46 protein-coding genes and 1 riboswitch (1 of these 47 running past the window's edge) are annotated in these 57671 nt (G+C 41.1%); of the genes, 24 read left to right on the top strand and 22 right to left on the bottom strand.

The window, feature by feature from the left end; all coding sequences use genetic code 11:
* Positions 1-622: the end of a signal recognition particle protein gene (ffh, locus tag AC1W6K_RS06515; RefSeq protein ID WP_481946866.1), read on the top strand. It extends 713 nt beyond the left edge of the window; the window shows 622 of its 1335 coding nt (coding positions 714-1335); its start codon lies beyond the left edge, outside the window; it ends in the stop codon at positions 620-622.
* Position 623: 1 nt separating this feature from the next.
* Here ffh and AC1W6K_RS06510 read toward each other — a convergent pair whose 3' ends face one another.
* The 3 genes from AC1W6K_RS06510 to def are packed head-to-tail and all read right to left on the bottom strand — an operon-like array spanning position 624 to position 5283.
* Positions 624-2258 carry a hypothetical protein gene (locus tag AC1W6K_RS06510; protein WP_481946865.1) on the bottom strand — a complete coding sequence of 545 codons (1635 nt, stop codon included), beginning with the start codon at positions 2256-2258 and terminating at the stop codon, positions 624-626.
* Between the two features lie 7 nt (positions 2259-2265).
* Positions 2266-4701 (bottom strand): phenylalanine--tRNA ligase subunit beta, encoded by a 2436-nt coding sequence (gene pheT, locus AC1W6K_RS06505; RefSeq protein WP_481946864.1) that lies wholly within the window; start codon positions 4699-4701, stop codon positions 2266-2268.
* A gap of 9 nt (positions 4702-4710) precedes the next feature.
* The gene (gene def, locus AC1W6K_RS06500) at positions 4711-5283 is read right to left on the bottom strand and encodes a peptide deformylase (RefSeq protein WP_481946863.1); all 573 of its coding nucleotides are present in this window, start codon (positions 5281-5283) and stop codon (positions 4711-4713) included.
* A 150-nt stretch (positions 5284-5433) separates the two neighbouring features.
* Between def and AC1W6K_RS06495 the strand changes: the two genes are divergently transcribed.
* The 3 genes from AC1W6K_RS06495 (at position 5434) to bioB (ending at position 8929) form a co-directional block, all read left to right on the top strand.
* Positions 5434-6051, top strand: a complete 618-nt coding sequence (locus AC1W6K_RS06495; protein ID WP_395784942.1) for an inorganic pyrophosphatase — start codon at positions 5434-5436, stop codon at positions 6049-6051.
* Positions 6052-6120: 69 nt separating this feature from the next.
* Positions 6121-7896 (top strand): signal peptide peptidase SppA, encoded by a 1776-nt coding sequence (gene sppA, locus AC1W6K_RS06490; RefSeq protein ID WP_481946862.1) that lies wholly within the window; start codon positions 6121-6123, stop codon positions 7894-7896.
* Between the two features lie 13 nt (positions 7897-7909).
* Positions 7910-8929 (top strand): biotin synthase BioB, encoded by a 1020-nt coding sequence (gene bioB / locus AC1W6K_RS06485; protein ID WP_481946861.1) that lies wholly within the window; start codon positions 7910-7912, stop codon positions 8927-8929.
* Between the two features lie 10 nt (positions 8930-8939).
* Here the strand turns inward: bioB and AC1W6K_RS06480 are convergent, their stop codons facing one another.
* The 7 genes from AC1W6K_RS06480 to AC1W6K_RS06450 all read right to left on the bottom strand — a co-directional run bounded on the left by AC1W6K_RS06480 (position 8940) and on the right by AC1W6K_RS06450 (position 15104).
* Entirely contained in the window at positions 8940-9383 is a 444-nt protein-coding gene (locus tag AC1W6K_RS06480) for a GNAT family N-acetyltransferase (protein WP_481721597.1), read from the bottom strand.
* 101 nt (positions 9384-9484) lie between these two features.
* Entirely contained in the window at positions 9485-11065 is a 1581-nt protein-coding gene (gene rny, locus AC1W6K_RS06475) for a ribonuclease Y (protein ID WP_481721595.1), read from the bottom strand.
* A 60-nt stretch (positions 11066-11125) separates the two neighbouring features.
* On the bottom strand, positions 11126-11416 hold the full coding sequence (gene zapA / locus AC1W6K_RS06470; protein WP_395784947.1) for a cell division protein ZapA: 291 nt from the start codon (positions 11414-11416) through the stop codon (positions 11126-11128).
* Positions 11413-11742, bottom strand: a complete 330-nt coding sequence (locus AC1W6K_RS06465; protein WP_481721592.1) for a hypothetical protein — start codon at positions 11740-11742, stop codon at positions 11413-11415. Before AC1W6K_RS06465 ends, zapA begins: the two co-directional genes overlap by 4 nt.
* Before the next feature lie 2 nt (positions 11743-11744).
* On the bottom strand, positions 11745-13238 hold the full coding sequence (locus AC1W6K_RS06460) for a lipopolysaccharide biosynthesis protein (protein ID WP_481946860.1): 1494 nt from the start codon (positions 13236-13238) through the stop codon (positions 11745-11747).
* Positions 13239-13277: 39 nt separating this feature from the next.
* On the bottom strand, positions 13278-14042 hold the full coding sequence (locus AC1W6K_RS06455) for a LytR/AlgR family response regulator transcription factor (RefSeq protein ID WP_481721589.1): 765 nt from the start codon (positions 14040-14042) through the stop codon (positions 13278-13280).
* 3 nt (positions 14043-14045) lie between these two features.
* Positions 14046-15104 (bottom strand): sensor histidine kinase, encoded by a 1059-nt coding sequence (locus AC1W6K_RS06450; RefSeq protein WP_481946859.1) that lies wholly within the window; start codon positions 15102-15104, stop codon positions 14046-14048.
* Between the two features lie 145 nt (positions 15105-15249).
* On the opposite strand from AC1W6K_RS06450, the gene AC1W6K_RS06445 reads away from it, so the two are divergent.
* Together AC1W6K_RS06445 and AC1W6K_RS06440 are read left to right on the top strand one after the other, a co-directional pair.
* Complete coding sequence (locus AC1W6K_RS06445; RefSeq protein WP_481946858.1) at positions 15250-17034, top strand: 3-keto-alpha-glucoside-1,2-lyase-like domain-containing protein; 1785 nt, start codon at positions 15250-15252, stop codon at positions 17032-17034.
* A gap of 10 nt (positions 17035-17044) precedes the next feature.
* Positions 17045-18901 carry a hypothetical protein gene (locus tag AC1W6K_RS06440; protein ID WP_481946857.1) on the top strand — a complete coding sequence of 619 codons (1857 nt, stop codon included), beginning with the start codon at positions 17045-17047 and terminating at the stop codon, positions 18899-18901.
* Positions 18902-18956: 55 nt separating this feature from the next.
* Here AC1W6K_RS06440 and AC1W6K_RS06435 read toward each other — a convergent pair whose 3' ends face one another.
* Complete coding sequence (locus tag AC1W6K_RS06435) at positions 18957-19331, bottom strand: DUF1573 domain-containing protein (protein ID WP_481721581.1); 375 nt, start codon at positions 19329-19331, stop codon at positions 18957-18959.
* A gap of 162 nt (positions 19332-19493) precedes the next feature.
* Here AC1W6K_RS06435 and AC1W6K_RS06430 point away from each other — a divergent pair, with 162 nt between their 5' ends.
* The 4 genes from AC1W6K_RS06430 to nuoK are packed head-to-tail and all read left to right on the top strand — an operon-like array spanning position 19494 to position 23552.
* On the top strand, positions 19494-21908 hold the full coding sequence (locus AC1W6K_RS06430; protein WP_481946856.1) for an alpha-ketoacid dehydrogenase subunit alpha/beta: 2415 nt from the start codon (positions 19494-19496) through the stop codon (positions 21906-21908).
* Positions 21908-22729: a 4Fe-4S binding protein gene (locus AC1W6K_RS06425; protein WP_481946855.1), complete on the top strand. Its 822-nt coding sequence runs from the start codon at positions 21908-21910 to the stop codon at positions 22727-22729. The genes AC1W6K_RS06430 and AC1W6K_RS06425 overlap by 1 nt, the downstream gene beginning before the upstream one ends.
* Before the next feature lie 15 nt (positions 22730-22744).
* The gene (locus AC1W6K_RS06420) at positions 22745-23254 is read left to right on the top strand and encodes an NADH-quinone oxidoreductase subunit J family protein (RefSeq protein ID WP_481721575.1); all 510 of its coding nucleotides are present in this window, start codon (positions 22745-22747) and stop codon (positions 23252-23254) included.
* Positions 23247-23552: an NADH-quinone oxidoreductase subunit NuoK gene (nuoK, locus tag AC1W6K_RS06415; RefSeq protein ID WP_395784958.1), complete on the top strand. Its 306-nt coding sequence runs from the start codon at positions 23247-23249 to the stop codon at positions 23550-23552. Before AC1W6K_RS06420 ends, nuoK begins: the two co-directional genes overlap by 8 nt.
* Here the strand turns inward: nuoK and uvrC are convergent.
* The 3 genes from uvrC to porW all read right to left on the bottom strand — a co-directional run bounded on the left by uvrC (position 23549) and on the right by porW (position 30082).
* A complete protein-coding gene (gene uvrC / locus AC1W6K_RS06410; RefSeq protein WP_481946854.1) occupies positions 23549-25366 on the bottom strand; it encodes an excinuclease ABC subunit UvrC in 1818 nt (605 codons plus the stop codon). The two genes, nuoK and uvrC, sit on opposite strands and share 4 nt — an antisense overlap.
* Positions 25367-25674: 308 nt before the next feature.
* Positions 25675-27987, bottom strand: coding sequence for a penicillin-binding protein 1A (locus tag AC1W6K_RS06405; protein WP_481721403.1), 2313 nt, complete (start codon positions 27985-27987; stop codon positions 25675-25677).
* A 1-nt stretch (position 27988) separates the two neighbouring features.
* A complete protein-coding gene (porW, locus tag AC1W6K_RS06400) occupies positions 27989-30082 on the bottom strand; it encodes a type IX secretion system periplasmic lipoprotein PorW/SprE (RefSeq protein WP_481946853.1) in 2094 nt (697 codons plus the stop codon).
* 95 nt (positions 30083-30177) lie between these two features.
* Between porW and AC1W6K_RS06395 the strand changes: the two genes are divergently transcribed.
* Genes AC1W6K_RS06395 through AC1W6K_RS06375 form a run of 5 tightly spaced genes read left to right on the top strand, consistent with a single transcriptional unit; the run spans position 30178 to position 35822 of the window.
* Positions 30178-30363: an AtpZ/AtpI family protein gene (locus AC1W6K_RS06395; protein ID WP_481721399.1), complete on the top strand. Its 186-nt coding sequence runs from the start codon at positions 30178-30180 to the stop codon at positions 30361-30363.
* 48 nt (positions 30364-30411) lie between these two features.
* Positions 30412-32277 (top strand): penicillin-binding transpeptidase domain-containing protein, encoded by a 1866-nt coding sequence (locus AC1W6K_RS06390; RefSeq protein ID WP_481946852.1) that lies wholly within the window; start codon positions 30412-30414, stop codon positions 32275-32277.
* Positions 32274-33566 carry a rod shape-determining protein RodA gene (rodA, locus tag AC1W6K_RS06385; RefSeq protein WP_481946851.1) on the top strand — a complete coding sequence of 431 codons (1293 nt, stop codon included), beginning with the start codon at positions 32274-32276 and terminating at the stop codon, positions 33564-33566. The genes AC1W6K_RS06390 and rodA overlap by 4 nt, the downstream gene beginning before the upstream one ends.
* 1 nt (position 33567) lies before the next feature.
* Positions 33568-34800, top strand: coding sequence for an MFS transporter (locus AC1W6K_RS06380; protein WP_481946850.1), 1233 nt, complete (start codon positions 33568-33570; stop codon positions 34798-34800).
* Positions 34800-35822 carry a hypothetical protein gene (locus AC1W6K_RS06375; RefSeq protein ID WP_481721391.1) on the top strand — a complete coding sequence of 341 codons (1023 nt, stop codon included), beginning with the start codon at positions 34800-34802 and terminating at the stop codon, positions 35820-35822. Before AC1W6K_RS06380 ends, AC1W6K_RS06375 begins: the two co-directional genes overlap by 1 nt.
* On the opposite strand, the gene AC1W6K_RS06370 is transcribed toward AC1W6K_RS06375, so the two are convergent.
* From AC1W6K_RS06370 to atpB, 5 genes are all read right to left on the bottom strand, one after another.
* Positions 35823-36194 carry a DUF423 domain-containing protein gene (locus tag AC1W6K_RS06370; RefSeq protein WP_481721389.1) on the bottom strand — a complete coding sequence of 124 codons (372 nt, stop codon included), beginning with the start codon at positions 36192-36194 and terminating at the stop codon, positions 35823-35825. It lies immediately after the preceding gene.
* Between the two features lie 44 nt (positions 36195-36238).
* Positions 36239-36775 carry an ATP synthase F1 subunit delta gene (atpH, locus tag AC1W6K_RS06365; protein ID WP_481721387.1) on the bottom strand — a complete coding sequence of 179 codons (537 nt, stop codon included), beginning with the start codon at positions 36773-36775 and terminating at the stop codon, positions 36239-36241.
* A gap of 11 nt (positions 36776-36786) precedes the next feature.
* Positions 36787-37281: a F0F1 ATP synthase subunit B gene (atpF, locus tag AC1W6K_RS06360; RefSeq protein WP_481946849.1), complete on the bottom strand. Its 495-nt coding sequence runs from the start codon at positions 37279-37281 to the stop codon at positions 36787-36789.
* A gap of 129 nt (positions 37282-37410) precedes the next feature.
* Positions 37411-37656 (bottom strand): ATP synthase F0 subunit C, encoded by a 246-nt coding sequence (gene atpE, locus AC1W6K_RS06355; protein WP_395785446.1) that lies wholly within the window; start codon positions 37654-37656, stop codon positions 37411-37413.
* A gap of 36 nt (positions 37657-37692) precedes the next feature.
* Entirely contained in the window at positions 37693-38766 is a 1074-nt protein-coding gene (gene atpB, locus AC1W6K_RS06350) for a F0F1 ATP synthase subunit A (RefSeq protein WP_481721383.1), read from the bottom strand.
* A 541-nt stretch (positions 38767-39307) separates the two neighbouring features.
* Positions 39308-39423: riboswitch (SAM riboswitch) on the top strand.
* A 7-nt stretch (positions 39424-39430) separates the two neighbouring features.
* Here atpB and AC1W6K_RS06345 point away from each other — a divergent pair.
* Both AC1W6K_RS06345 and AC1W6K_RS06340 read left to right on the top strand, forming a co-directional pair.
* Positions 39431-40507 (top strand): homoserine O-acetyltransferase family protein, encoded by a 1077-nt coding sequence (locus tag AC1W6K_RS06345; protein WP_481946848.1) that lies wholly within the window; start codon positions 39431-39433, stop codon positions 40505-40507.
* A gap of 120 nt (positions 40508-40627) precedes the next feature.
* Positions 40628-41425, top strand: a complete 798-nt coding sequence (locus tag AC1W6K_RS06340) for an SDR family oxidoreductase (protein ID WP_481946847.1) — start codon at positions 40628-40630, stop codon at positions 41423-41425.
* On the opposite strand, the gene AC1W6K_RS06335 is transcribed toward AC1W6K_RS06340, so the two are convergent.
* Positions 41422-42609 (bottom strand): nucleoside permease, encoded by a 1188-nt coding sequence (locus tag AC1W6K_RS06335; protein WP_481946846.1) that lies wholly within the window; start codon positions 42607-42609, stop codon positions 41422-41424. The genes AC1W6K_RS06340 and AC1W6K_RS06335 overlap by 4 nt on opposite strands.
* Before the next feature lie 307 nt (positions 42610-42916).
* On the opposite strand from AC1W6K_RS06335, the gene AC1W6K_RS06330 reads away from it, so the two are divergent.
* Positions 42917-43387, top strand: a complete 471-nt coding sequence (locus tag AC1W6K_RS06330) for a DUF3592 domain-containing protein (protein ID WP_481721375.1) — start codon at positions 42917-42919, stop codon at positions 43385-43387.
* Positions 43388-43427: 40 nt separating this feature from the next.
* Entirely contained in the window at positions 43428-44255 is an 828-nt protein-coding gene (locus AC1W6K_RS06325) for an inositol oxygenase family protein (RefSeq protein WP_481721373.1), read from the top strand.
* 178 nt (positions 44256-44433) lie between these two features.
* On the opposite strand, the gene AC1W6K_RS06320 is transcribed toward AC1W6K_RS06325, so the two are convergent.
* Positions 44434-44967, bottom strand: a complete 534-nt coding sequence (locus AC1W6K_RS06320) for a nuclear transport factor 2 family protein (protein ID WP_481721371.1) — start codon at positions 44965-44967, stop codon at positions 44434-44436.
* An 8-nt stretch (positions 44968-44975) separates the two neighbouring features.
* The gene (locus tag AC1W6K_RS06315; protein WP_481721369.1) at positions 44976-46241 is read right to left on the bottom strand and encodes a serine hydrolase domain-containing protein; all 1266 of its coding nucleotides are present in this window, start codon (positions 46239-46241) and stop codon (positions 44976-44978) included.
* An 84-nt stretch (positions 46242-46325) separates the two neighbouring features.
* Here AC1W6K_RS06315 and yidD point away from each other — a divergent pair, with 84 nt between their 5' ends.
* The 5 genes from yidD to AC1W6K_RS06290 form a co-directional block, all read left to right on the top strand.
* Entirely contained in the window at positions 46326-46535 is a 210-nt protein-coding gene (gene yidD, locus AC1W6K_RS06310; protein WP_481721367.1) for a membrane protein insertion efficiency factor YidD, read from the top strand.
* A gap of 458 nt (positions 46536-46993) precedes the next feature.
* Positions 46994-49993, top strand: a complete 3000-nt coding sequence (locus tag AC1W6K_RS06305) for a SusC/RagA family TonB-linked outer membrane protein (RefSeq protein ID WP_481946845.1) — start codon at positions 46994-46996, stop codon at positions 49991-49993.
* Between the two features lie 57 nt (positions 49994-50050).
* Positions 50051-51520 carry a RagB/SusD family nutrient uptake outer membrane protein gene (locus AC1W6K_RS06300; RefSeq protein WP_481946844.1) on the top strand — a complete coding sequence of 490 codons (1470 nt, stop codon included), beginning with the start codon at positions 50051-50053 and terminating at the stop codon, positions 51518-51520.
* A gap of 104 nt (positions 51521-51624) precedes the next feature.
* The gene (locus AC1W6K_RS06295) at positions 51625-54927 is read left to right on the top strand and encodes a VCBS repeat-containing protein (RefSeq protein ID WP_481946843.1); all 3303 of its coding nucleotides are present in this window, start codon (positions 51625-51627) and stop codon (positions 54925-54927) included.
* Between the two features lie 8 nt (positions 54928-54935).
* On the top strand, positions 54936-57671 hold a 2736-nt coding region (locus AC1W6K_RS06290; RefSeq protein WP_481946842.1), incomplete at its 3' end, for a VCBS repeat-containing protein.

The following is a 57671-nucleotide window of genomic DNA, read 5'->3' as shown; positions in this document are numbered from 1 at the left end:
GAATTTTGATGGGGTTGTTTTAACCAAATTAGATGGTGACTCACGCGGGGGAGCAGCCCTTTCCATTCGCCAGGTTGTTGACAAGCCCATTAAATTTATCTCCACAGGGGAGAAAATGGAAGCTCTGGATCAATTCTATCCAGATCGGATGGCGAACCGGATTTTGGGAATGGGAGACGTACTCTCACTCGTGGAACGTGCCCAACAGGCTTTTGATGAGGATGAAGCAGCGGCATTAAACAAGAAAATTCGTCAGAATAATTTCTCATTCGAAGATTTTTATACCCAATTGCAACAAATTAAGAAGATGGGGAATATCAAGGATTTGATGGGCATGGTTCCGGGTATGGGGCAGGCTGTGAAAGATGTTGATATTTCAAACGATTCTTTCAAACCGATCGAAGCCATCATTCAATCCATGACTGCGAATGAGCGTCAAAATCCTGATATCTTAAATCCTTCTCGCAAGAATCGCATCGCCACAGGTTCGGGTACTTCAATTCAACAAGTGAACAATTTGTTAAAGCAATTTGAAGATATGCGTAAGATGATGCGGATGATGAACAAGGTACAAGACGGAAAAATGAAGATGCCAAATCTTGGTGGTATGTTTAAGCGCTAATTTATCGACGTATTTCGTGCATTTGTGCTAAGCGATACAGCTTATTTTTGCCTGATTTCTGATTCACAAGATATAATCGGTAGATGCCTGCCGCGATTCCATCGGTATACAATTGGGCTATACCGTAGTTTGATAAATAATGTCCTTCTTGAACCAATTTGCGCAATGAACCCTTTTTAAAGTTAATGGCCACTGTGTAGATTTTGTTCGTTTTATTATGTTGCAACACAATATACCAGGCATTATCCAATGTATTTTCACCCTTGAAATTCGGGAAAAGTAAATAGTCAAAGCGCTTAATCCAAACCGCATTACGCTCACGAATAGACGTTGCATGGCGTTCCACTAACATACTTTCGGCTAATTTCCAAGTAGGCGTATCTGACGAAAAATAGGCCAAATCTTTCTTTACTAAAATTCCAGGCTCTTGGTCTATGTAATGCAATTGAAATGCGTCATGGACTATTTTTTGGTCATTAATAAATACCTGGGGCACATTTCCTAACACGCGCTGATGGCGAATCCAATTATCATTGTCGGCCTGATTCACCTGAAACCTCGCTACCATTTGCGCCGAATGGTTATGATAGGACATAAAACAAAAGGCTAGTGAAAGCAGGCTTGTGCATATAAAAATCTTTTTTCTAAATTGTGGAAATTGATACAAACTCAGCGCATAAAGACTTATTAGGGCAAATGGAGCATATAGAAAATACCGACTGCTATTGTAGTTTGTCCAGTCATTTGAGCTTCGTGGAATGGCTATAATTAAACATGTGCCAACGATAAATAGAAATAGGTACGAAAAAAAGTTGCGTACTTTTTTGAAAAAAAAGAGGTAGGCCCAATAGCCAAACATGAGAGCTCCCAATCCGATACCTGCTTGTAAATTTCCTCCTGATAAATCTAGCGCACAGGCTCCTAAAATCCCCAACGCATAATTGGCAATGTAGCCTACATTAAAGTCAAATTTTGCTTGTTGGCCAAATACATAATGCGGCAAAAGTATTCCTGCATAAATACCGATCCCAACACCCCAAATAATCAAATCTTTGTACCGTTTGGCAAAAATTAGGTACGCGGCTAGCACGACAAAAAGTACGATACCATTACCGAAGGTAAAACCAGCTAATATGGACCAAAATAGCGCTAGTTTTAAGTTGTTTTTATCCAATGCCACAAGAGACAAACAGACAAAAAGGATGATATTGATATGTTGTAGGCCCGTGATGGCCCAATTTGACACTTCGAAATATTGCGGTTGGAATAGGATAAATCCTACAGGAATGAAATAAGGAAATGCAATTTTTAATTTTTGAAATTGCGTAAATACTAAGTAGAAGCATCCGGTTAGGGTTACTGCGCTCCATAAAATAAGTTGCTTAAAATTAACCGAGCCATGTATAAGCTGATTTATCCACGTAGCGATGCGTGGAATTACGATGGCATGATCATTGTCAACCCGAAACAGTTGATTGAATAAACCAATACCAGTTTCTTTGGCATGAATAAATTCAATAAGTGTGACGTCGTCTTGTACCGGGAAATGAAAGCTGAACCGATTTATGTACGCGATGTACAGCACGGCTTGCCCGATGAAAAAACCAATCGAAAGAAGGGGTATTGATTTTTTCATCGCTCGGCTATTTTCGAATAAGCGCGTTCAGTTCTTTTTCGAATCGCGTAATCAGTCGGTCCATCGTTGCGTCGATTACCTTATCAGTCAAGGTCTGATTTTCGTCTTGTAGAATAAAACTAACTGAGTATGATTTTTTACCTTCGCCTAGGTTTTTGCCAACATACACATCGAAAACGGACACATTTTTCAAGATTGCTTTCTCCGTTTGTTCAGCGACGCGTTGTATCGCTTGAAGCGTTACGCTTTGGTCAAGTACGAGCGATAAATCACGTCGAACTTCCGGAAATTTCGAAATTTCTTGATAAACGAAATTGCCTTTCTCTTGTTTCACCCAGAAATCCCAATCAAAATCGGCCATAAACGCCTCTTGCTTCACGTCAAATTTTTGGGCTAGTTTTGGGTTGATTAGGCCAATTTGAACACATGGTTTTTTATTTACTGAAATCTGTAATCCATACGTATATACAGCTGAATTTTCGATGGTCGAGGTTTCAAATTGCGCAATGCCTAACTGCTTCATCGTGTTAATAACCGTGGTATACAAATGGTGTAATTGACTTTTTTGAGCAGTTTGTGCCCACGTTTCTCCATCCTGTAAACCACTTGTATAAAGTGCTAAATGCCTTTTTTCAATGTATTTAGTCCCTTTTTTATGATACGTTTTTCCAAATTCAAAAAGCTTCAAATCTTTTTGACGCCGATTAATATTGTGCGCAAGCACTTCTAATCCGTGAAATACCATGTGCTGGCGCATTACGCCAAGGTCTTCTGAAAGGCGATTTAAGATGTCGACCGTTTCAAAAGTCAAATCTTTCTGGATCCATTGATGGTATTCCCCTTTGGTCAATGAATTGCTAATAATTTCCTGGAATCCTTTTGCCGCTAAACTAATCGCGGTGGTTTGTTGGACTTTTTCTTTGTCCAACAACGGAAACTCAGAAATAAAATGGGCACTCAGATGTTCTGATAATGGGATATTATCCAACCCATGAATACGCAAAATTTCCTCTATAATGTCTGCTTCACGCGTTACATCCACACGATACGCAGGAGCAATCGCAGTAAAGCCATCTGTTTGACTATTTTCAATACCAAAATCTAGGGCTACCAAAATCTCTTTAATGCGATCTGCACTTAATTTGATACCCATGAGTTGGTGCACACGTGCAATCGAAACAGGAATTTTAACTAGTTCGACTGGACTTGGATACAAGTCAACGATGTTGGAAGCAATTTTTCCGCCTGCAATTTCTAAAATAAGTTTAGCGGCATATTTCAATGCGAATAACTTCGCTTCAATATCCGTTCCACGTTCAAAACGGAACGAGGCGTCCGTTTTTAGGCTATGTAATTGTGCTGCTTTTCGGACGCGCTCTGGCTTAAAGTAAGCTACTTCTAAGAATACACGCGTTGTTTCAGGCTGAATACTCGAATGATCTCCGCCCATGACACCTGCGATTCCAATGGGTCCCGAACCATCGCAAATCATCATTTCTTCGCCTTTTAGTGTACGTTCAAGGCCATCCAATGTCGTGAATTTAGTTCCTGAAATCGCTGTTTTTACTTCGATTTTTCCACCTTTTATTTGTGCCCAATCATAGGCATGCATAGGCTGTCCAAGGCCATGACATATGAAATTGGTGATATCCACGATGTTATTGATCGGCCGCAATCCTATAGCGGATAGACGTTCTTGCAACCATTCAGGAGAAGGGCCCACTTTCACACCATCAATACTCAGGCCACAAAAGCGACCGCAGCCGTCGTCTTCAATTTGTACATCGATCGGAAATTCGTTGGAGCTTATTGCTAAAGAATCCACGGAAGGAAGGGTAATTTCAATTCCGCTAACGGCTTTGATATCACGCGCCACTCCCCAGTGAGAAGCCGCATCCGCCCGATTGGGTGTAAGGCCAATTTCCAGCACTAAGTCAGAAGCAATATTAAAATATGTTGCGGCAGGTGTGCCATTTGGTAAATCCGTATGTAAGATTAAAATGCCATCATGCGACGTTCCTGTGCCGATTTCATCTTCCGCGCAAATCATCCCTTCAGACGGTTGGCCATACACCTTGCGTTTTTCGATAGTAAAGATTGCTTTACCTTCTTTATCATATAAGGTTGTTCCAGGAGTGGCTACGATAACTTTTTGGCCCGCGCCAACATTACTAGCTCCGCAAACTATGGTCAATATTTCATCAAGACCTGCATCTACAGTTGTAAGGCTGAGCGTCTTTTCTTTTACATCAAATTTTTCGCAGGTAAGTACTTCCCCAACAACAAAGCCGCGCAAACCGCCGGGTATTTTCTCGTGAGCTTCGATACCTTCAACTTCGAGACCGGTATTGGTCAAAAGGACATCTAGTTCTGCCGGACTACCTTGTTCTGGAAGTTTAGATAGGTCAATAAAATCGCGTAACCAATTGATAGAAATCTTCATTGTAGAGAATTAGCGGGGGAATTTCATTTTATAATCGACAGAAACCTTACCGCGGGTAATGTCACCTAATTTATTTTTAATCATCCGTTTGCGCACCACGTTTAAGTGGTCAGTAAACAAAATACCTTCGATATGATCGTATTCATGTTGGATAATACGCGCTGCTAAGCTTTCAAATACATCCGTACGTTCTTCGCCTGTTTCGGTCCAGTAGTGAATTTTGACATATTCTGGACGAAAAACTTCACCTCGAATCCCAGGAATCGATAGGCAGCCTTCTTCGAATCCCCATTCTTCGCCCGTCTCATCTAAAATAGTTGCGTTTACAAAAACTTTTTTGAAATCAATTAATGACGAATCGATGTCTTCTTCCTCTTCTCCTTCGTTCATAGGTCTTCCATCTACAACAAAAAGGCGAATATTCATGCCAATTTGTGGAGCAGCTAAGCCTACGCCGCTTGCCGCATACATGGTCTCGAACATATCTGCGGAAAGTTTCACCAAGTCCATACTGCCAAACTCAATCGGCAGGGCAACTTTGCGAAGGACAGGGTCTCCATAGGGAATGATTGGATATATCATGGGCGCATAAAATCAAACGGCAAATTTAGCGATTTTTCATGGAAAGCATAGCGGATACTGCCGATGAATTGAAGGACAATCGTCTGAATGTCCTTATTTTTTTGTAATTTGCGCCCTTAATTGACCTGAGTTGAGTAAACAAAAAATTAAATGAATCGTAACTTTTTTAAAGCACATCCTTGGCATGGAATCCAAATAGGGGAACAAATGCCGGAGCAAGTAACTGCGTTTATTGAAATTGTGCCCACGGATACCGTTAAGTACGAGATTGATAAACAAACGGGATATTTGAAAATAGATCGGCCGCAGAAGTTCTCTAATATCGTTCCTGCTTTGTATGGTTTTTTACCGCAGACGTATTGTGCGGACGGAATTGCGGAGTTAGCGCGTAAATATTCAGGGAAGGACATTAAGCAGGGCGACGGAGACCCGTTAGATATTTTGGTGCTTTCAGAGCGTGCGATAACGCATGGTGATATTTTGTGTCAAGCGATTCCTATTGGTGGTATTCGAATGATTGACAAAGGCGAGGCAGATGATAAAATTATTGCAGTCTTGAAGGATGACCCAATTTATGGAAAATGGAGGGATATTTCGGATGCACCTAAGGATATTGTGCAGCGCTTACGTCATTATTTTTGGACGTATAAAATGTTACCTGGCGAAACAACTTCGAGTACGGTGGACATTGATGATGTTTATGGACGTGAGATTGCGCACGAAGTAATTCGTCAATCGCGGGAAGATTACCGTAAAAACTTTGGATAGGCCATTTGACCTATTTTTTATCAAAATTTCGGAATGATTTCGAAATTCGTTTTTTCTAAATAATACCTTATGTGGCAATTTGTAAAATATTCGTTTGCAACTGTGGTGGGATTATTTCTGTTCCTGATAATCACTTTGTTGATTGTTGTTGGCGTAGGTTCCGCTGTTAGCAGTTCAGAATCTGAGTTTGTAGTGAAAGATAATTCGATCTTGAAACTCGATTTTAATCGGCCTATCGTAGAAAATGCTTCTACAGAGGACAGTCCTTTCAGTGATATTCCAAATCCATTTTTTTCAAATACAGATAGGTTAGGCCTAATTCAGGTTCTTTCTGCGTTAGAGCGTGCACGTGTAGATCCTAAAATTAAGGGGATTTACCTCGATGTTAGTTTTCCGCTTGCTGGATATGCTCAATTGTCTGAGATTCGCGATGCGCTAGCCAAATTTAAGGAATCAAAGAAATTCATATATGCTTATGCGAACTCATACTCGGAAAAAGGCTATTATATGGCATCTGTGGCCGACAAAGTATATTTGAACCCAGCTGGAATTCTTGATTTTAATGGAATTTCTGTTCAATATATGTTTTTCAAAAAAGCATTTGATAAGTTGGAAATAGAACCACTTGTATTTCGTGTGGGTCAGTACAAGTCGGCTGTTGAGCCGTTTTTGCGCGAGGACATGAGTCCGGAAAATCGCATGCAAACACTTTCATTTATTCAATCAATTAATAAGGAGATTTTTAAAAAGATTTCGCTTAGCAGAAATATTTCAATGGATCGCCTAAATACGATTGCGGATTCGCTGCAAGCGATGGATCCGATAAAGGCCCAAAAAGCTGGCTTATTGACAATAGGCTATTGGGACGAATTCGAAGGTCAAATGCGTGTTGTAACCAAAAAGAAGGCGTCAGAAGATCTAACCTATGTGAAGTTGGCCGATTATTTAAAAGCCAAAAATCCAATTGATGAAGTTGAAGGAACTGCCAAAATTGCGGTGCTTGTAGCTGAGGGGGAAATCGTGGGAACGCGTGGAGGCGACGGGACGATTGGTTCAGATGATTTTGTCAAGGAGTTGCGGAAGTTGCGCGATAATAAATCGGTGAAGGCGATTGTTTTGCGCATTGATTCCCCAGGGGGCTCTTCTTTGGCATCTGATATTATGTGGCGTGAAATTATATTAGCAAAAAAAGTTAAGCCAATTATCGCTTCTATGTCTACCTACGCAGCATCAGGCGGGTATTATATGGCGATGGGAACAGATGTTATTGTAGCGCAGCCTACCACAATTACGGGATCTATTGGAATTTTTGCTCAATGGTTAAATTTAGATAATTTCTTTAAAAATAAACTTGGCATTACGCAAGATCATGTGAACACACATGCGCATTCGAACTTTTTAAGCTCGGCGAGTACCTTATCTGATTTTGAAAAATCTGTTGTGCAGCGGATGGTTGATCAAGGTTACGAATCCTTTACGTCAAAGGCTGCGGCTGGTCGAAAAATGTCATTGGCTCGATTGAAATCAATTGCGGGTGGCCGTGTATGGACTGGTGTTCAGGCTAAGCAAATCGGGTTAGTAGATGAGTTGGGTGGCCTGAATCGGGCGATTGAAATTGCAGCAGACCGGGCACGCATGCAACCTGCATCCTACAAAGTTCAGGTTTATCCGAAAGCTAAATCATTTGTTGACGAACTTGTTTCATCTGCATTTTCTGAGTCGTCGATGCAAGAGCGTTTTGTACGCGAGCACATGCCGTGGACCAAATCTATTTGGGAGCTGGATCGCATGAAGAAAAGAGAAGGATTTTTGGCATTAATGCCTTATATGATTGAATTAGATTAGACATATTGATGACATGATTAGAAATAATTGGACACGTGAGGAGGTTGAGCAAATTTTCAACCAACCGTTTTTAGATTTAGTATATCAAGCTGCCACGGTGCATCGCCAATACCATGATCCCAATGAAGTACAAATTAGTACGTTGTTATCGATCAAAACAGGAGGATGTCCAGAAGATTGTTCTTATTGTTCGCAAGCTGCGCGCTATCATACCAATGTAAAGGTGCAAAAATTATTGCCCTATGAGGAGGTAATTCAAGCGGCTGTTCGTGCGCAGGAGATTGGAAGTTCTCGTTTTTGTATGGGAGCCGCTTGGCGGGAGGTGCGGGATAACAAGGATTTCGACCGTGTATTAGCTATGGTGAAAGGTGTTAATTCCCTCGGAATGGAGGTTTGTTGCACGCTAGGTATGTTGTCAGCGGATCAGGCACAAAAGTTGAAAGATGCGGGATTATATGCTTATAACCACAACATTGACACGAGTGAAGAGTATTATGAAGATGTAATCTCAACGCGGACGTACGATGATCGTTTAGAAACGTTAGGGAATGTTCGCAAAGCTAATTTGTCTGTTTGTTCAGGTGGAATTATTGGAATGGGGGAGTCAATCGACGATCGAATTGGGATGTTATTAACTTTGGCTAATTTGCCAGAGCATCCAGGTTCTGTACCTGTGAACAATTTAGTGCCAGTGGAAGGGACACCATTTGAAAATCAAAAGACGGCTTCGGTTTGGGAGTTAGTCCGTGTGATTGCGACGGCACGTATCATGATGCCGAAATCTGCGGTTCGATTGTCTGCCGGACGCTTGGAGTTGAATTACGAAGGACAAGCTTTTTGTTTTATGGCTGGGGCTAATTCAATCTTCTCAGGAGATGTGTTATTGACAACGCCTAATCCAGACGCAAAGTCCGACAAAGAGTTGTTCCAAATTTTGAGTATTAAGCCGAAAGAGGCCTTTAAAGATGAGAAGAAATCAAGGATTGAATTCAATCAAATCCCAAGTGCTCAGGGGCTTGAACATAGCCATTAATTTTAAAGCGCTATTCTGAAAGGGGTAGCGCTTTTTTCATGCGGTAATGTTGAATCTCGCCAAATAACAAATACGATTTTTCTATAATCGAATACCCGATGCTTTCATAAAAAGGCACGGCATTTTCGCGGGCTTCAAGTATAATCTCTTGCCAGCCTTTTTCCATTGCTACCTTTTCCAAGTAACTCATTATCAGTTTTCCAATACCTTTGCCTTGTTGGTCCGTTGCCACCGCCACGCACCTAACCTGCCCTTGTCGAACGGCTGATTCGTGCATACGAGCCACGCCGAGTACTTTTTCTGATTCACCTATGGCCATGACATGAATGGCAGATGCTTCATCGGCTAAAATTTCAGATCCGAGTGGCTGATCCCAAGGTTCTCGTAGAACTGAGAATCTCAGGGCATAATATGCCTGCCAATGTTGCGCTGTTGTAGGTGTTATTAAAACCATAAAAACGGTAAACGCTGCCGGGGTTGAAGACCCCGGCAGCGTTAGCAAAAATAGGTAAAAATGTCGAAGGTGATTTGCCGTTCAACAAATTATCAAGAAACTTATTTAGCAAAATTCACTGCTCTCATTTCACGGATTACCGTTACTTTGATTTGGCCAGGATACTGCATTTCTTTTTCGATTTTTTGGGAGATGTCAAATGATAAATTAGATGCTTTTTCATCACTTACATGTTCCGCATCTACTAAAATTCGTAACTCGCGGCCTGCCTGTATCGCATAGCATTTTTGAACACCTTGAAAAGATGTAGCAAGAGCCTCCAAATCGCGAAGACGTTTCATGTACGATTCCATCATTTCTCGACGCGCACCTGGGCGCGAGCCTGAAATCGCATCACAAACTTGGATAATGGGTGAAATCATGGAAGTCATTTCACACTCATCGTGGTGCGCACCGATTGCATTACAAACTTCTGGATGCTCTTTATATTTTAGGGCTAACTCCATTCCCAACAAAGCATGCGGAAGTTCTGGTTCTTCATGCCAAACTTTACCAATATCATGCAATAATCCAGCACGCTTCGCAAGTTTAGCATTTAGTCCTAGCTCGGCAGCCATGGTCGCGCACAGTTTAGCTACTTCGCGTGAGTGTTGCAATAGGTTTTGGCCATACGAAGAACGGAAACGCATCCGACCAATCATCTTGATTAATTCTGGATGCAATCCATGAATACCTAATTCGATAACCGTTTTTTCACCGATTTCGATAATCTCGTCATCGATATTCTTTTTAGTCTTATTGACTACTTCTTCAATACGTGCTGGGTGAATACGTCCATCTTGTACCAAACGGTGCAACGAAAGACGTGCGATTTCCCGACGAACAGGATCAAATCCAGAAATGATAATCGCCTCAGGTGTATCATCTACGATAAATTCAACACCTGTAGCTGCCTCCAGTGCACGAATGTTACGTCCCTCCCGACCAATAATTTTTCCTTTAATATCGTCTGATTCAATATTGAAAACAGATACGCAGTTTTCAATAGCATTTTCTGCTGCAGTCCGTTGGATCGTTTCAATTACTACTTTCTTAGCCTCTTTTGTGGCTGTCAACTTAGCTTCCTCAATTGCCTGCTTTACGATTGAACTAGCTTTTGATTCTGCTTCCGCTTTCAACGCATCGATTAGTTGTTGGCGCGCCTCATCTGCCGAAAAATTTGCAATTTTCTCTAATTGATTGATCTGATTCGCTAACATTGCTTCTGCCTCAGCACGAACCTTTTCTACATCCTCAAATTTTTTGCGGTAATTTTCTTCTTTCGTTTGGATGCTCTGCTTTTGCGATTGCAATTCTTGATCTGCAATCCGTTGCTGCTCTTGTTGCTGAGCTAAGGTGCGTTCTTTCTCACGTAATTTTTGTTCATTTTCAATCAGAATCCCTTTCTTTGCTTGCGTCTCTTCCTCAAATTCACCACGCAAACGAAGGAAGTTTTCCTTTGCCTCGAGCATCCTGTCCTTCTTTAAGTTTTCAGCTGCAAAAGAGGCATTTTTTAATATTTCATCCGCTTTGCTTTGAGCATCCGCTTCTAAATTTTTATTCACTTTGGAAAAGAAAATTTTTCCGGCAAATACCCCACCCGCAAGTGATAACAAGGGGATAATAAGCGATAATATAGTCATAGAACGATTGTTTTGTTAAACATTAGCGCTCTGTCAACTGCCCAAAAGAAGAAGGATTTTTTATAAGGTAAATTCAGATACCAGTTCGATTAACTGACTATTTTCCGAATGAACATTGTTTTGCAATTCTTTGCGTTCCGAATCAAATTTTATACCACACATAGCTAAATCCAGCGCCACTAAGGCCATTACTTTATTGGGATCCGTGCTGTTTGTCTCTTTCTCGTAAAATTTAACTAAGCGGTTCACTATGACTGCCGCGTTTCGCGTACATGATTCTTCCTGTTTACTTACACGCAGGGAGACATTTTGTATCCCCAATAATAGGTTGCAAGGTAGCTTTTCACTCATGGTTTGCGTAATTGCTCAATACAATGATCTATAATTACTATATAACTATCTAACTTTTTCTTCAGTTCAGCTTTCGAGGCCTCTGTGTTGTCTTTACTAGTCACAAGTTTACCAATTTTATCTGATTTTTTTAAGCTTTTTTCATATTCTTTTGCTTTGGCTGATACGTCAACTAGTAGTTTTGATTTTTCTTCCAACGCTAAATTCGCAACTTTTAAATCATTTTCTAGTTGGATAATCGTTTTTTCTGTCTCATCCAAACGCGCAAGCATCTGGCCGATTTTCAGCTTTAAAGTCAAATATTGCGTCCGTAATTCCTGCTTCATACTTACAACTTCAAGTGAGGTTTTCCTGCTCGCCAATTAAATTCATATAGCCCAATAAACACAATAACAATGATTAGGCCCAAATTTGCAGTGATTAGTGGTGTTGAAATCCAATCTAACCCTCCTGCGTAAATGCAAAATCCACCTAAAACTAAGTAACCTAGGTCACTTTTCCACCTAAAAGGTGCCGGAGCATATTTCTGCCCCCCAATAAAACTTAAAACCGTCATTACAATGCTAGATACTAAGAACGAGTAAGCACATGCCATGTAACCATATACCGGTATAAACAAGATGTTGCCCAACAAGGTTACGCCTAATCCCATTAGGGTTATGATCGTACCATAGTAGGTTTTATTGGTTTGTTTGAACCACACCGACTGCGTATAATAAACGCCCAGGAATAAATTGGCCAGTAACAAAATGGGTACGATTCCGATACCTTCCCAGTAGATTGATTGGCGTAAAAATAAGGTCTTAATCCAAAATAGATTCACGGAAACGCCGACCCACAAAAGCGTACATACGATAACAAACCAATGCGTCACTAAAGCTAAATTTGATTGGCTATTACTTTCCGATTTCTTACCTAGGAAAAAAGGTTCTGCTGAATATTTGAACGCTTGAATGGCCAAACTCATAAAAACAGAAAGCTTGTAGCAATTCCCATAAATTCCCAGCGCATCCTGTGACGTTTTACCTGGATAAAATCCTGCGGGTAAAAATTCCTCAAGCAACAATCGATCAAACATCAGATTGAACATCGCAGCTAAACTCATGAACATGATCGGGTACGCATAGATCCACAGTCCCTTAAATTCGGCCCAATCCCAGCGCCAACGATATGCTTTTAACTCATCTTTGAGCCAATAAAATAGACTTGCATTCGCAATTAAATTCGCCAAAAATATATATCCTGCACCAATTCCCGGCACATACAATTCTTTGAAAAATGAAGGTATCGTTTGCCCGAAATCTCCCGTGTGTATCGGCTTTAAGACCAATAAAAACAGTAGATTTAGCCCCACGTTCACGAGGATTGAAACGATTTTTGCCGTGACAAATTTTTTGATTTTTTGCTCAAGTCGAAGTTTGGCAAATGGGATCGCCGTGATGGCATCAATCGCTAGAATTAGGGCAAGCCAATTAAGAAAAATTCCTTTTCCGGGATACCCAAGCGACTGCATGATCGGTTCCGCGAAAAAAAACAATCCTAGGGTAAAGGCTCCCGAAGTTGTTATTATGGCCGTTAATATCAGCTGGTAATATTTCTCAGGGGCTTCTTTGGCAAACCGAAAATAAGCGGTTTCCATGCCATATGTGTAGAGGATATTAGCGATGGCCATGTATCCATATAGCTTTACATTGATACCAAGCTCAGCGGGAAGAAATGCCCATGTATGAACAAAAACAAGTAGGAAATTTAGCGATCGTCCCAGGATTGTACTGAAACCATAGGATAGCGTTTCCCCGGCAAGTTTTTTAAGTATGGACATAAAGCTAATTTCACCAAAGATTCAAAGTTACGTAAATCTTTACGTTTTTTGATACCCAATCGTTTGGTAGAACTGTTCTGAATAACTGTCGCTTAACGGGATGTGATTTTCACCAATTTTTACTTTCTGATTTCGAATAGATTCGATTTTTTTAAGCGAAACTATATAAGATTTATGGATGCGCAAAAATGCATCTAGCGGGAGCTTTTCCGCGATTAGCTTCATCGTCATCCGACATACTACCGGAAATTTTTGAGTCCGTAAATGTATTTTGATGTAATCTTTGAGGCCTTCAATATATAAGATGTCATCGAGCATAATTTTCATCAAGGAGTAATCTGCATGTATGAAAATATAGTCAACTTTCGATTCACTTACCGCTCCTTGAACTTGGAGAGCTAATTTACTTTTGTAGAAATCCAAGGCTTTATGAGACGCCTTCAAGAATCGCTCAAACGAAATAGGTTTCAACACATAATCGATGACGTCTAGATTAAATCCTTCGACCGCATATTGCTGATATGCAGTTACGAAAATAACCATAGGTTTATGAGTTAATCCCTCTAAAAACTGAACACCTGTTAAGCCAGGCATTTGAATATCCAGGAAAATAAGGTCAACTGGATTATTTTGTAAATAGTCAATGGCTTCAAAAGCATTGCGGCAACGCGCTTCCATCTTAAGAAAAGGGACTTTGGCAATATTGTCTTCTACTAAATCCAATGCCAAACTTTCATCATCAATCGCGATGCAACGCAAAAGTGTACTCGGCAACTCATTAAATTGCTCTTGAACCTCTTCCATGATTTATACGTGTTTAATCATTAGTGCTACCTGATAAGTTCCATCCTCTTCTATAATGTCCAATGTATGCGTTTCAGGATACAGTAACTCTAGCCTACGTCGCACATTCGTTAGCCCAATGCCTGAACTTTCATCTTTATGTTCCGTCACGTGTTTACTCACTTGATTGGTTACTTCAAACGTTAAGGCTTCAGGTGTATCGATTAGGCGGATTGAAATGGTTGGATTTGTCACCATGCCTACTCCATGTTTGAAGGCATTTTCGACAAATGGAATTAGTAACATTGGTTCGATTGTTCCCGAGGGATTGGTCGAATTAGACTCATAGTTGATTTGAATATCCGTTCCAAATCGTAGCCTTTGTAATTCAATATAGGATTCTAAATAGTTGTCCTCCTTACTGATGGCTACTTTAAAATCACTTGTTTCATAAATCATGTAGCGCATCAATTCGGATAATTTAATGATCACAGGTTCAACACTTTCTGGTTTTCTACGCGAAAGAGAGACAATGCTATTAAGCACATTGAACATAAAATGTGGGCTAATTTGCGAGCGCAGAAAAGAAAGTTCTGACTTTAATCGTTCATTTTCCTCTTCTTTTTTAGCTTCTTGTTCGTGTAAGTTGTCTGAAAGAAAGCGGTAACTAATACCAATAGCAATGATGAATAAATATTGGAAAATGATACGTAAATACGTAAAGCGTTTCATGCCGCCACCGCCCCGTCGAGGTCCAATCTCACGATTTGGGAAAAGTAGGTCAAAAATGATATCATTTAGCCAAACCATGATGAAAAATCCTAAAACTAAAAATCCCAAATACAATAAGATATTATATTTCTTGAGCACTTTGGGGATTAATACCTCAGTATTTATGTAGAAAATAGGAATATTGGCTAGTCCAAAAACAAAGAAAAATAAGTTCCATTGAAAGTGACGTTGTATTTCAGTAGGATCTGTCGACTGAGAACTCGGGCCCAAGAGTATAGGCAAGGCTAATAAACAGGCCCAAAATAGCAGGTGAATTAAGATGGACCGCGTAGTTAATTTACTTTTGATCATTTTGTTAATGCCTAAAAAAAAACAAATTAACAAACTTTGATTTATACCTAGTTATTTTTTGCTACCACTATCCCGTTTGTGCCGATGAAATTGTTCAGTTATTTTATTAGTTTTGTTTTCATAGAACCTATTTAATCAAATATCCATGCGGAAAATTCTTTTGCTTATGCTGCTTTCGTGGACTAGTTTCGCCCAGCAGACAATTTCTCTCTCAGATCTTCAAGCATTTGCCCAACCGAGTACCAATTGGTCCATCGAAGGTGCTGTGCGAGCTACCTACTCAGACACCAGCTTTCAAGTTGCCACCGGTAAAGGGGTTTTGTTAAACACGTTGCGGCACGGAAAGTACCAGCGGACGGATGATTTAACATTTCAACTTAACCATGGCGACATGCGGTTGATGCTGGACTTTATGCTCCCGAAAGGAGCGAATTCTGGAATTTACCTACAAGGCCGGTATGAAGTTCAGTTGTATGATTCATGGGGGAAAACAAAAATAAATTTTGGGGATTGTGGTGGAATTTATGAACGCTGGGATGAGGGACGTGGAAAAGGAAATCAAGGGTACGAAGGGAGTGCTCCATTACAAAACGCGTGTAAAGCTCCTGGGACCTGGCAAACGATTGAAATTGATTTTCAGGCACCCCGTTTTGACGCTACCGGAAAGAAAATTCAAAACGCGCGGTTTAAAAAAGTCATTCTTAATGGTATTTTAATTCACGAAAACATTGAAGTTTCCGGAATGACTCGTGGAGCACTTTTCGATGCAGAGGCGGCTTTTGGCCCAATTCGCATTCAAGGCGACCACGGTCCTGTTGCATTTCGCAATATTCGATACGAGACATTTGATAAACCTTCTGCCAGCCTTGGAGAAGTAAAGTATACATACTATTCAGGGAAGTTTACGGAACCTGTTATTGGACAAGCCACTCCAGTTATGAACGGAACAATCCCTAAATTGACAGTCAAAGTAGTCCCAGCAAAAAATGATTATTTAATTCGCTACCAAGCTGAATTAACTATTCCTGATGCTGATACCTATGAATTTGAAACGCATTGGACGGGTGGTGGTGTTTTAAAAGTAGATGGGAAAGAACTAAATCAAGGTGCGCATTGGTATTCTGATAAGGTTACACAGGCTACTTATTTAACGGCCGGGAAACATCAGTTGGAATTAATCCACATTAAAGATTTTCCTTGGGGCCCTCAAGCGCTAGGTTTGCTTGTTAAGCGCGTCGGTTCACATCCAGTAATTTTGCATGATCGAAAGTCCATGATTGACCCGCAGGCTGTGGGCATTGTCGAGGTGAAAGCAAATGCAGAGCCTGTGATGCAACGGTCCTTCGCTTTTCATCTAGGGAAGAAAAAAACACATGTTATACATGTAGGGGACCCTTCTGGAGTTCATTATTCGTATGACCTGAAGCAAGGTGCCCTACTTCAAGTTTGGCGTGGACCTTTCTTAAATGCAACGCAAATGTGGCACGAACGCGGAGAACCCCAAACGTCTGAGCCTCTCGGTGTGACGGTCGTCATGGATGGTCGTTTTCCGCTAACGCTTGATCATCAAGCGCAACCTGATTCTCTCAATGCGACAGAATTAGTTTATAAAGGGTATAAGTTGGAGCAAGGCCGACCGGTCTTCATGTACGATTGGACGGCTGCAAAAATGCAATTGGAAGATCGTATCGTTCCAGCGGCCAATAATATTGGGCTAAAACGCATAATTACCTTCAAAAATTCCAGCTCGCTTCAATCAGCACTTGATTTTAGTATCGCCTCCCCTAAGCAAATCGCGGTGGTAAACGCAAGTTTAGTTGGCCTAAAAGATCAATCCTATTTTATCCAAACGACCGGTGGAGGAGTTGATTTTTCGGTAGGCCGACAAGCCGTTCAGGGAACTAGTTTAACTTATCAGATCATTTGGTAATTGTAATAATATGAAAAATTTATATAGCTTTTTAGCCGTTTGTTTGCTGCTCCCGATGGGTGTTGTGGCACAGAAAAAATCTGCCAAAACTGAGCAAGATTATTACGAAATTAAGACGCTTCCGATTCCGAAAGATATTTATCTAGAGATTGGGGGTATTGCAACGATGCCTGATGGCCGTTTAGCTGTAAGTACGCGTCGTGGCGAAATATGGATTATCGAAAATCCATATCAAAAAGAAAATCATCAGGTACACTTTAAACGCTTCGCTAGTGGTTTGCACGAAGTCTTGGGACTTGCTTACAAAGACGGTTCATTTTATTGTTCCCAGCGTGGTGAATTAACCAAAATCACAGATACGGATCGTGATGGTGTCGCGGATTTATATGTTCCCATTTATCAGTTTGATTTATCTGGTAATTATCACGAATATACGTATGGGCCTGTTTTTGACAAAAACGGGGATATGTTGGTGACTTTAAACCTCGCCTGGGTCGGTTTCGGGGAAGGTAAATTTGCCAAATGGAGGGGCTGGCTTCTGAAAATCAAGCCTGATGGTACCATGGAGCCCCATTCAGCGGGGTTGCGGTCTCCAGCGGGGTATTCAATTAATGATGAAGGGGATATTTTTTATGGTGAAAACCAAGGGGATTGGGTTGGATCGGGTCGTGTAACGCATTTGGCGAAGGGGGATTTCGCCGGTAACCCAGGCGGATTGAAATGGGCGAAAGAGCCCAATAGCCCGTTTAAGTTGACCCTCGAAGAAATTCAAGATAATGGCGCCCCGATGTATGAGGCGGCAGCAAAGGTGAAAAATTTAAAATTGCCTGCTGTTTGGTTTCCACATGCCATTATGGGAATAAGTACGGCAGACATCTTGCAAGACTCGACGAAAGGAAAATTTAGTCCATTCCCAGGACAGTATTTTGTTGCTGATCAGGGGCAGTCTAAAGTGATGCGGATGGGTTTAGAGAAGGTCAATGGAGTGTATCAAGGTTTTTGTATTAATTACAGAGAAGGTTTTCAGTCGGGTATTTTACGCGAACGTTTTGGTTTAGATGGCTCCATGTTTGTCGGGATGACTTCCCGCGGGTGGGGTTCAACCGGGAAAGATAATTTTGGTCTGCAACGGCTTTTTTGGAATGGGGAAATGCCCTTTGAAATTGAAAATATACATGCGAAGCCAGATGGATTTGAGCTAAGTTTCACGCAGGCTGTGGATATAAATTCGGTTAAAAAAGCAGCTTCTTATGCCTTAAGGTCTTATATATACAAATACCAACATCAATACGGAAGTCCGATTATTGAACTCAAGGATTTGAAGATTTCTGCTATGGAAGTTTCAGCTGACAAACGAAAAGTGCGTTTAGTAATTGAGGGGTTACGCCAGTTTTTTATCCATGAATTTAAATTGACGGGTATTCGTAACGAATCTGGAGACCCTTTACTTCATGAAACCGCTTATTATACGTTGAATCAAATTCCAGCGGGTGGTCGAATTGCGGTTTCGGAGACAAATCGAATGCAAGTTGAAAAAGTTGAAAAATCAATTCAAGTAGTAGCTTCCAAGCCGTCAGGAAAGTCAATTATTTCGGATGAAGAGGCAATGGCGTTGTTGAAAAAGCACACGTGTTTAGCTTGCCATGCAAAAGAGGCGAGAGTCGTGGGCCCATCTTATGTGGATATTGCTAAACGAAATTATACGGACAAGCAAATTTTAGCTTTGGTATATAAACCAAACCCGCAGAATTGGCCAGACTACGCAACGGCGATGGCGCCGATGAGCCATGTTCCAGCCGGCGATGTACTCAAAATAGCTTCATGGATAAATGGGTTAAAAAATAAAGCCTTATTAAATCGAGATTAGCACAAAAAAAGGGCCGACAAATTTAATTGTCGGCCCTTTTTTTAATTCGCTAAACTTACTTGGGTACAACCGAACCTTGTATAGTCAAAATAATCTGAGATACTTCTCCATTGTTGACCACCGTAATGGTTTTGTTAAAGTTTCCAGGTCTTCCAGCAGAGTTATACAATGCGGTAACTTTTCCTGTTTTTCCCGGCATTATTGGTTCTCTTGACCATTCTGGCGTAGTACAACCGCATGATGGCTGAACATTGGAAATTACTACCGGAGCTTTCCCTGTGTTGGTAAATTCAAAGGCATAAGATGCTTGTGTGCCCTCTTTAATTTTGCCAAAATCATGTTTTTCGGCTTTAAATCGGATTGCTCCCTGTGCATTTGATTGGAAAGCGAAGCCTAAAATGAGTGCGAGTACTCCTAAAAATTTCTTCATGGTTTTATAATTGGTTTACTTAGTTGAGCAACAAATCTATAACAATGGAAAGATTCGGCAAAAGAAATGCGGGAGTTTTTCAAAAAGTTTGAAATGGAACGTATTTGGCCGACAAGGATTTTGTTGTATTTTTACACGTTGCAATCATAAATACTCTTGTCTTTGACTCATAGCTATTCATTTTCTAATCCTGGGATTACATTTGATCCGAATCAGGTAATGGATAATTATCGACTTGCTGTGCTAAGTAGGGCATGTAGTATGCTAGTGCGCAAAGAAGTTTTTTCGGGTCGAGCCAAATTTGGAATTTACGGGGATGGGAAGGAATTGTGTCAAATAGCTTTGGCTAATGCGATGCAACGGGGGGATTATATTTCAGGTTATTACCGGGATCAGACGATCGGGGTGGCGATTGGAGACTTAACTTGGCCCCAATATTTTGCGCAATTATATGGACATCCCGATATTCAGTTTGATCCACACTCAGGTGGCCGACAAATGAATAATCACCATGCAACTCGGTGGCTAGATGCCCAGGGGGAATGGTTAAATCAAACTGAAACATACAATAACGTTGCGGGGATTTCTTCGACAGGTGCACAGACTCCGCGTGCATTGGGCGTGGCCTATGCTTCGAAAATGTATAAAGAAAGGCCTGATTTAGAGCCATATAGTGCGTTGTTTTCGAAAGGAGGACAGGAGGTTTGTTTTACGACGATTGGGGATGCGTCAACTTCCGAAGGAATGTTTTTGGAGTGTATAAATGCGGCAGGAGTGTTGCAAATTCCAATTGTTTTTTCAGTTTGGGATGATGGTTATGGCATCTCAGTTCCCATTGAATTTCAGACAACTAAATCATCGATTTCAAAGGCGTTAGCTGGATACCAACGAACAGAAACGGAAAAAGGAATAGAGATTTTTCAAGTAAAGGCTTGGGATTATCCTGGATTGGTGGTGGCTTATCAGCAGGCGGCTCGTTTGGCGCGTGAGGAATATGTGCCTTGTTTAGTGCATGTTATTGAATGCACGCAACCACAAGGTCACTCGGCCTCCGGATCACATGAGCGATATAAGTCGGCCGAGCGCCTTCAATTTGAGTCTGATGCTGATTGCAATGTGCGTTTTCGGGAGTGGATTATACAGGCTGGAATTTCGGATGAAAGCACCTTGCTTGCCATTGATGAAGAGGCCTCTAAAGAAGCACGCAGATACCAAAAAGAGGCTTTTTCTGCTTACATGGCTTCGATTGAAGTTGACAAAAAGGGCTTCTTGCGGATTGCTAAAAACCTATATGATTCGACGAATGAACCTGGTTTGATCGAACCAATATTAGAAGAATTGAACCAACTTTCCTACCCGATTTTTAGTGATTTAGTACGTGCAGGTAGAAAAACCTTGCGTGCCTTTCGCTTTTTTCAAGGGCCTGCCGTCAAATTACTTCGGCATTGGCTTGAAGAATTGGAGACGAAAAATTATCGTCGGTTTAGTTCACATCAAATGAGTGAGTCAGCGCAAAGTCCAATGCATATTAAAGGGGTTCGGGCTGAATATGACAAAGACCCCATTCTTGTGGATGGGCGTGAAATTTTAAATAAAAGCTTTGCCCATTTTCTGTTAGATCCGCGCGTCTTTGTTTTGGGGGAGGATGTTGGAAAAATTGGTGATGTAAATCAAACGCTAGCTGGCTTGCAAGAGATTTTTGGACCTCTTAAATTGACAGATACTGGAATTCGAGAGGTGAGTATTGTAGGTCAGGGAATCGGTGCTTCGATGCGTGGTTTACGACCAATTGTCGAGATTCAATATTTGGATTATATATTTGTCCCGTTTCCAATTTTATCGGATGATTGGGCATGTTTACATTACCGTACGGCTGGGGGTCAAAAAGCACCGATGATACTGCGAACCCGTGGGCATCGTTTGGAGGGGATTTGGCATTCGGGTAGTCCGATGGCCGTGTTGATTAATGGATTGCGTGGAGTTCACTTCTGTGTTCCGCGTGACATGACTCAAGCGGCTGGCATGTACCGAACGTTATTAGCCGGAGATGATCCTGGTGTGGTTGTTGAGTGTTTGAATGGATATCGATTAAAAGAACCGATGCCCACAAATTTATTGGCCATTCAAGTAGAGCTTGGGGTGCCTGAAATATTACGAGAGGGGAATGATTTGACGATTGTAACATATGGGTCGATGTGTCGGATCGTGATGGAGGCAGCGAATTGTTTAGCCGATATGGGAATTTCGGTTGAGGTTATCGATGTACAAACTTTATTGCCATTTGACCGATACCACCTTATTTTGACATCGATTCAGAAGACGCAGCGTGTGTTGTTTGCCGACGAAGATATGCCGGGAGGGACATCAGCCTACATGATGCAAGAGGTGCTGGACAAACAAGGTGCCTTTTCGTGGTTAGATAGTCCAGCACGGTGTTTAGCTGCGATGCCTCACCGACCAGCCTATAGTTCGGATGGAGATTATTTTTCAAAACCAAATGTAGAAAATGTGGTGGATACTGTTTACGAAATGATGCGTGAAGCTGATCCATCTTCTTATCCCGCTATTTATTTTTAATGACTGAGATGAAGCGTTATTTGAAGGAAATTGTTGATGTGATTCAGAGTACTCGAAAGGGGATGGCTCTGACATGGAAGCATGCCTGGGATGCTCGTAAAAAGCGCAGCCAACATAACATTCAGGATGCCTCTTATTTTTCGCAAACTTCAGGGATTACGACATTGGAATATCCGCATGTAGAGATTCCTGTTCCGGATAACGGTCGCTATCAGTTACACAATGAGATGGATGATTGCATTGTTTGTGACAAATGCGTCAAAGTCTGCCCTGTTGATTGCATCGAAATTGAGCCCATCAAAGCTACTGGGTTTGTTGGCCTAACATCCGACGGATCTCCCATTCGACTTTATGCTGCCAAATTCGACATCGACATGTCTAAATGTTGTTTTTGTGGTCTGTGCACAACGGTTTGTCCGACGGAGTGTTTAACGATGACGTCGGAGTATGACTTTTCTGTTTTTGAGGTCAAAGAGCATAATTTCTCATTTGCGAACTTGACGGCGGAGGAGGCAGAGGAGAAGAAGCGTTTGTATGAACAGTTTGTGGCGGAGAAAGAGGAGTTGAAAAAGTCCGCGGACAGTGGTCAGTCGTCAGTCGTCAGTGGTCAGTCGGCAGTGGACAGTAGTCAGTCGACAGTGGACAGTAGTCAGTCGTCAGTCGCTAGTCCGGAGTCCGAAGTCGTTAGTCCGGAGGTTAAGAAGCCAGTTTTTAAGCCAAGTTTTAAAGCGAAGGCAGTGGACAGTAGTCAGTCGTCAGTAGCTAGTCCGGAGTCCGAAGGTCCAACTTCTGACGTCCAAAGTCCAGAGTCTAACGTCTAAGCTAGCGTCTAAACCATGACCCCTATCTTATTATCATTTTTGGCTTTAGTGATTTTAACTTGCGGGAGTGGGTTAGCGATGTTGTTTACGCGCAATATCTTGCATGCGGCATTGGCGATGTTTATGTGCATGCTTGGCCTGGCGGGCTTGTATGTCATTGCTTATGCTGACGTAATGGCTGTTTCTCATTTGATGATTTATGTGGGTGGAGTCCTGATTTTAATCCTTTTTGGAATCATGTTGACGACTCAGCAGTCCCGCGAAACGAACGGTAAGAATCATTTGTGGGTCGAACAGCGTAGTTTTATCTGGTCGGCAGCGGTCGGATTATCGATTTTTATTGCTTTGATTTATGTCTTTTCAGGTATGGATTGGCAATTGCATGTAGTGGGTAATGATCAGTCGAAATTACGCGATGTGGGTGTTGCGCTTTTGACAAAATATGCCTTTCCGTTCGAGTTGGTTGGTGTTTATTTATTAATTGCGCTCGTGGGGGCAACTTATATTGCAAAACGAAATGACTGAAATTCCGGTAATTTATTTTTTATGGGCGAGTGCGGCATTGTTCGCGACGGGTTTCACGATTATGGTTCTAAAGCGTAATGCGATATTTATATTGATGGGTATTGAGCTGATGTTAAATGCGGCTAATTTGAATTTAATTGCTTTTTCGCGCCAAGATGATGCGCAGCAAGGCCTGATGATGGGAATCTTTGTGTTAGTTGTTGGCGTTTGTGAAATGGCCATTGCGCTCTCAATCATTATTCAGGTTTACAGACAATTTCAGCACATAGAGGTAGGGAAATTTGAATCTCACAATTAAGACTTTTCGTCTAGCCAAATTTTGAGTTGTTTCCGAAAACCAGGTGTTTTTGATTTCCCTAACACTTTTTCTAGATCTTCCGCTGGTGAATCATACATGTTGCGTATCGTGCCAAAATGTTTCATTAATTTTTGGGCGGTTAATTTTCCAATTCCATCTAATTCTTCTAATTGACTTATTAGGAAATTCTTACTACGCTTATTGCGATGCGCCGTAATTCCAAAACGGTGTGCCTCATCGCGAAGTTGTTGGATTAATTTTAAGGATTCCGATTTTTTGTCGATGTACAAAGGCAGACTATCTTCTGGGAAGTAAATTTCCTCAAGTCTTTTTGCGATACCGATAATGGGAACTTGTCCATAAAGACCTATTGCTTTCAGTGCATCACATGCGGCACTTAATTGGCCTTTGCCTCCATCGACAATAATTAAGTCGGGCATTTCGGCCTCTTCTTCGATTAATCGTGTGTAACGTCGTGTGATTACTTCGTACATGGTTGCGAAATCGTCTGGTCCCACGACTGTTCGTGGAGTAAATAAACGATATTCTTTTTTGGCAGCTTGTGCTTGGATAAAGCAAACCATGGCTGAGACTGGGTTAGTCCCTTGGAGGTTGGAGTTATCAAAGCATTCGATGCGTTTGGGTAAGTGTTTTAAATGAAGATCATTCTTCAAAGTCAATAAAACACGCATTTTTCGATCCCCACCTGATTCTTCTGCAGCTTTACGATCTGCTTTTTCCTTGCGGAAATAGAGTACATTTTTAAGTGACATGTCCAATAGCTTTTTCTTGTCACCCATTAACGGGATGGTATTTTTGATGCCACGAAATTCAATTGACATGGGGATGTTTGTCAAAATTTCCTTGGCCTCGCTATGAAATTGATCACGCTTTTCCCAAATCAGCATAGTCAGTAGGTCCGACTCGTCTTCATTTAATTTCTTTTTTACTTCGTAGGTTTGGGACTGCAAAATAGTCCCGTTGATGACCTTCATGAAGTTGACGTACGCCATCTGCTCGTCGGAGACCATCGAAAACACATCGATATCATGGATGGATGGATTGACGACTGTCGATTTCGATTGAAAGTTTTCGAGGAGTTCCCATTTTTCTTTCCATTCTTGCGCTTCTTCGAAAGCTAAACGGCCGCTTGATTCTTGCATTCGTTCTTGGAAAAAAGTTTTTGGTTTTTGGTAATTTCCTTTTAGTATGTGTGTTACCTGATCAATGTATACCAAATAATCATTTTCCTTTTGCAATCCCTCACATGGCCCTTTGCAATTACCGATGTGGTATTCTAGGCAGACTTTGAATTTCCCTTGTTCAATATTTCCGGGCTTTAAAGTGAGGGAGCAACTGCGCAATGGGTATAGTTGGTGAATCATCTCTAGCATCCCATTCATTGCTTTCGGATTCGCATATGGGCCAAAAAATGTACCTGCGGCATGGTCGATTCGCCGCGAAGTGATAAGGCGAGGAAAATGTTCTTTGGTTAAACAAATAAATGGATAGGTTTTATCATCCCGTAGTAGAATGTTGTATTTGGGCTGGAATTGTTTGATAAGCGTATTCTCCAATAAAAGTGCGTCAAATTCGGAGTGCACGATGGTGAATTCGAGCCGACAAATCTGCTGGACTAATTTTCGAGTTTTGGTATTGTGATTTTGGAGGTTGGTGAAATAGCTGCTTATCCTATTTTTTAGGTTTTTGGCTTTTCCTATATAGATGATTGTATCGAACGCATCGAAATAGCGGTAGACACCGGGTTCTTCCGGCAGGCTAGGCAAGATGTTTTTAGGTTCGAAATCTGTCATTAGCCAAAATTAGACATTAATCATGAAATTGTGTTTTAGGATTTTGAGGTCTTCCGAAAAATATTTATTAAAGTTTTACATATTATTAATATAGGACAAAACTAATATTTGTTTAAGGGTTGTTTTTGTCCAAATTTTGCTTTTGTTCTCATTTTTTGGCACTTGACTAATAAATAATTGGTGTATTTATACTCAAATAGTTGATAAACACCATTTTTAAGACTAAAAATGAAATAATATCAGTAAAATGTTTGCATGGTAAATGGTCATTTTACATCTTTGGTCGCTAAGGGTTAAAAAACGCATATTTATTGGGAGACAGGTGCTTCAGTGGCAGTTGAATCACCCACCACGCGACCATTGCAACTAAAATCAAATACAAAATTTTCAGGTTTGATAAATGGCATCTTCCGATACCCCTCAATAGCTAAAGTCTGGTCGGCATATACCTTTTCCATAAATTTCGCATAGGCGGGCATCGCCATTTTGGCACCTTGACCAAGAGCCAAACTACGAAAGTGGATACTGCGATCGTCGCCGCCCACCCATACGCCGGCAACCAACTTCTGAGTAACTCCCATAAACCAGCCATCCGAATAATTTGAGGTTGTTCCAGTTTTGGCACCTATTTCATTCCCTGCTACAATCGATGTTCGTTTCAATCCTTCGGCGGTACCTCCTGGCTCATGGACTGCTCCTTGTAACATGTAGGTCATCAGATAAGCGGTTTCAGGTTTGATAACTGCTTTTACTGGGGGTGAATACTCACGCAATACATTACCTACTTTATCGGTAATTTTTAAGACTAAAATTGGTTCAATTTTTTCCCCACCATTCGCAAGCGTAGCATAACCAGAAACTTGCTCAAGCAACGACACTTCTGATGCTCCTAAACAGAGGGATGGAACTTCGTTTAATGGGCTGTTGATTCCACATTTATGGGCAAATTCCGCAATCTTGTCTGGGCCTAATTGCTTCATCAATTTGGCAGAAATGGAATTGATAGATAATCCCATCGCCCGCCGCATTTTCAAATTTTGATAGCTGTATTTGCCATCTGAATTTTGGGGTGTCCAAGTTCCTCCACTAAGACCGTCTTCCTCGCCAAAAGTCACGGGTTCATCCATCAATTCATCACACGGGGTAACGATTTCATTCTCTATGGCCGCTCCATAAACAAAGGGTTTAAACGTGGAACCAGGCTGGCGCTTACTTTGTGAGATGTGATCGAATTTGAAATATTTGTAGTTAATACCACCGATCCAAGCTTTCACATGCCCATTCATGGGATCCATCGCCATCATGCCGCAGTTCAGAATTCGTTTGTAATAGTTCAATGAATCCATCGGGCTCAAGGTCGTATCTTTATCTCCATCGTATGTGAAAACCGACATTTTAATTGGTCTTCGTAATTCTTCCCAAACTTTAAATTCATCATTATTGTACGCAGTCATCAAGTCACGGTAACGTTGTGTCCGCTTCATTGCATCACGTAAAAAGCCCTTGATTTCCTTCATCTCTTCATTAACCCATGGATTGCGTCCACGCCAATGATCATAAAACAACTTTTGTTCCGCACGCATGTGCTCTCGAACGGATTCCTCCGCGTATTTCTGCATGCGAGAATCAATGCTAGTATAAATGCGTAATCCACTAGTGTACAGGTTTAATTGCTGGTCCTCCGGACGTTCTTGATTTAATTCCTTAATAGCCTTTAAAACTTGCTGGCGTATGACCTCCCTGAAATAGGGCGCCGCTCCCGTATTCTGGTTTTCCACACGGTAATTTAAATTAAGTGGCGCGTCTTGCAACTTGGGTAAATCTTCTTCCGTGATGAATTCATATTTGGCTAGTTGGCCCAACACCACATTACGTCGTTCCAATGTTCTTTCTGGGCGAACGCGTGGATCATATAAAGAGGGATTTTGAAGTAGACCGATTAGCGTGGCGGCTTCCGGAAGCGTTACTTCTTGAAGGTCTTTTTGGAAATAGGTCCGACAGGCAACCTGTATTCCGTAAGCATTGTTACCAAAACTCACTTCATTCAGGTACATGGCCATGATCTCTTGCTTGGTGTATCGGCGCTCTAATCGGATCGCCAAAATCCATTCCTTAACTTTGGCAATGACCGTTCGTAAGCCATCTATTTTCATGAGTAAACCTAAGTAAACGGGGTCGTCTTCCCCAAACTCCATGGACCGGGTATGGAACAAATTTTTGGCTAGTTGCTGTGAAATAGTACTTCCTCCACCGGCAGTACCTAATGAAAAGACCACACGAAACATCGAGCGAATATCAATTCCCGAATGTGATGTAAAGCGGGCATCTTCCGTCGAAACGAGTGTATTGACAATATTTTCAGGAAGTTGTTCAAATTCAAGCGGGTTCCGATTTTCACGAAAGTATTTGCCGATCTCTTGGCCATCTTCGGAAATCATCAATGAGGCCAGTTGGCTTTTTGGATTCTCTAATTCATATAAGCTGGGCATTCCGCCGAAAAGCCACAAAAAGTTGTAATTGACAGCTACAATAAATAGGATGGACGCTACGGTTGTGCCGAGGAAAAATCGGTACATGGTTCGTATAAATTTGGCATATTTCCCTACTTCTAATGCAAACATATTATCGGTTGTTTTGGGTAAATTTTTCCAATAAGGCTTTTACTTCTGGTATGAGTGGACTTTTGGGGTAGGCCTGCTCAAACTGTTTGAGTTCTTTTTTATATCGGTCAAAGTCTTTTAAGCCACCATAACTTTGAGCTTTTAAAAATACGATTTTATCTTCCCATTTACTACCCGGATACGTTTGAAGTAATAAATCTGCTTGCGCGATACACGCAGAAAAGTCGGCCGACTTAAATTGTGCGTATGCTTTTTCGTAATTTTTCTGAGCTTCTAATTCTTTACCTTCTGTCAATCCACCAAACTCCAAGGTTAAAATTGCTTGTTTGAAAAACGAATTTGGGTATTTGTCAAATAGTAATTGTCGGTACATTTTTGATTTTTCGCTACTTAAGTAAAGCAGGTAAAGTGCTTCAGCTTCACTGGAAGTTAAGGGATAGTCGCGTAGTAATTGAGTTAAAGATTGTTCCGCTAAATCATTTTTTGTCAATTCAATTTTGGCGTATTTGCCGAGGTCGAATAGTGCTTTTTCGCGCTTTAAATTAATTTCGGCTTGTTGCTTTTCCGTACGAGGAATGGTGTTGAGCCAAATTTGAAGTGAATCTTGGGTTGGTGCCAACGAGCTTGCTGTGTTCGTTTGGGTAATTGCATTTTGCATCACTTGCACATCTGCCTGGGCTGCGGCTTGTTTGTTCTTCCTATTCCAAAAATCCTCCAAGGTTCGTATTCCCCACTTTCTCCCAAATTCTTGTTGGCCCTGCACCCGCGCCTGATCATTATAAAAATAAAAGCTTTGTTGCTCAGGTGTCGCTGGTCGTCTTATAAACGTAACCAAATTGGCATTTGGGATTACCGTCTTTTTCAGTTGGACCGAATCCATTTTCGCTTTTTTCGACTTTTGGACTTTTTCATACATAGCCTTTAACTCACTTTCGGATCGTTGGCCTAATTTCAATAATGAATCCTGCATTTTGATTGAACCGTCTAAACGCGCAAATTCGCCCCACTGCGTACGCAATTTTTGGGCTAGTTGAAATTGGCTATGTTGAGCAGGTAAAAACGTGGCTGCCGAGTCAAAATAGTTGGCCGCATTTCGGTAGTCTTTCAATTGGTTTGAAAACAATTGGCCTAATTGAAAATACAGTTCACCTTTATTTGGGTTATTGGCACCTCCATTTTCCCAATTTTTTCTAGCTAGTTCATAGTCTTTATTTTGAAAATGAATTTGGCCAATCGCTAAAAATATATCAGACTGAAGATCTTGGTTCTTCGGGTCTTTTACTAATTTTTCTAATGCCGGGATATTCTCTCTTAAGGCTAAGATTGCTATTTGGGCATGCAGGGTTAGGTCATAACTTGATTTTTGTTTGAGGCATTGTTCATATGCTTTTTGTGCCTCGGCTGATTGTCCAAGAATTTGGTGCATTTGTCCGAGTATGTAGAACAGTCGGCCACGCTCAGCCCGTTTTTTTGCGCGTGGAGCTGCTTTTTCTAGAAGGGGAATGGACTTAGAAAGTAAATTTTGTTTTTGGTACGTAAAAGCTTGAAGGAGTAAAAGTTCTTGTTCGTGACTAGTATTTACCGGGTTTTCGGCAATAAAATTAAATACTTTTTGGGCTGATTCGTAGTTGGATTGATGCAGGTAGATGGTTGCTAATTCGATGAGTGCCGACTGCTGTGTTTTGGGGTCATGTTCGATCGAATTGATATATTTAAAAGTCTCTAAGGCGTTTTTTAGGTCATGCTGAAGGAGTCGGCCTCGGCCAATAATCAAATAGGCGTCGTCTACGAAGCGGGAATTTTGATGTCGATCGATGACCAACGTTGCTTTACGAATGAGGTTTGCAATTTCATTCGCATTGCTTTGAGAAAAGCTTGTGTCAATGGGCGCAAGGATAGGCAATGCATTCGAGAAATTTTCTTTTTTCTCTTCGCGCGCTTTGTTCGTTAGCGAGATTAAAAGTCGGTCTGCCTGAAAGATGGCATTGTATTTGGCATTTACATTATGAAAAGCAACGGCAGCAGGTCGGGTACTTTGCTGGGAACAGGCCCAGCTGAGTAACACGAGGATTAAAGCTGCCAACAGTTTATTCATAGGGATGGAATGCGTATAATTTTCAAATTTACAATATATATAAATGAAAAAGGGATAATTTTAGTGTGTGGATAGCCGATTATTTTAATTTTTTCATGAACTCATATCAACGATTTATTGGGGCAGCATTTCAAATGTTGATCACAATTTTAGGAGGCGTCTATCTCGGTCGCTTTTTGGATGAATATTTTCATTCGACTACCCCTTGGTTCACACTTGGATTTTCATTGGGTTCCATTGCATTTGCACTGTTTGCACTCATCAAAAGTCTCCCCAAATAATTCGGAATTATGCGTAAATTGCCGCGTTATTCTTAAATTTTTTTAATTGTGTTTGAAGGTCGCCGACTAATCTTATTTCTTGTTTTTTTGACAGTGGCGATAGTCTATTTAGGCAAGTTGTTTTACCTACAATTAATCGATGACACCTATGAGAAGGCGGCAGATAACAATGCCATTCGGAAGATTATTCAGGTTCCATTTCGCGGAGAAGTATATGACCGAAACGGGAAATTAATTGTCTATAATACGCCAGTTTACGATGTGTATATTACGCCGCGCAAAGCTTATGTGGCGGATACAAATCGGTTTTGTGCTTTGTTTGGCATTACTCGTGGGTATTTTGATACGGTTACGCGGCAAGCAAGGTCATATTCCCGGGTCAAACCATCTGTATTTTTAAAGCATTTATCCAAAGAGGATTTTGCGCGAATTCAGGATGCCATGGTCGATTACCCTGGTTTTTCGATAACGACTACTGCCTTTAGGACCTATCAATCGATCGCGTTTTCCAATGCGCTCGGCTATGTAGCGGAGATTAATCCAAATTCACTGAAGGAACAGCCGGATGATTATTACCGACAAGGAGATTATGTGGGCGTTTCTGGGATTGAATCTTATTATGAGGCTGTTTTGCGTGGTCAGCGCGGAGTGAAATACCGGATGGTGAATAGTAATGGGGTAGAGAAAGGTGATTACAAAAATGGGAAATTGGATGTATATCCTGTCGCTGGACAGAATTTGTACACGAGTATCGATATTCGTTTGCAAGAATATGCGGATAGTTTGATGATGAATAAGGTGGGAAGTGTGGTTGCGATTGAACCATCAACTGGTGAAATTTTGACGATGGTGTCTGCGCCGTCGTACAATCCTAGTTTATTGGCAGGTAGAAATTTTTCAAAATATTATCAAAAACTAGCATTAGATCCGTTGAAGCCTTTGATCAATCGGCCGCCCTCTGCGTATTATCGGCCGGGTTCTACGTTTAAGTTGGTGCAAGCGTTAGTGGGCCAACAGCTCGGAATAATTTCAGCGGGTTCTGTCTTTGGTCATGCCGGTGCCCCGGTGAAATGTCACGTTCACACTACGGCGCATAATGATTTACATAATGCAATTCAATGGTCATGTAACCCCTATTTTTACCATGCCTTTCGGAAGATTTTGTATGATGGGACAACGGGTGACACTTATGAACGATCAGCTCAGGGTTTGAAGCGCTGGTCTGAGTTAGTGGCAAATTTCGGTTTCGGACGTAAATTAGGAGTGGATCTCAGTAATGAAAAACGGGGCAATTTGCCTACGGCTGAGTACTACAATAAGGTGTATAAAGGCGAGAATACATGGAAGTTTTCCAATATTTATTCGTTAAGTATCGGAGAAGGAGAGCTGGTTGTTAGTCCGTTGAAAATGGCCAATTTTGCGGCTATTATTGCCAATCGAGGTTGGTACATCCCACCACATTTAGTGAAGGGCGTTGGGCCTCGCCGGACATTGGATCCATTTTATAAAAATCCGGTGTCAGTTGGCGTAGACGCCAAGTACTTTCCTGTCGTCGTTCAAGGTATGCAAGATGCGGTTTTACATGGTACCGTAGGGGCGGATGGTCGCATTCCGGATATCACGATGTGTGGGAAAACGGGTACATCGCAGAATCAAAAAGGAAAAGATCACTCGGTGTTTATTGCCTTTGCTCCAAAGGATAATCCGAAGATTGCAATTGCGGTGTTTGTGGAGAATGCTGGTTTTGGTGGTTTTGCTGCCGCGCCTATAGCTTCGTTGATTATTGAGAAATATTTGAAAGGACGTGTAGATCGCAAGGCGGTTGAGACGAAGTTTATGAATATGAGTTATTTGGCTAATGTGGTGTATAACCGACCGGCCAATCGCGTTAAAATGGATACTTTAAAAAAATGAGCGGATCGTCAGGACAATTAAAGAGTCGGATTGATTGGATAAGCGTAGGGCTTTATGCACTCTTCGTGCTGCTTGGCTGGATGAGTATTTATTCAGCGATATATAATCCAGAATCGCATTTAGGATTGACGGATGCCGCTTTTTATACGTCCAATGCGGGAAAACAATTGATCTGGATAGGGACGAGTTTCGTCTTGATCATGTTTATTTATGCGCTAGATTTTCGATTTTTTGAATCGTTTGCTGTCTTCATTTATGGCTTGTTTATTCTGCTGCTCATTGCAGTGCCCTTTTTAGGGGTAACAATAAATGGGTCACATTCCTGGTTTAAGTTTGGTTCGGCTACGATTCAGCCGGCTGAATTTGCCAAAACAGCAACTGCATTATTATTAGCTAAATATCTAAATGATCCGCAGGTCAATTTGGGAAGATTTAAAGATCAACGGCGTGCCGCCCTTATTATTGCCTTGCCGATTTTATTAATTGTTGGTTCCAACGAAACGGGATCTGCTCTTGTTTTTGTATCCTTTATCATCTTGCTCTACAGGGAAGGCTTGCCTAGTGCCTATCCAAGTATTTTACTCGGGGGTATTTTTCTTTTTGTGAGTGCGTTAATGCTCGAGCCGCTCACCATCTTTTTGATTTTGTTATTTTTTGCCATCATTTTGGTGGTACTCATGCCCATATACTTGCAGCGGATGTGGCAAACCTATGTGAAACTAGCGCTAGGTATTTCGGTTATCATGACCTTGGTGATGGTTGTCGAGTGGGTGGTCAACCATGTGTTAAAGGAGCATCAGCGAAATCGAATTAAGGTTTTATTAGATCCTGGATTTGATCCGCGCGGCTTAGGGTACCAGGTAACTCAGTCTAAAATTGCGATTGGATCCGGTGGTTTTTGGGGTAAGGGATACCTTGGTGGTACGCAGACAAAATTTGACTTTGTACCGGAGCAAAGCACCGACTTTATTTTCTGTACGATTGGCGAAGAGTTTGGCTTTTTTGGCGTCTCTGTAGTGGTGATTTTGTTTATGGTGTTTTTGTGGCGCTTGATGTATTTAGCCGATTTACAACGTTCTCGCTTTGCACGCGCCTATGGATTTGGTGTAGTTGGCATTCTCTTTTTTCACTTTTTGGTTAATATTGGCATGACGATTGGCCTCATGCCCATTATGGGAATTCCGCTACCTTTCTTGAGTTACGGGGGCTCATCGTTATGGTCATTCACCGTATTATTATTTATATTTTTGAAGCTCGATTCGCATCGATCAGACATGTTATCGCGTTAATATGGAAACAGAAAAACTTAGTTCCAAGTCTAAAATGCTGATTGCCGTGGCCGCGCTCGGTTATTTTGTTGATGTATACGATCTCATCTTATTCTCCGTAGTTCGTAATCCCAGCTTAAAAAGTTTGGGCTTATCAGGTTCTGAACTATTGAGTCAAGGGCTAAACCTGATGAATGTCCAAATGGGCGGTATGCTACTTGGCGGAATTTTGTGGGGGGTATACGGCGACAAAAAAGGCCGTAAATCAGTTCTTTTTGGCTCTATTTTGCTTTATTCCATCGCAAATGCATTGAATGGTTTTGTGACTGATTTAAATACGTATTGGGTGTTACGATTTATTGCAGGTATCGGTTTGGCGGGGGAATTGGGAGCTGGAATTACGTTGGTAAATGAAACATTACCAGCCTCTAAACGAGGAATTGGTACTTTGATCATTGCTGGGGTGGGGGCAGCTGGTGCCGTTTTTGCACCTATTGTCGCGGGGTTAAATCCCGATCCAGAATGGTGGCGAACTTGTTATTTTATTGGTGGAGGTATGGGATTGGCGTTACTTTTATTGCGCCTAGGAACTTTTGAATCATCGATGTATCAAGGCATGCATGTGGATGTACCTAAGGGGAATTTTTTTCAATTATTTACCTCGTGGCCTACCTTTAAAAAGTACCTTTATTGTATTTTAATGGGCTTACCTATTTGGTATATTATCGGAATTTTAGTTTTTTCTGCCCCCGAAATCACGCAGTTAATCGGTATTCAAGGAAGTGTTTCAGGTGGAGATGCGATTATGTATTGTTACATCGGGCTATCTGTTGGCGATTTCGTCAGCGGCGCATTAAGTCAATGGTTCAAGAGTCGGAACAAGGTCGTCCTCATGTACCTTCTGTTAGCGTGGGCATTGACTTTGTATTTCCTGTATGTGGCGACCGACGTTTCACAGGTCTTCGCTAATACACTAATTACTGCTTTGGGCTTTTTTGGAGGGTACTGGGCCGTATTTTTGACGGCTTCATCCGAGCAATTTGGGACAAACATTCGCATGACGGTGACGACAACGGTACCTAATTTTGTACGTGGAGCCTTGATCCCAATCAGCTTGTTATTTAAATTCCTCATTCCGTCGCTCGGTCTTATTGATGCGGCAGCCTGGGTAGGCGTGCTTTGTTTTAGTTTGGCCTTATTTGCTATAAGCCAACTGAAAGATACGTTTGGTAAATCGTTAGACTTCGTCGAATAATGGCTTTAATTTCTAAGAAGAAAATACTTTATCGGATTAACAATCAGCTTCGGCGGTATTTGCACAAATACAATCGGGAGCACGAGATGAATATTTCGTATCAGGATTTATTGCGTTATGATAATGCGATTGTACTCTACGATAAAAATGGGGCAGATACGCTCTGGGAGACGGTTTTTTACTCGCCAGCGGATCAGCCGGAAGTCTATGAGGCACTCAAGCAAATCTATGCGGATTTAAAAACAGACGGGAATGAGGAGGTGATTAAGCACTTAGTCATTGATCGAGTGGATTACTGTACCTATGGAAATACCCATCCGTTTCGGATTCGTATTGTGAATCGCGTGAACGATAATTTTGATTATTTCTACATCAAAATTGCGGATGCCTCGCGGGTTTATGGATTAGAACTTGAGCATATTTTGTCGCCTAATCGCATCAACTACGTAACGTATGACAACACGTTGGTGGAGGAGCATATTGCGGGAATTCCAGGTGATACTTTTTTAAAGCAAGACTTGGAGGCTGAATTGGAATCCCCCATTCGTTTAGCCAAAGAGTTTGTCAAGTTTAATGAGCGTTGTCTCGTTCAATTATTGGGGGACATGCATAGTGCCAATTTTGTGGTGATTACAAATCCTGATTTTGAGGAGATCTATTATCGGATTCGCCCCATTGACTTTGACCAACAGTGTTTTGAAGGAAAACGCTCGGTTTACATGCCACAGTACTTCAAGCAGAATAATAATTTGATTGAATTAGGGATGAAATACATGACGCCGGAGTCTGTTTGGCAGTACCAAATCGAAGAACGCTCCATGATTGCTAGTCGGCTTAAATCCGAAAGCCAGCGTGTTTCCGATTTAATGACGGTGATGGCGAAGGATGAAATTGCACCGCAGGAAAATGTCGATCAACTGAAAAGTGAATTAGCCAAACATTACGATGACCCACGTTTCTTGCAATGCAAGACGATGGGGGAGATTGTTTGGAATAGTTTAGAATTAGTGATGCGTCACTAGTTATTGCTTCAATGTTCCGTAGGCCATGAAGGCAAATCCGGTGATATAGGCGAGCCCACCGATTGGAGCTATCATTCCCCAAAATGTATTTTGCGTTAGGCAAATTAAATACAGCGAGCCCGGGAAAATTAGGCTTCCGCTGAAGATTAAATAACCGGCAGATTTCAATAATCTGTTTGATACTTGAATTTGCCATATACCAAGTAGCAGCAATGTTAGACCACCATACATTTGGTATTGAGCAGCTGTTTCGAATGTGTCAAGTCGATTGATAGTGCGTAAATAGTCTTTCCACGCATGCGCACCGAATGCACCTATGGCAACCGACAATCCGGAAATAATTGAGCCAGTAAATAAGGAGAATTTCTTCATGGTATAACTGAAATATAAAAGGCCTTGATAACAAGGCCTTTCAATTAAGATGCTAATGAAACTTTTAGATCATTCAGCTTTCGCTTGATTGAATCATCTATTTGTTGGTCCCCAACCTTCAAGATGAATCCACCAATAAGGCTTTCGTCAATCTTTTCGATCAATTGTACTTCTTTACCTGTGTAATCTTTAACGATTTTGGAAACCGTTATTTTCTGGTCGGCCGTTAATGAAGAAGCCGTCGTAACAGTTGCTTTTTGGATTCCTTTGTAATCGGTATACATGGAAATGAATTCTTTAGCCACAGCAGGAAGAATCTTTTCGCGGTTTTTATTCGTGATTATGACGAATATACCGTAGGTAACGGGGTTAAATTTATCCTTAAATAACTTCGCAAGGATTGCTAGTTTGGTATAATGCTTAATGATTGGGCTCTTGAGTGCTAGGACTAATTCATAACTTCCTTCGCATGTCTCTGCGAAATCAATCATGTCCTTTGCAACTGCTTCTACGGCATTTTTTTCAATGGCGAAGTCAAGCAAGGATTTAGCGTACCGGTGAGCTACAATTAATTCTGACATGGTCTATTCGATTATGATAATTTAACGTCAGACATCCACTCAGTCACTAATTTTTCCTGAGCTGCTTTGTCTTTTAATTGGCTTTTCAATACTTTTTCAGCCAAGTCTAACGATAGCGAAGCCGCTTCCCTACGGATAGAAGCTACTGCACTCGCTTTTTCTTGTTCGAAAGCTACGCGCGCCTTTTCGATTTCTTGGTTTGCAGCCGTCTGTGCATCTAATTTTGCTTGTGCAATCATTGCATCCGACGCCTCTTTTGCTTGTTTAATTAATCCATCACGTTCAGCACGAGCTGATGCGATTAGTTGCTCATTACCTGCTTTCAACTCAGCCATTTCAGTACGCGTTGTTTCAGATAATTTGATTGCTTCGTCAATGGATTGCTCCCGCTCTGCTAGCGATTGAATAATGGGTTTCCAAGCAAATTTAGCTAGTAAGAAAAACAAAATTCCAAAGACAAGTAATTGCCAAAAGATTAATCCTAAATCTGGGGTAATTAACTCCATGGTATATAAATATTTACAGTATTTAGTTTCTAGAAAACGCAATTTGGTGCCTAGTGCCTTCCAAATTGCGTTTTAAATTTTTTGAATAATGATTCTAAGGCTAATCCCTAGGTTTATTCGGTTGGTTTCTTATTTCAAAGTAACCAATAGACAAATTACAGCAGCGAATAACGCAACCGCCTCAACGAAGGCAGCAACGATCAACATCGCACCCTGAATTTTTCCAGAAGCTTCTGGTTGACGCGCAATAGCTTCCATGGCAGAACCACCGATGCGACCGATACCAACACCAGCTCCTAAAGCAGCTATACCAGCACCAACACCTGCTAGGCCAAGACCTACAGAAACTTCTAATAAAATCGATAAAATAGACATACGATTTGGGTTTATATAAATTAAAAAAAATACAAATTAATGGTGATGCTCTTCAACCGCCGATCCGATGTAATTCGAAACTAACATCGTAAAGATGAAGGCTTGGATGAAGGCAACAATTAGCTCAATTACATTCATGAAAAGCGAGAAAGGAACTACTGCAAGTCCTAATGCCGCATTTTCAAATATGAAAATCAAGGATACTAAACTTAATAAAATGATGTGGCCGGCCGTAATATTCGCGAACAAACGAACCATTAACGAGAATGGCTTCATAAATACGCCCACAATTTCTACCGGGGTTAAAATAATTAACATCCACTTAGGAACGCCTGGCATCGCAAAGATGTGTGTCCAATACGTAGAACGTCCATTTACATTAGTAACAATGAATGCGATGATCGCTAAAACTAAAGTTACGGCGATATTGCCCGTCACGTTTGCTCCTCCGGGAATTAAGCCCAACATATTGTTAAACCAAATAAAGAAGAAGATAGTCAATAAATAAGGCATAAATCGGCGGTAATGTTTTTCGCCAATGTTGTTTTTTGCAATCTCATCACGAACGAAAATGATGATAGGTTCGAACATGGATTGAAGTCCTTTAGGAGCTCTATGCGGATTTTCTTGGTATTTTTTTCCGATACCAATGAAGATTGTCAACAATAAAACGGCTGATATTAATAAGGAAGCCACGTTTTTCGTAATTGAAATATCGTATACTTTCTCGCCATTTTCAGCATGAATTTTTCCATGCTCTAAAACGAAACCATTGTATGGAATCTCTTCGTGATGTTCGTTTTTGAAATTGGATGAAGAAAATACCTGTAAACCTGCAGACGCTGTGTAAACAATACAAGGCAATGGTAAAGTAGCATGAAAATGGCCCACTGTAAAGAAATGCCATTCATGTTCGTCCGCAATGTGATGTAGGATTAATTTACCTGGATCGAATTTGGTTGATTCTGTTTTAGTAACCGCTAGTGCCGTTGCTTCCTCAGACACATTCGCTGATTCATTTGCTACTAACGAAAAGCTTGAAAAGCTGAATAATAATCCAAGGATTATATTTGAAAAGTACATTTTCTTTAAAAAAGTCTTAATCGGCATCGTAATTCTAGCTTTTACTATTTTGTGATAATTTATGTTGTTAATACGGCGATTAACGGTGTTTTGGGCACGAAATAAAAGTTGAAAAACTATTTATTTCCTAAAAACGTCGCAAGTTACGAAGCAAGGCTATTATTTCAAAATTTGCACTACATAAATAGAGTACAAAAAAGTTGATTGTGAATAAGAATATTTCAGGTGTACCGGTGTAGGCAAAAAAACCAACGAAAGAAAGGCTTGAAATAAAGCGTATAGTCAGATTAATGAGTTGAAAGTGGACAAATTTTTCTTTCCCACTTTTTGGACTGATTTGTGAAATGCCAATAGTTAAATAGGATTGAAAAATTAGAAACGCTAGAATATACGTTATCTGGGGGTGGATTAAATTTCCCCATGGACTGATGTGTACTAGGTACAAAATACCCATTAGTATGATGTAAAACAGAATTAGGCTTTTCATGCGGGTAAATATCACTAAAATTTTGGAAAATCCTGATTTCATGATTTACTTTGTCCCCTCATTCAGTGGCTGTAGCGCATTGAATTATAAAGAAGAAGGGAGAGACTAGGCTCATTGATCTTCTGGCAACCCGTCAAAATTTGACCCCGGTGCTAATTCCTACCCCAGGCGAATGCCTGTTTAGGGAAATATAACGCTTTGACGATGCAAGCAGAATTTAGACACTATCATTATCCCCATACTTTTGCTTTAGAAAGCGGAGCTTCGCTTCCTCAAATTGATTTGGCATACCAAACGTGGGGGCAGATGAATGCATCTTGCGATAATGTGATATGGATTTGCCATGCATTCACGGGCAGTCAGGACGTTGCCGAATGGTGGCAGGGGCTAGTTGGGCCTGGTAAATTGTTTAATCCCGAGAATAATTTCATCGTTTGTGTCAATATTTTAGGCTCACATTATGGTTCTACGGGTCCTTTGTCTACGGATCCATCAACGGGTAAACCCTATTTTCATTCATTTCCAGATATAAGTATTCGGGATGTTGTTCATTCATTTGAGCTGTTACGAAATGAGTTGGGGATTCATAAGATTAAAACGTGTATTGGTGGTTCGATGGGTGGCCAACAAGCCGTTGAGTGGGGAATTGTGAATCCTGATTTGATTCAAAATTTAATTTTAGTGGCGACAAATGCGGTTCATTCTCCGTGGGGAGTGGCATTTAATGAGTCCCAACGGATGGCTATTGAAGTCGACAAGACTTGGGGAGAATCGCATCCAAAAGCAGGAATTGAGGGAATGAAAGCTGCTCGTGCAACTGCTCTGATTTCGTATCGTAACTACGAAACCTATCAAATTACCCAATCTCGCCAAGACCATTCGTTGGAAAAAACATTGCGCGCCGTTTCCTATCAACGCTACCAAGGAGAAAAGTTAGCCCAGCGATTCAATGCGTATTCCTATTATATTTTGTCCAAAATGATGGATTCTCAAGATGTAGGTCGGAACCGAGGTGGAATTATTCCCGCTTTGAAAGAAATTAAATCCAATACCTTGGTGATTGGGATCAAATCCGATGCTCTCTTCCCGATTGTTGAACAAGAATTTTTAGCCAAACATATTCCAGGTGCTTCTTTTCAAATGATTGACTCACTTTACGGGCACGATGGATTTTTAATCGAAAGTGGCTTGATGACAAAGGCTATTCGCTTGTGGCAGAAGTTGCAATTACTTGAGGTTAATCCGATGGAGGAGTTCTTTCGCGAGTTAGAAAGCAGGTAAGAAATGCGCTATTTCTCTTTGGCAAAGCTCTAAGCTTTGTCAAAGTTGGCCCAGGCACACAATTTGTGACTATCAAAGCAGACGCGAGGTATCGCGTCGCTACTTGTTTATATTTGGAGTATGGAATTCAAAAACAAAATCGTCTGGATTACCGGAGCCTCATCTGGAATTGGGGAAGCCTTAGCCTATGAATTTGCTTCAAAGGGCGCCAATTTGGTATTATCCGCCCGTAGAGAGGTGGAATTGCAACGGGTAGCCCAGTCTTGTGAGGGACACGGGGGAAGCGTATTGGTTTTGCCATTTGATATGGTGGATTTGGCGGGACATGGCCAACAGGTTACCAAGGTGATGCAAACGTATGGTCGGATTGATGTGTTGGTTTTAAATGCAGGAGTGAGCCAACGGTCATTTGTATTAGATACCAAATTTGAAGTTTACCGCAGTTTGTTTGAAGTGAATTTCTTTTCGATTGTGCATTTGGTCCAACAAGTCATTCCGGTGTTTCAAAATCAAAAGGCTGGAGTTTTTGTGCCAATTGCCTCTGTCGCTGGCCGAATTTCGACCCCGCGTCGTGCGGCATATGGTGCCACAAAACATGCCTTAATTGGATTTTTCGATTCCGTGCGCGCTGAATTACACGATCATGGTGTGCAGGTTTCCACCATCATGCCAGGCTATATCCGTACGGAAATTTCATTACACGCGATGAATGAAGACGGTGAAAAATATGGGAAAATGGACCCAAATCAAGCCAAAGGACTTGATCCAAATTTCACCGCCCAAAAAATAGTTCATGCCGTTTCTCAGGGTAAAAACTACTTTTTTGTTGGTGGCGCTTTAGAGAGATTCGGCTTGATTGTACAGCGCCTCTTCCCATCCATCGTTCCTTGGATGCTTCGAAAAATTAAAAATACCTAGGCTGTTTGTTTTCGTTCACTGAAAAACAGAATAAATAGCACGAGTACTAAAACAGCTATGCCAGCTGGTACCATCCAGACTGACTGCCAGTCATGGACGCCATTGGTGGTATACATGTCTAGAACTATACCGGAAAGTTTCGATCCGATACCCATACCTACACCATAGGTTGCCAAGGTAATTAGCCCCTGTGCGGAATTCTTAATATGGGGTCCAGCTTTTTGGTCCGTATAAATTTGTCCAGTCACGAAGAAGAAATCGTAACAAATACCATGAAGAATGATGCCAATATACAAGATCCACTCACTAGAAAGTCCATCGCCGTAACCAAAGCATACAAAGCGTATAATCCAGGCAATCAATCCAACGATAAGCATTTTTTTGACTCCTAGGCGTGTAAATGCAAAGGGAATTAACAACATGAAAATTACCTCAGAAGCTTGACCCAAAGACATTTTGTTTTCAACATTGCTCATGTGGGAATCCGTTAATGAAGGATTTGCCATGGCGTAATAGAAGGAAAGTGGAATACAGATTAGGATCGAAGAAATAAAGAAAATGAGGAACGAACGATCCTTGAAAAGTTTGAGGGCGTCTAGGCCAACAATCTGAGCGATGGATGCATTTTTGTCGGCTTTCGGAGGGGTGTCTGGTAAGAAAAACGCGTAGATTCCTAAGGCGAAAGAACTGTACATGGCAATATGAAATATGGCTACATTATCTCCAAGGGCGTAAAATCCGATGATATTGGTTACCACAATCCAAGCAACGGTCCCGGTTACCCGGATATTGGCAAATTCCTTTTCTGGATTTTGCATTTGCTTCATCGCAATGGAATTTGATAAGGCTAAATTTGGTGCGAAACACATGGTATAGGCTAAAATGTACCAAAAGAAGATTTCAGGATCCGTTGTTTGGCTTAATAAATACAGCAATCCTCCACCAATAATATTTAAAACCCCCATTACTTTTTGTGCTGCGAAATAACGGTCTGCAATTAGGCCCACAAAGAATGGAGCAACAAATGAGGCAATAGAGAAGGTAAGGTAAGCATTACCTACTTGATCGCCGGTAGCGTTCAAGGTGCTTAGTAGGTATTTACTCATTTGACCGTACCAGGCTCCCCATCCGAAGAACATGAGGAACATCATGGTCATGAGTTGAATTTTAGTCGATTGCTTCATAGTTTTTGGTTTCTTTCAGGTCAAAAATACAAATTTGAAAGAAATATCAAATTTTAGGAAAATAAATTTTTCGAGCTTTTGGCTCTATTTCGAAAACCCATTTTCTGAAAATACGCCTATTTTTTCTATGAATGGGTCAAAATGAAATCCTGTTTTTCGGAAATTAGCAAAAAACATTAAAAAGTGCTTGAATAGTGTACTTCACTACTCTTTTTGCGCATGAGCTACGTATTTGATTTTCAGTATTTTTTGTACGTCTTTTGATGAAAATATCAGATAGGGGTTCCCTGTTTGCACAAATAGACGAATGAATTTAGTTGGCATTTTATTGATTTCTGGTCGGCCTACCGGTTCTTTTCAAGGATCGATGACACTATTTTTGGTGTTGTTTTCCTTTATCGCTTTTGCCTTGATTGGTGTGGGTGTTTATTTGTATAACAAGCGGAAAGATTGGATTGCACATTCAAAAACTACGTACGGTAAAATCGTAGAGATTTCGCGTCGGTACGCGCGGGATGATCACTCAGGTAGATTTCCGATTTACTTCCCGATTGTATCCTATTATGTTAATGGTGCCGAGTTTCGCCGGGAGGCAGATAAGGGTTTGGCAAAGAATTGTGAGATAGGCCAGCAAATTCCGGTACGGTATTTAACGGATAATCCATATGAGGCTTCTTTGAGTGAGACTAGTTTGCCTGTGTTAAATCCTACTGTGTTTTTTGTTTTAGGTATCTTAATGCTGATGAGTTCGATTATTCTCTCACTCTTGCAGCATTAAAAATCATTCTGTAATTTCATCGTTCTAAACTTTAGGCGCGATGGAAACGATCAGCAAAGAAAAATCTGAATTTCGTAATTATGAGCAGGGTGATATCACCGTTGCCGTAAAAGAGCATTACCGTAAGATGCGATCGCGTCAAACGTATGCATATGTACTTCGAATGAAAAATAAGTACTTGACATTTGAGCGTCCGATGGACATTTGGGAAATGATGGAGCGCTTGAATGTCTTGGTTGACGTTTCTGATCCAGATTTGACCCTCCCTAATATCATTCATTTATTGCAATCAGCAGAAGGTCTTCGTGCCGAAGGGCGTCCAGATTGGATGCAGTTGGTGGGCTTAATTCATGATTTGGGTAAAGCCATGTATTTATTTGGTTCAGATGAAGACGGAACAAGTCAGGCTGAGCAGTGGGGATTAGTAGGGGATGTGTTTGTCGTAGGCTGTAAATTACCTGATTCGTGCGTGTATCCAGAGTTTAATGCGTTAAATCCAGATATGGCTGATTCGCGTTATAACACTGACTTAGGTGTATATGCTGAAGGCTGCGGATTAGATAATGTGCACTTAGCTTGGGGGCATGACGAGTACTTGTATCAAGTGTTAAAAAATCATCCTGAAAATAAAATTCCGGAAGCGGGTATGGCAATGATTCGCTATCACTCGTTCTACCCGTGGCATTCGGGTGGAAGCTACCGTCAATTCATGACAGCCAAAGACGAACAATATCTTGAATGGATTCGTGATTTCAATAAATATGATTTGTATACCAAATCTCCGGTAGTTCCAGTTTTCGAGGAATTGAAATCGTATTATAAGCCTATCGTGGAGAAATACTTAGGTAAAGGACCAATCAATTGGTAATTGGACGTTAGACTTTAGACGTCAGACGCTAGAAGTTTCCTGCGTCTAAAGTCTAACGTTTAAAGTCTAACGTCCAACGTCTAAAGTCTAACGTCTAACGTCTAAAGTCTAACGTCTAACGTCCAACGTCTAAAGTCTAACGTCCAACGTCTATCGTCTAACGTCCAACGTCTAGTTTTTACCACCCGTCATCTTTTTTCGGTTTGATATTCGCTGTGCTCTTTTTTGCAGGAGCGGCTGCTGCAGGTGTTTTGCCAGTAGCTTTGGTTGCTGCGCCTGCGGAACCTTTTAGTTGGGTATCTAGATCTACGCGGCTAAATACACGGGCGACAATTTTCCATTCGTCATTGACTTGTAATAAGGAAAGTAGATCGATGTATTTAAATTCGTCGAACTGCATTTCGACAGCAGCTAAACCTGAAACTCCAGCATAGGAATACGAAATCAGTTTGGTGCTCGCTTTCACTCCTCCAGCCGGGGTTTTGCTAATAAAAGTTTTAACAGGGATGTCTTGAATTTTTCCCGTAGCCGCATTAAATGTGCGTAAGATGGCTGATTCGTGAAATGCTTTGTTCAATTTGGCTGCGTCTCCTGTGGTTACGCCTTCAAAATAATTGGTGACTGTAGCTTTGATGGCATCGTCAGCAGCTTGTTGTCCCCAAGCAGCAATGCTCGCTAACAAGAACATGGTAACAGAAAGTAGTTTTTTCATAGCTTTAATTAGTTTCCTCCTAAGGTAAATTCCGCAGGTAGGGGATCACCCTTCATAAATAAGGCTGATTTTTCTGGATATAAAATGGATTGTACAATATTTACTTTGGCTAAGGCATGATTGGCCATGTTGCCCAAGATGATGATGGCCGAGTTATCTTTTGGGTTGTGGAGGTAATAGTTTTTAAATCCATGCCACCAACCGGTGTGATAGGTCAACCAATCGCCGTTTTCCAATTGGGTGAGTCTCCATCCGAAGCCATAGTTTTTAGGTAAGACCTTTGGAGTGGTATGCTGAGGGGTAAATGCTTCCTCTAGTGTTGTGTATTTGATTAATTTCTCTTCGTTCAAGGCCATGTCCCAAAGATAAAGGTCCTCCACGGTGGAATATATGCCTTTATCGCCGGTTACCCCATCTAGGTGGTTGAACTCGGAAACGGCAGGTCCTCCGCGCCGAGGCGTGTACCCAGTAGCTGCTGTTTTTAGCATTTCTGGATGCATGGGGTCGTAAACGAAGCTTTCCAACATGCCTGCCGGTTCGAAAATATTTTTCTTTAAGTATTCACGGAAGCCTAATCCACTGAGTTTCTCAACGATGTAGGCCAGCAACATGTAGTTGGTGTTATTATAACTGAATTTAGCGTTAGGCCGGTAGTCGATGTGCGGCTTGAGGCGAATCATCATCTCGACTACTTTTTGATTTGTCAAAGGTATTTTTTTATCATATACCTTATCCATATTATAAGCGTAGTCCGAAAGTCCAGAACGGTGCGTAAGTAAACTGCGGATGGTTAAGCTAGAGTCGTATGGAAAACCTGGGATATGCTTATAGATTGCATCATCATAGTTCAGTAGCCCTTTTTCCTTTAATTGCATAATCGCTACAGCCGTAAATTGCTTGGAAACGGAAGCTAGTTGAAAGTGGGTATGTGTATTAATCGCGCTTTTGGTGAAGTAATTTGAATAGCCAAAACCCTTCTTATAGATGATTTTTCCGTACTGGGTAATCAATACAGCACCATTAAAACCTGATTTTTCGCGCAGCTTAGTGAAAAAGGTATCCAGTTTAATAGATTTTTGTTGCGCTATTTCCGGATTATATAAGTTGGCCAAACTATCATTTCTTTTTTCCGTTACCGTTTTCACGTGGAAAAAGCTTTGGGAAGGATGGGAGTTGGCCAGAATTAGAATTCCGATGAAAAGGGTGATGCCAACAAGTCCGAGGATCTTTGATCGTTTGGGTAATTGATTCATGTATTCGATTAAGCGCTTCATTGAATAGCAATTTATATCAATTAAGAAATTTAATCAATGAATTAGGGATCTTTTATTTAATTTGTTGTTTTACCGAAGATTGGCATGAAATATATATTCATAGTACTGATTAAATTGTACCAGTTGTTGGTTTCTCCCTTTTTGCCAAACTCTTGTAGGTATCAACCTACATGTTCTGAATACGCCAAACAAGCTTTTGAAAAATATGGATTCATCAAGGGTTTTCGCTTGATGGTTCGTCGGCTTGCCTCCTGTCACCCATGGGGCGGCAGCGGGTACGATCCGCTTCCTTGAATTGCCAACAGACTAGCACTGTCCAAATTTTCCAATTAATAGGATTATTCTAATGATGACTAATTAACATGGAAGTAATATATTGCTGAAAAATATTTCATTTTTTTCAAAAAATATTTGTCTTGAAAAATTACAATCGTTTTTGTAGAGTTTGGATAGGTTTTGTCGTTTAAATATGAAGAGTAGATAAAATAGAAGCATAATTAGATTATTTCGTGAATCTGTCCTACACTGTGCTACAATTCAGTAAAATCTAAATTTCGTCCAATTTTATAGGTGGTATTCCTTGATTCCTTACCTTAAATCATTTTTTTATTCAATTTTTTCTATCGTTTTTTGTGTCGGTTTTGAAATTCGCCCTAGACCGTAAACTTTTGCAAAGGCATTTTAACGCGAAAAGATGAATGAGAGGAACCGCTTAGAATCATTAATTATTTTTAACCCTTAATTTTTCACTTATGATTCATTCTTACAAAAGAGTGGGTCGCCTTGTGCGATCAAGTGTAAGTAACCTAGGCTTTAAACAAGCTTTTAGTGTTGCTGTGGCACTGTTAATTTCCTTGGGCGCTTTTGCTCAAGATGTAGTAACGGGAAAAGTAACTGATGCCGCTGATGGCTCAGGTATCCCAGGAGTTTCTGTAGCTGTTAAAGGAACCACGCGTGGTGCTCAAACAGATGCAAATGGTACTTATAAAGTTAATGCTGGGTCGAACACGACTTTGGTATTCTCTTTTGTAGGTTACACAACTAAAGAAGTTTCTGTAGGCGGAAAGTCTGTTGTAAACGTTGCTTTAGCTGCTGACAACAAATCTTTAGAAGAAGTTGTGGTTGTAGGTTACGGTACGCAAAAGCGTAAAGAGATTTCAGGAACAGTAACTAGTTTAGGTTCTCGTGATTTCAACGCCGGAGTTGTAACAAACCCATTAGCTGCTGCTCAAGGTAAAGTAGCAGGTTTGGTAATCACGCAGGCTTCCGGTGATCCAAATGCACGTCCAACAGTTCGTTTACGTGGTACGGGTTCATTGAACGCAGGTTCTGATCCTTTATACGTTATTGACGGTGTGATTGGTGCTCCAATCGAAAACATTGCGCCAGAGGATATCTTGACCATGGACGTATTACGTGATGCATCTTCTGCAGCGATCTACGGATCTCGTGGAGCGAACGGTGTTATCTTGATTAATACGAAGCGTGGTAAGTCAGGTACTCCTACAGTAGATTATACAAACTATGTAGGTGCTGAGACAATTTCTCAACGTCCTCAGTTGATGAATGGTGCTGAGTTTCGTGCTGCCGCTGCTAAGTTTAATCAAAAATTTGATGACTTGGGTGCTAACACGGATTGGTTAGATGTGATTACACAAACTGCTTTGACTCAAAACCACAACGTGGGTGTGTCAGGAGGTTCTGAAAATGTATCATACCGTGCTTCTATTGGATATTTAGACCAAACAGGTACATTGAAAGGTTCTGGTAAAGAGCGTTTAACAGGTCGTTTGAACTTAGATGCGAAAGCTTTAGATGGTAAATTAGCCATGAAAGTGAACATGTCTGCTTCACAAACTGATAACCAATTTTCAGATAACCGTGCGATTGGTTTTGCGATGAACATGCGTCCAACGGATCCAGTGTATAATTCAGATGGAACTTACTTCCAGATTCCAGGTACATTTGCCAACTTTAATCCGTTAGCAACTGTTGAAAACAGAATTAATAAGCAACGTTTACACGATTTCTTATTCAATGCATCTGCTGGTTATACGATCTTAGATGGTTTGGTATTTAACGTATCAGGAACTTTGCGTACGCAAACTGCTGATGGTTCTTTCTTTGCGAAATCAACTCCGCTTAATTTGTTAGCTACGGTAGGTGGTAACGCGGCAAGCCGTAATTTGAACTCAGTTACTGATAAACAATTAGAGACTACGTTAACATATTCAAAGAAATTGAATGATGTTTCTTCATTGAACGTATTGGCTGGTTACACATATCAAGATGTAGTTGCTGATGGTTTTGGTGCCTCAAACAACAACTTCTTGACAGATGCTTTCGAAGCAAATAATTTAGGAGCAGGTTTAGGTATTCGTGCTAATCCAAATTTATTGGGTTCTTACAAGAACCAGTACAAATTGGTTTCTTTCTTAGCTCGTGCTCAATATTCATTATTGAACAAATATTTCGCAACAGTTAACGTTCGTCGTGACGGTTCTACGAAATTTGGAGATAACAACAAGTGGGGTATTTTCCCGTCAGTTTCAGTTGGTTGGACTTTATCTGAAGAGGCTTTCTTGAAAGGTAATTCAACAATCGATAACTTGAAATTGCGTGTTAGCTGGGGACAAACCGGTAACTCAGAAGGTATTCGTCCATTGTTATCTAAGTCGTTCTACGGAGCTTCAGGTACATACTTTGATGGTGGTGCAAATGATTTCTTACCAGCATACACAATTCAATCTAACCCAAATCCTAACTTGAAATGGGAGATTAACGAAAACTACGGTGGTGGTATCGACTTCTCATTATACAAAGGTAAATTGACTGGTAGCTTGGATTTTTACTCACGTACAACAAAAGATTTGTTATACACAGTAAACGTACCTCAAGAGAAAGGGTATGTATACCCAACTATGTTGGCTAACATCGGTTCGATGAAAAACCAAGGGGTTGAGTTGTCATTAACGTATCAAATCTTGGAAACTCAAGATTGGAACATCGCTACTACGTTAGCTGCCTCATTCAATAAGAACGAAATCGTTTCATTGAAGAATGATTCATTCGCTGCTCCAGATCAGGTATTCTTGCCTACATCTTTAGGTTCATTTATCCGCGGTACATCAGCTGTAAACTTCTCAGTATTGCAAGCAGGTCGTCCAGTAGGAGAGTTCTATGGTGCTAAAATCGCTAAGATTGAAAATGGACGTTATGTATTCCAAGATTTAAATGGTGATGGTGTGGTAGATCCAAACTCTAAGGACCGTACATACATTGGAAATCCTAACCCTACTTTCGTAGGTGGTTTGACTACAAATATCCGTTACAAAGCATTTGACTTCCAATTCCAATTGACAAGCCAATTAGGTGCTAAGATTGTTAACACAAATGCATTGTTGTTAGGTCGTCAAGATGGTCGTTTAGCTGAATCAGGTACATTGAAATCAGCAGCGACTTCAGTTATTAATGACGAGCGTACGATCCCAATGGACTACTATGTTGAGTCAGGAGACTTTTTACGTATCAACAACGCATCATTTGGATACACAATTCCTGTCAAGGGAGTGTTCAAGCGTGCGCGTATCTACGTAGCAGGTAACAACTTAGCTGTGTTTACAAACTACACAGGTGTTGATCCAGAGATTAGCCAAAACTTAGCTATTGGATCAGCTGCTCCAGGTATTGATGTTCGTGAGACTTACTACAAAACTCGTGCATTAACTGCGGGTGTAAATCTTACGTTTTAATCAAACAAAATCGCATTCTATTAGTTAAATAATCGAATAAATAAAATTATTAATAAAATGAAAAAATATATCTTTAAAGTACTTTCAGTAGGTGTTTTCGCTTCGTTAGCCCTATCGTCTTGTACAGATTTAACTGAGCCAGTTTACGATGCGATCCCAGCGGATCAATTCCTAAAAACGGATGCTCAAATTTCTGCGGCACTTGGACCTGCTTATGGTGGTCTTCGTGGTATCACATGGGATTGGTTCAATCCTAGTGAGGCATCTTCGGATGAATTAATCGTTCCTACTCGTGGTGGTGACTGGTTTGACGGTGGTGACTGGTTGGCTTATTCTCGCCACACATGGACTCCACAACACGGACCTATCAACGGAATGTGGGGATTTATCTTTGGTAACATCTCTCAGATTAACCAATTGATTCCAGTTGTTAAGACAAACCCAAAAGCAGTAGATGAGTTACGTGCTGTACGCGCTTTCTATTACTTTATGGCTGTGGATGCGTTTGGAAACGTCCCTATCGTTACAGACAATACGTCCGCAGCTGGAACTAAATCTCGTGCTGAGGTTTATACATTTATTAAGACTGAATTAGAAGCGGCTATTCCTAATTTATTACCAGGAAAAGCGTATTCTCGTATGACGCAAGATGCGGCTCGTATGTTGCTAGCTAAGTTGAAGTTGAACGCAGCTGTATATTCAGGTACTGCTGACTGGCAAGGAGCTTATGATGCTGCTAATGCAGTAATCAATTCGAAAAATGGATATTCATTGTCTTCTTCTACAACTGCCAACTTTATTGTTGCGAATGAAGGATCAGGCGAGAACATTTGGACAATTCCGTACGATAGCTTTAAAGCAGGTGGTATGAACTTCCACATGAGAACCTTACACTATGCTAACCAAGCAACGTATGGTTTGGGTAACTCACCTTGGAACGGTTTCTGTACATTAGCGGATTTCTACAACTCTTTTGAGTCTAAAGATTTACGTAATGCTATGTGGATCAAAGGACAGCAATATGCTGCTTCTGGTGCTGCATTGAAAGATGCAAAGGGCGCTCCTTTATCATTTATCGCCGACTTCAACAAGGATCAAATGACGGATGCTGATCCAGAATTCCAAGTTGCTGGTATCCGTGCTCAGAAATATGAGATTCAAAAGAACAACCCGAACGGGGATCAATCAAACGACTACGTAGTATTCCGCTTGGCTGATGCAATCATGATGCGTGCAGAAGCTGCTTTCCGTTTAGGAAAAACGTCTGAAGCTTTAGCTGATGTAAACAGAATTCGTACACGTTCTGGTGTTGATGCGTTAACTTCAATCACTGCGGCTGACATCTTAGCTGAGCGTGGTCGTGAGTTTGCATGGGAAGGATGGAGACGTAACGACATGGTTCGTTTCGGTACATTCTCTTTAGAGCGTAAGTTCATGAAGAATTTAGATAAGAGACGCGAGTTGTTTCCAATTCCACAACCACGTATCGATGCTAACCCATTGTTGAAACAAAACCCTGGGTATTAATTCATACTGAATTTTTTAAAAAGGCAGAGCCATTTTGGTTCTGCCTTTTTATTTTCTAAACAAGGCCTTTTTCGTATTTTTGCAGTCCATTAGTTGAACATTCCATGAAGTATTTTATACTCCTCTGTAGCTTTGCCATCCTTGCTTGTGCTTGCTCCACGAAAGAAGATACGCTCTTCGAAGAATTACCCGCATCTGAAACAGGCATTGACTTCGTGAATCGAAGTTTAGAGAAAAAGGAATTTAACATTTTCAACTACCGTAATTTCTACAACGGTGGTGGCGTGGCGATCGGTGATGTGAATAATGATGGGCTCTCCGACATTTTTGTCACCTCTAATTTTGAGGATAATAAACTCTACCTGAATAAAGGGGGCATGCATTTTGAAGATATTACCATTAAAGCTGGTATCGTGGGTAAGAAATTTTGGTCCACCGGAGTGACCTTTGCAGATGTCAACGGGGACGGATTAATGGATATTTATGTGTGTAATTCTGGTTCGCGCGATGCGCGTGGTAACCAATTATACATCAACCAAGGAATTAAAGGGGGCACTCCATCTTACAAGGAAATGGCCAAAGATGCTGGGCTAGAGGACGGAGGTCTTTCTACGCATGCTGCGTTCTTCGATTATGATCGCGATGGCGATTTAGATATGTATTTGCTGAACAACAGCTTTACGCCAATAGATAAGTTGGGCTACACCAACTTACGTGATATGCGCGATAATTTAGGCGGGGACAAGTTGTTTCGCAATGACAGTCCCGATGGTAAGAGCATCAAGTTTACGGATGTATCCGAAAAAGCTGGTATTTATGGTAGCTTGATCGGTTTTGGTTTAGGTATTACGATTGGCGATGTTAACAATGACAATTGGCCAGATATTTATATTTCAAATGATTTCTACGAACGTGATTATTTATACATTAATCAGCACGATGGAACATTTAAAGAAGACTTAGAAAATCAAATGCCGCATATCTCCCTGAGTTCGATGGGGGCAGATATCGCGGATATTAATGATGATGGAAACCTGGATATATTCGTGACGGATATGCTTCCAGGTGATGACCGTCGCTTGAAAACTACATCCATTTTTGAAGGCTATAACCTAGTGGATTTGAAGCTGAAACGCGGTTTTTGGCATCAATACATGCGCAACAATTTGCAGTTGAATAACGGCGACGGGACCTTTAGTGAGGTTGGTCAATTGGCTGGAGTTCATGCCACCGATTGGTCATGGGGAGCCTTGATTTTTGATATGGACAACGATGGTCAAAAAGACATTTTTGTCGCCAACGGTATTGCCAAAGATTTGACGGATCAGGATTTTGTGGATTTCTTGGGAGATCGAAACACCATGCAACAAATGCTGAATGGAAAGAAATTCGATTATAAAGAGTTTACCGATAAGATTTCTTCAGTACCCATTCCTAATTATGCCTATAAAAATGAAGGTGATTTAACCTTCTCGAACCAAGCTAAATCATGGGGATTAGAAGGGCCAGGTTTCTCGAATGGATCCGCCTATGGTGATTTAGATAATGATGGAGATTTGGATTTAGTTGTCAATAACGTCAATGCTCCGCTTTCGGTGTATAAAAATAAGACCAACGAGAAGTTGAAAAACCACTATTTGACTATTCACCTAAAGGGAACTGGAAGTAATTTGAATGGGATTGGTGCTAAGGTGACCGTGTTCCAACGAGGTAAAATTAAAGTGTTGCAGCAAATGCCCAACCGTGGTTTTCAATCCTCTAGTGATCATCAAATGGTTTTTGGCTTAGGTCAAAATGGACAAGTCGATTCTCTTCAGGTTATTTGGCCTGATGATCAAATGCAGGTGCTTAAATCCGTTCAAGTAGATCAAGTGCTCACGCTAGATTATGCTAAGGCAACAGGCAAATTTACCTTTAAGCAACCTGTTGGCAATTCCCTTTTCACTGATATTACTTCGAAATCATTGAATTATACCCATCAAGAAAGTTTGTTTAATGATTGGGATCGAGATGTTTTATTAAAACAAAAATTCTCCACGCAAGGTCCAGCCATGGCCGTGGGCGATGTGAATGGGGATGGTTTAGACGATGTTTATTTAGGAGGTGGTGCAGGCCAGAAAAAGCAGTTATTTGTCCAACAGGCAAGTGGTCAGTTTAAGAAAAGTGTGCAGGCCGATTTTAATTTCGATCAAACCACGGAAAATACAGATGCCATTTTCTTTGATGCTGATGGTGATAAAGATTTAGATCTGTTCGTCGTAACGGGTAGTAATGAGTTCGAAATTAATGCGCCTGAATTGCATGACTTATTATACCTGAATGATGGGAAAGGGAATTTCAAGCGTGATCTTCGTTTTCCAACCATCTTTGAAAATGGCTCTTGTGTAACGGCTGCCGATATGGATCACGATGGAGATTTGGATTTGTTTGTTGGTTCCCGCATGCTTTCCACGAAATATGGCATGAGCCCTAGCAGTAATCTGTACATAAATGACGGCACAGGTGGTTTCAAAAACTATTCAAAACGCTTTATGCTTGGGATTGGTGATTTGGGGATGGTAACTGATGCGGAATGGGTGGATGTCAACAAAGATGGCTATGCTGATTTAGTCGTTGCCCAAGACTGGGGTGGAATCGTGGTATTCAAAAACGAGCGTGGTCGGAAATTAGTTAAGCAAGAAATGGTTCCTGGATCAGAGGGTCTTTGGGGATGCTTGAAACCCGCTGATATTGATGGCGATGGGGACATGGATTTCATTGCGGGGAACTTTGGACTGAATTCAAAAATTAAAGCTTCCGCCGAATTCCCTGCTATCTTATCGGTTAATGATTTTGACAAAAATGGTACAGCTGAGCAACTCATTTCATGTGTTACCGAGGACGGAAATACCTATCCAATGGTCTTGAAAGGGGAATTGCAGCGCGCAACACCAGGAATCAAGCAAAAGTTTATCAAGTACAAAGATTATGCCAATAAGACGGTAGAGGAGTTGTATTCCGATGAACAGCGCGACGGTATGGTACTTCGCCAAATCACAACCACTGAATCGGCCTTCTTAATCAATGATGGCAAAGGGAATTTTAGTCTACAGGCATTGCCTTACCAAGCACAATTTTCGCCTATTCGGGGCATTGAAGTTGGTGATTTTGACCATGATGGGAAAGTTGATATTCTGCTAGCAGGAAATTTCTTTGATTCACTGCCTGAATGGGGTCGTTTTGATGCCTTGTATGGTTTGATGTTGCAAGGCCTTGGAAAAGGAAAATTTGCCGTAAAAACTTCGCAAAAGACTGGATTTAAAACGATGGGTCAAGTGCGTAAAATGGCTATTGCAAAAGGTAAAGGAGGGAATTTTGTTGTCCTCGCAAAAAACAATGACAAAGCACAAGTGTTTCAAGTAAAATAATAAGTAGTATGAATAAGTATTTCGCATGTTTCATTTTATCCATTGGTTTCCTTTCGTGTAGATCGGGTGATGATGTGCAATTATTCGAGAAATTGCCTGCCTCGAAAACACATATTGATTTCACCAATCAAATCAAGGAAACGCCTGAATTTAATATTTTGGATTACCTCTATTTCTATAACGGGGGTGGCGTTGCTTCGGGTGACATCAATAATGATGGACTCGTGGATCTCTTTTTTACGTCTAACCAAGGGAAGAATAAATTGTACCTAAACAAGGGCAATATGGAGTTCGAAGATATATCCATTAAATCGGGTATCGAAGGATTTTCAGATTGGAAGACGGGTGTGACCATGGCCGATATTAATGGCGATGGGCTATTGGATATTTACGTTTGTGCCGTGAGTAATTTTAAAGGGATGGAAGGTTCAAACGAATTGTACATCAATAATGGTGACAATACGTTTACGGAAAAAGCTAGCGAGTATGGCCTGGATTTTACTGGTTTTGCTACACAAGCTGCCTTTTTTGATTACGATAAAGATGGGGACTTGGACTGTTATTTGTTGAATCATGCTGTACATAACACCCGTTCGTATGACCGTGTGAACACGCGGATGTTGAAAGATAACGAGGCGGGAGATTATTTGTACCGCAACGATGGTGGCAAATTCAAGGATATTTCTGCTGAATCTGGCATCTATCAAGCAGCTATGGGTTATGGATTGGGCGTTTCGGTGGCAGATTTAAATAATGACGGTTGGCTCGATATATATGTCAGCAACGATTTCCACGAAGACGATTATTACTACATCAATCAAAAAGACGGAACGTACAAGGAAGGAATCAAAGAGCATTTCAAGCATTTGAGTCGTTTCTCGATGGGTTCCGATATTGCGGATATCAATAATGATGGGTATCAAGATGTGATGACGCTGGACATGTACCCTGAGGACGAAAAGGTTGAGAAATCATCTGTTGGCGAGGATCCATTAGATATTTACATGTACAAATTGCAGTTTGGCTATTTCAATCAGTATAGCCGGAATTGTTTGCAATTGAACATGGGGGGGCAAAAGTTTTCCGATATCGCAGCTTCTTCTGGCGTTGCGGCCACCGACTGGAGCTGGGGTACATTAATGGCTGATTATGACGGGGATGGTCTGAAAGATATTTTCGTTTCAAACGGTATTTTACGCAGGCCAAACGACCTAGATTACCTCAAATTTGTCATAGGGGATTCGTTGCATTATGGCTTGCCAACTTCCCATAAATTGGACCAAGAGGCTATCGATTTAATGCCGAGTGGTAAAGTGCATAATTACTTATTTCAAGGTTCCAAAGATTTACGTTTTAAGGATAAGTCCATGGATTGGGGTTTTGAGGAAGCCGGGATTTCGAATGGAAGTTCGTATGCCGACTTGGACAATGATGGCGATTTAGATTTGATTTCAAACAATCTGAATGAACCGGCGGGAATTTACGAGAATCATTCGCGTGAGCTATTGAAGAATAACTTTGTGAAAGTGAAGTTCAAGGGAGAGGGGATGAATACGTTTGGCATCGGGGCGAAGGTGATTTTGAGGACGAAGGAAGGCCAACAACTCCAGCAGATGATGCCGACTCGTGGATTTATGAGTTCTGTAGAGCCTACTTTATTATTTGGAATCGGCCAATTAGCGCGAGTGGATTCATTGATTGTTATCTGGGAAAATGAGAAAATGCAAATCATTAAAAATCCCAAGATTAATGAATTGTTGACACTCGATCAGAAAAATGCACAGATTTTGGTGAAGGATTTCCAGTTCTTTGTCCAACCGAAACCCATGTTTGAAGAGGTTACGGCTTCGTTAGGAATTCCTTATCTGCATTTAGAAAACACCTATTTTGACTTTAATCGTGAGTTATTAATTCCTTTTAAGGTTTCCATGGAGGGTCCTAAAATGGCCGTGGGGGATGTAAACGGAGATGGTTTAGAAGATTTTTATGTGGGTGGACCGAAGTATCATGCGGGCCAATTGTACCTTCAAAAAGCGAATGGATTTGCCGTTTCACCCCAGACTTCGTTTTATGTGGATAGCCTTTATGAAGATGTGGATGCCTTGTTTTTTGATGCCGATGGCGATAAAGATTTAGACCTGTATGTGGTGACAGGAGGAAATGAGTTTTTCGATAAAATGCCTGAACAGTTTGACCGACTCTACAAAAATGATGGTAAAGGAAATTTTACGCGTGACCTAAATGCTCTGCCAGCGATGTATGATAATAAATCCGTTGTTCGTCCATGCGACTTTGATCGCGATGGTGATATCGATTTATTTGTTGCCGGACGCGTGGTAGCTTACCATTATGGGTATTCACCCAAATCTTATTTGTTGGTGAATAATGGAAAAGGGCAATTCGCCGACCGCACTCAGGCTTTAGCCCCAGAACTTCGTGAAGCAGGGATGTTGACCGAAGCGATTTGGGCCGATTTTGACAAAGATGGAGATCAAGATTTAACGGTTGTAGGAGATTGGATGCCGATTAAATTGTTTGAAAATCAAAAGGGGAAATTCACGTTAATTGAAAATGGATTGGAGGAGTTGACAGGTTTCTGGAGCGGATTAACGGCTGGCGATTTTGATCACGATGGGGATATAGATTTTGTGGCAGGGAACTTGGGGACCAATACGAAATTGCGTAAACAAGTGGATGGGAAACTTCGCATGTTAATTAAGGATGTGGATAAGAATGAGACGGAG

Source organism: Aquirufa sp., from assembly GCF_964796385.1.
Note: the sequence above shows the minus strand (reverse complement) of the source record. Positions and strands in the feature narration are given on the sequence as shown.

What these genes read in the sequence shown, in the direction of transcription:
- atpB (WP_481721383.1), bottom strand. Translation starts at nt 38,766, where the DNA reads ATGCCGATTAAGACTTTTTTAAAGAAAATGTACTTTTCAAATATAATC.
- AC1W6K_RS06455 (WP_481721589.1), bottom strand. Translation starts at nt 14,042, where the DNA reads ATGGAAGAGGTTCAAGAGCAATTTAATGAGTTGCCGAGTACACTTTTG.
- AC1W6K_RS06495 (WP_395784942.1), top strand. Translation starts at nt 5,434, where the DNA reads ATGAATCGTAACTTTTTTAAAGCACATCCTTGGCATGGAATCCAAATA.
- porW (WP_481946853.1), bottom strand. Translation starts at nt 30,082, where the DNA reads ATGAATAAACTGTTGGCAGCTTTAATCCTCGTGTTACTCAGCTGGGCC.
- def (WP_481946863.1), bottom strand. Translation starts at nt 5,283, where the DNA reads ATGATATATCCAATCATTCCCTATGGAGACCCTGTCCTTCGCAAAGTT.
- AC1W6K_RS06450 (WP_481946859.1), bottom strand. Translation starts at nt 15,104, where the DNA reads ATGATCAAAAGTAAATTAACTACGCGGTCCATCTTAATTCACCTGCTA.
- rodA (WP_481946851.1), top strand. Translation starts at nt 32,274, where the DNA reads ATGAGCGGATCGTCAGGACAATTAAAGAGTCGGATTGATTGGATAAGC.
- pheT (WP_481946864.1), bottom strand. Translation starts at nt 4,701, where the DNA reads ATGAAGATTTCTATCAATTGGTTACGCGATTTTATTGACCTATCTAAA.
- AC1W6K_RS06440 (WP_481946857.1), top strand. Translation starts at nt 17,045, where the DNA reads ATGAAAAATTTATATAGCTTTTTAGCCGTTTGTTTGCTGCTCCCGATG.
- uvrC (WP_481946854.1), bottom strand. Translation starts at nt 25,366, where the DNA reads ATGACAGATTTCGAACCTAAAAACATCTTGCCTAGCCTGCCGGAAGAA.
- AC1W6K_RS06405 (WP_481721403.1), bottom strand. Translation starts at nt 27,987, where the DNA reads ATGTTTGCATTAGAAGTAGGGAAATATGCCAAATTTATACGAACCATG.
- AC1W6K_RS06300 (WP_481946844.1), top strand. Translation starts at nt 50,051, where the DNA reads ATGAAAAAATATATCTTTAAAGTACTTTCAGTAGGTGTTTTCGCTTCG.
- AC1W6K_RS06380 (WP_481946850.1), top strand. Translation starts at nt 33,568, where the DNA reads ATGGAAACAGAAAAACTTAGTTCCAAGTCTAAAATGCTGATTGCCGTG.
- AC1W6K_RS06330 (WP_481721375.1), top strand. Translation starts at nt 42,917, where the DNA reads ATGAATTTAGTTGGCATTTTATTGATTTCTGGTCGGCCTACCGGTTCT.
- AC1W6K_RS06510 (WP_481946865.1), bottom strand. Translation starts at nt 2,258, where the DNA reads ATGAAAAAATCAATACCCCTTCTTTCGATTGGTTTTTTCATCGGGCAA.
- nuoK (WP_395784958.1), top strand. Translation starts at nt 23,247, where the DNA reads ATGACTGAAATTCCGGTAATTTATTTTTTATGGGCGAGTGCGGCATTG.
- AC1W6K_RS06480 (WP_481721597.1), bottom strand. Translation starts at nt 9,383, where the DNA reads ATGGTTTTAATAACACCTACAACAGCGCAACATTGGCAGGCATATTAT.
- AC1W6K_RS06460 (WP_481946860.1), bottom strand. Translation starts at nt 13,238, where the DNA reads ATGTCCATACTTAAAAAACTTGCCGGGGAAACGCTATCCTATGGTTTC.
- AC1W6K_RS06435 (WP_481721581.1), bottom strand. Translation starts at nt 19,331, where the DNA reads ATGAAGAAATTTTTAGGAGTACTCGCACTCATTTTAGGCTTCGCTTTC.
- AC1W6K_RS06315 (WP_481721369.1), bottom strand. Translation starts at nt 46,241, where the DNA reads ATGAAGCGCTTAATCGAATACATGAATCAATTACCCAAACGATCAAAG.
- yidD (WP_481721367.1), top strand. Translation starts at nt 46,326, where the DNA reads ATGAAATATATATTCATAGTACTGATTAAATTGTACCAGTTGTTGGTT.
- atpF (WP_481946849.1), bottom strand. Translation starts at nt 37,281, where the DNA reads ATGGAGTTAATTACCCCAGATTTAGGATTAATCTTTTGGCAATTACTT.
- bioB (WP_481946861.1), top strand. Translation starts at nt 7,910, where the DNA reads ATGATTAGAAATAATTGGACACGTGAGGAGGTTGAGCAAATTTTCAAC.
- atpH (WP_481721387.1), bottom strand. Translation starts at nt 36,775, where the DNA reads ATGTCAGAATTAATTGTAGCTCACCGGTACGCTAAATCCTTGCTTGAC.
- rny (WP_481721595.1), bottom strand. Translation starts at nt 11,065, where the DNA reads ATGACTATATTATCGCTTATTATCCCCTTGTTATCACTTGCGGGTGGG.
- atpE (WP_395785446.1), bottom strand. Translation starts at nt 37,656, where the DNA reads ATGTCTATTTTATCGATTTTATTAGAAGTTTCTGTAGGTCTTGGCCTA.
- AC1W6K_RS06335 (WP_481946846.1), bottom strand. Translation starts at nt 42,609, where the DNA reads ATGAAGCAATCGACTAAAATTCAACTCATGACCATGATGTTCCTCATG.
- zapA (WP_395784947.1), bottom strand. Translation starts at nt 11,416, where the DNA reads ATGAGTGAAAAGCTACCTTGCAACCTATTATTGGGGATACAAAATGTC.
- AC1W6K_RS06295 (WP_481946843.1), top strand. Translation starts at nt 51,625, where the DNA reads ATGAAGTATTTTATACTCCTCTGTAGCTTTGCCATCCTTGCTTGTGCT.
- AC1W6K_RS06465 (WP_481721592.1), bottom strand. Translation starts at nt 11,742, where the DNA reads ATGAAGCAGGAATTACGGACGCAATATTTGACTTTAAAGCTGAAAATC.
- AC1W6K_RS06345 (WP_481946848.1), top strand. Translation starts at nt 39,431, where the DNA reads ATGCAAGCAGAATTTAGACACTATCATTATCCCCATACTTTTGCTTTA.
- sppA (WP_481946862.1), top strand. Translation starts at nt 6,121, where the DNA reads ATGTGGCAATTTGTAAAATATTCGTTTGCAACTGTGGTGGGATTATTT.
- AC1W6K_RS06305 (WP_481946845.1), top strand. Translation starts at nt 46,994, where the DNA reads ATGATTCATTCTTACAAAAGAGTGGGTCGCCTTGTGCGATCAAGTGTA.
- AC1W6K_RS06340 (WP_481946847.1), top strand. Translation starts at nt 40,628, where the DNA reads ATGGAATTCAAAAACAAAATCGTCTGGATTACCGGAGCCTCATCTGGA.
- AC1W6K_RS06420 (WP_481721575.1), top strand. Translation starts at nt 22,745, where the DNA reads ATGACCCCTATCTTATTATCATTTTTGGCTTTAGTGATTTTAACTTGC.
- AC1W6K_RS06395 (WP_481721399.1), top strand. Translation starts at nt 30,178, where the DNA reads ATGAACTCATATCAACGATTTATTGGGGCAGCATTTCAAATGTTGATC.
- AC1W6K_RS06370 (WP_481721389.1), bottom strand. Translation starts at nt 36,194, where the DNA reads ATGAAGAAATTCTCCTTATTTACTGGCTCAATTATTTCCGGATTGTCG.
- AC1W6K_RS06320 (WP_481721371.1), bottom strand. Translation starts at nt 44,967, where the DNA reads ATGAAAAAACTACTTTCTGTTACCATGTTCTTGTTAGCGAGCATTGCT.
- AC1W6K_RS06325 (WP_481721373.1), top strand. Translation starts at nt 43,428, where the DNA reads ATGGAAACGATCAGCAAAGAAAAATCTGAATTTCGTAATTATGAGCAG.
- AC1W6K_RS06445 (WP_481946858.1), top strand. Translation starts at nt 15,250, where the DNA reads ATGCGGAAAATTCTTTTGCTTATGCTGCTTTCGTGGACTAGTTTCGCC.
- AC1W6K_RS06425 (WP_481946855.1), top strand. Translation starts at nt 21,908, where the DNA reads ATGACTGAGATGAAGCGTTATTTGAAGGAAATTGTTGATGTGATTCAG.
- AC1W6K_RS06375 (WP_481721391.1), top strand. Translation starts at nt 34,800, where the DNA reads ATGGCTTTAATTTCTAAGAAGAAAATACTTTATCGGATTAACAATCAG.